General features: G+C 72.0%; 43 protein-coding genes and 1 other RNA gene (2 of these 44 running past the window's edge). 30 read left to right on the top strand and 14 right to left on the bottom strand.

The annotated features are described in order from the left end of the window. Nucleotides 1-655: the 3' portion of a response regulator gene (locus IE311_RS02975; RefSeq protein WP_189829890.1), read on the top strand. 98 nt of this gene lie to the left of the window's left edge; the window shows 655 of its 753 coding nt (coding positions 99-753); its start codon lies beyond the left edge, outside the window; its stop codon occupies nucleotides 653-655. Nucleotides 656-706: 51 nt separating this feature from the next. Here IE311_RS02975 and IE311_RS02970 read toward each other — a convergent pair whose 3' ends face one another. Then, complete coding sequence (locus IE311_RS02970) at nucleotides 707-1,876, bottom strand: winged helix-turn-helix domain-containing protein (protein WP_189829889.1); 1,170 nt, start codon at nucleotides 1,874-1,876, stop codon at nucleotides 707-709. 213 nt (nucleotides 1,877-2,089) lie between these two features. Then, nucleotides 2,090-2,677: a GNAT family N-acetyltransferase gene (locus tag IE311_RS02965; protein WP_189829888.1), complete on the bottom strand. Its 588-nt coding sequence runs from the start codon at nucleotides 2,675-2,677 to the stop codon at nucleotides 2,090-2,092. Nucleotides 2,678-2,916: 239 nt separating this feature from the next. On the opposite strand from IE311_RS02965, the gene secA reads away from it, so the two are divergent. Beyond that, nucleotides 2,917-5,724, top strand: coding sequence for a preprotein translocase subunit SecA (gene secA, locus IE311_RS02960; RefSeq protein WP_189829887.1), 2,808 nt, complete (start codon nucleotides 2,917-2,919; stop codon nucleotides 5,722-5,724). Between the two features lie 83 nt (nucleotides 5,725-5,807). Here secA and IE311_RS36535 read toward each other — a convergent pair whose 3' ends face one another. Then, complete coding sequence (locus tag IE311_RS36535; RefSeq protein WP_229901672.1) at nucleotides 5,808-6,323, bottom strand: Rv3235 family protein; 516 nt, start codon at nucleotides 6,321-6,323, stop codon at nucleotides 5,808-5,810. Nucleotides 6,324-6,599: 276 nt separating this feature from the next. On the opposite strand from IE311_RS36535, the gene IE311_RS02950 reads away from it, so the two are divergent. After that, a complete protein-coding gene (locus IE311_RS02950; protein ID WP_189829886.1) occupies nucleotides 6,600-7,106 on the top strand; it encodes a DUF6912 family protein in 507 nt (168 codons plus the stop codon). 159 nt (nucleotides 7,107-7,265) lie between these two features. Beyond that, nucleotides 7,266-7,937: an HAD family hydrolase gene (locus IE311_RS02945; RefSeq protein WP_189829885.1), complete on the top strand. Its 672-nt coding sequence runs from the start codon at nucleotides 7,266-7,268 to the stop codon at nucleotides 7,935-7,937. 87 nt (nucleotides 7,938-8,024) lie between these two features. On the opposite strand, the gene IE311_RS02940 is transcribed toward IE311_RS02945, so the two are convergent. Further along, entirely contained in the window at nucleotides 8,025-8,579 is a 555-nt protein-coding gene (locus IE311_RS02940; protein WP_189829884.1) for a DJ-1/PfpI family protein, read from the bottom strand. 431 nt (nucleotides 8,580-9,010) lie between these two features. Here IE311_RS02940 and IE311_RS02935 point away from each other — a divergent pair, with 431 nt between their 5' ends. Continuing rightward, the gene (locus IE311_RS02935; RefSeq protein WP_189829883.1) at nucleotides 9,011-13,981 is read left to right on the top strand and encodes an NAD-glutamate dehydrogenase; all 4,971 of its coding nucleotides are present in this window, start codon (nucleotides 9,011-9,013) and stop codon (nucleotides 13,979-13,981) included. Between the two features lie 98 nt (nucleotides 13,982-14,079). Here the strand turns inward: IE311_RS02935 and IE311_RS02930 are convergent, their stop codons facing one another. From IE311_RS02930 to IE311_RS02920, 3 genes are read right to left on the bottom strand one after another with little or no spacing between them, the layout of a single operon-like run. Then, a complete protein-coding gene (locus tag IE311_RS02930) occupies nucleotides 14,080-15,384 on the bottom strand; it encodes a glycosyltransferase 87 family protein (RefSeq protein ID WP_189829882.1) in 1,305 nt (434 codons plus the stop codon). A gap of 26 nt (nucleotides 15,385-15,410) precedes the next feature. Beyond that, a complete protein-coding gene (locus IE311_RS02925; protein ID WP_189829881.1) occupies nucleotides 15,411-16,220 on the bottom strand; it encodes an ABC transporter ATP-binding protein in 810 nt (269 codons plus the stop codon). Then, a complete protein-coding gene (locus IE311_RS02920) occupies nucleotides 16,213-17,073 on the bottom strand; it encodes an ABC transporter permease (protein ID WP_189829944.1) in 861 nt (286 codons plus the stop codon). The genes IE311_RS02925 and IE311_RS02920 overlap by 8 nt, the downstream gene beginning before the upstream one ends. A 282-nt stretch (nucleotides 17,074-17,355) precedes the next feature. Between IE311_RS02920 and IE311_RS02915 the strand changes: the two genes are divergently transcribed. Continuing rightward, a complete protein-coding gene (locus IE311_RS02915) occupies nucleotides 17,356-17,955 on the top strand; it encodes a TetR/AcrR family transcriptional regulator (RefSeq protein WP_189829880.1) in 600 nt (199 codons plus the stop codon). Between the two features lie 100 nt (nucleotides 17,956-18,055). Here IE311_RS02915 and IE311_RS02910 read toward each other — a convergent pair whose 3' ends face one another. The 4 genes from IE311_RS02910 to IE311_RS02895 all read right to left on the bottom strand — a co-directional run bounded on the left by IE311_RS02910 (nucleotide 18,056) and on the right by IE311_RS02895 (nucleotide 25,716). Next, complete coding sequence (locus IE311_RS02910) at nucleotides 18,056-18,976, bottom strand: carbohydrate ABC transporter permease (RefSeq protein WP_189829879.1); 921 nt, start codon at nucleotides 18,974-18,976, stop codon at nucleotides 18,056-18,058. Further along, a complete protein-coding gene (locus IE311_RS02905) occupies nucleotides 18,973-20,418 on the bottom strand; it encodes a carbohydrate ABC transporter permease (protein WP_189829878.1) in 1,446 nt (481 codons plus the stop codon). Before IE311_RS02905 ends, IE311_RS02910 begins: the two co-directional genes overlap by 4 nt. 9 nt (nucleotides 20,419-20,427) lie before the next feature. Further along, complete coding sequence (locus IE311_RS02900) at nucleotides 20,428-21,792, bottom strand: ABC transporter substrate-binding protein (RefSeq protein ID WP_189829877.1); 1,365 nt, start codon at nucleotides 21,790-21,792, stop codon at nucleotides 20,428-20,430. A gap of 123 nt (nucleotides 21,793-21,915) precedes the next feature. After that, nucleotides 21,916-25,716, bottom strand: a complete 3,801-nt coding sequence (locus IE311_RS02895) for an FtsK/SpoIIIE domain-containing protein (protein ID WP_189829876.1) — start codon at nucleotides 25,714-25,716, stop codon at nucleotides 21,916-21,918. A gap of 534 nt (nucleotides 25,717-26,250) precedes the next feature. On the opposite strand from IE311_RS02895, the gene IE311_RS02890 reads away from it, so the two are divergent. The 4 genes from IE311_RS02890 (at nucleotide 26,251) to IE311_RS02875 (ending at nucleotide 31,563) form a co-directional block, all read left to right on the top strand. Beyond that, nucleotides 26,251-27,987 carry a serine/threonine-protein kinase gene (locus tag IE311_RS02890; protein ID WP_189829875.1) on the top strand — a complete coding sequence of 579 codons (1,737 nt, stop codon included), beginning with the start codon at nucleotides 26,251-26,253 and terminating at the stop codon, nucleotides 27,985-27,987. A 108-nt stretch (nucleotides 27,988-28,095) separates the two neighbouring features. Continuing rightward, nucleotides 28,096-29,334 carry a serine/threonine-protein kinase gene (locus IE311_RS02885; RefSeq protein ID WP_189829874.1) on the top strand — a complete coding sequence of 413 codons (1,239 nt, stop codon included), beginning with the start codon at nucleotides 28,096-28,098 and terminating at the stop codon, nucleotides 29,332-29,334. A 69-nt stretch (nucleotides 29,335-29,403) separates the two neighbouring features. Further along, nucleotides 29,404-30,507 carry a peptide chain release factor 2 gene (gene prfB, locus IE311_RS02880; RefSeq protein ID WP_189829873.1) on the top strand — a complete coding sequence of 368 codons (1,104 nt, stop codon included), beginning with the start codon at nucleotides 29,404-29,406 and terminating at the stop codon, nucleotides 30,505-30,507. 390 nt (nucleotides 30,508-30,897) lie between these two features. Further along, nucleotides 30,898-31,563: an LPXTG cell wall anchor domain-containing protein gene (locus tag IE311_RS02875; protein WP_189829872.1), complete on the top strand. Its 666-nt coding sequence runs from the start codon at nucleotides 30,898-30,900 to the stop codon at nucleotides 31,561-31,563. 168 nt (nucleotides 31,564-31,731) lie between these two features. On the opposite strand, the gene IE311_RS02870 is transcribed toward IE311_RS02875, so the two are convergent. Continuing rightward, a complete protein-coding gene (locus tag IE311_RS02870; RefSeq protein WP_189829871.1) occupies nucleotides 31,732-31,914 on the bottom strand; it encodes a hypothetical protein in 183 nt (60 codons plus the stop codon). Nucleotides 31,915-32,148: 234 nt separating this feature from the next. Between IE311_RS02870 and ftsE the strand changes: the two genes are divergently transcribed. The 5 genes from ftsE (at nucleotide 32,149) to ssrA (ending at nucleotide 36,100) form a co-directional block, all read left to right on the top strand. Continuing rightward, nucleotides 32,149-32,838 carry a cell division ATP-binding protein FtsE gene (ftsE, locus tag IE311_RS02865; RefSeq protein WP_030223113.1) on the top strand — a complete coding sequence of 230 codons (690 nt, stop codon included), beginning with the start codon at nucleotides 32,149-32,151 and terminating at the stop codon, nucleotides 32,836-32,838. Nucleotides 32,839-32,861: 23 nt separating this feature from the next. Beyond that, nucleotides 32,862-33,779: a permease-like cell division protein FtsX gene (ftsX, locus tag IE311_RS02860; protein WP_189829870.1), complete on the top strand. Its 918-nt coding sequence runs from the start codon at nucleotides 32,862-32,864 to the stop codon at nucleotides 33,777-33,779. Nucleotides 33,780-33,857: 78 nt separating this feature from the next. Beyond that, nucleotides 33,858-35,051, top strand: a complete 1,194-nt coding sequence (locus IE311_RS02855) for a S41 family peptidase (RefSeq protein WP_189829869.1) — start codon at nucleotides 33,858-33,860, stop codon at nucleotides 35,049-35,051. 18 nt (nucleotides 35,052-35,069) lie between these two features. After that, a complete protein-coding gene (gene smpB, locus IE311_RS02850) occupies nucleotides 35,070-35,609 on the top strand; it encodes an SsrA-binding protein SmpB (protein WP_229901671.1) in 540 nt (179 codons plus the stop codon). Nucleotides 35,610-35,707: 98 nt separating this feature from the next. Beyond that, nucleotides 35,708-36,100: a transfer-messenger RNA gene (gene ssrA, locus IE311_RS02845) on the top strand. An 83-nt stretch (nucleotides 36,101-36,183) separates the two neighbouring features. Here ssrA and IE311_RS02840 read toward each other — a convergent pair. After that, entirely contained in the window at nucleotides 36,184-37,455 is a 1,272-nt protein-coding gene (locus tag IE311_RS02840; RefSeq protein WP_229901670.1) for an MFS transporter, read from the bottom strand. A 47-nt stretch (nucleotides 37,456-37,502) separates the two neighbouring features. Here IE311_RS02840 and IE311_RS02835 point away from each other — a divergent pair, with 47 nt between their 5' ends. From IE311_RS02835 to IE311_RS02810, 6 genes are all read left to right on the top strand, one after another. Next, a complete protein-coding gene (locus tag IE311_RS02835) occupies nucleotides 37,503-38,576 on the top strand; it encodes a LysR family transcriptional regulator (protein WP_373313731.1) in 1,074 nt (357 codons plus the stop codon). A 377-nt stretch (nucleotides 38,577-38,953) separates the two neighbouring features. Next, nucleotides 38,954-40,312 (top strand): nitrate/nitrite transporter, encoded by a 1,359-nt coding sequence (locus IE311_RS02830; protein ID WP_189829868.1) that lies wholly within the window; start codon nucleotides 38,954-38,956, stop codon nucleotides 40,310-40,312. Between the two features lie 84 nt (nucleotides 40,313-40,396). Further along, nucleotides 40,397-41,533, top strand: a complete 1,137-nt coding sequence (locus IE311_RS02825) for a uroporphyrinogen-III synthase (protein ID WP_189829867.1) — start codon at nucleotides 40,397-40,399, stop codon at nucleotides 41,531-41,533. Between the two features lie 851 nt (nucleotides 41,534-42,384). Further along, nucleotides 42,385-44,733, top strand: a complete 2,349-nt coding sequence (locus tag IE311_RS02820) for a HelD family protein (RefSeq protein ID WP_189829866.1) — start codon at nucleotides 42,385-42,387, stop codon at nucleotides 44,731-44,733. 398 nt (nucleotides 44,734-45,131) lie between these two features. Beyond that, nucleotides 45,132-46,562, top strand: a complete 1,431-nt coding sequence (locus tag IE311_RS02815) for an NAD-dependent malic enzyme (RefSeq protein WP_189829865.1) — start codon at nucleotides 45,132-45,134, stop codon at nucleotides 46,560-46,562. A 312-nt stretch (nucleotides 46,563-46,874) separates the two neighbouring features. Continuing rightward, nucleotides 46,875-47,156, top strand: coding sequence for an HU family DNA-binding protein (locus tag IE311_RS02810; RefSeq protein WP_017237029.1), 282 nt, complete (start codon nucleotides 46,875-46,877; stop codon nucleotides 47,154-47,156). Nucleotides 47,157-47,383: 227 nt separating this feature from the next. Here the strand turns inward: IE311_RS02810 and murA are convergent, their stop codons facing one another. Then, on the bottom strand, nucleotides 47,384-48,724 hold the full coding sequence (gene murA / locus IE311_RS02805) for a UDP-N-acetylglucosamine 1-carboxyvinyltransferase (RefSeq protein ID WP_189829864.1): 1,341 nt from the start codon (nucleotides 48,722-48,724) through the stop codon (nucleotides 47,384-47,386). A 300-nt stretch (nucleotides 48,725-49,024) separates the two neighbouring features. Between murA and IE311_RS02800 the strand changes: the two genes are divergently transcribed. The 9 genes from IE311_RS02800 to IE311_RS02760 all read left to right on the top strand — a co-directional run. Further along, a complete protein-coding gene (locus tag IE311_RS02800) occupies nucleotides 49,025-49,585 on the top strand; it encodes a YqgE/AlgH family protein (protein ID WP_189829863.1) in 561 nt (186 codons plus the stop codon). Between the two features lie 30 nt (nucleotides 49,586-49,615). Further along, nucleotides 49,616-49,903, top strand: coding sequence for a DUF3039 domain-containing protein (locus IE311_RS02795; RefSeq protein ID WP_015033918.1), 288 nt, complete (start codon nucleotides 49,616-49,618; stop codon nucleotides 49,901-49,903). Nucleotides 49,904-50,219: 316 nt separating this feature from the next. Continuing rightward, nucleotides 50,220-51,536 (top strand): extracellular solute-binding protein, encoded by a 1,317-nt coding sequence (locus IE311_RS02790; protein ID WP_189829862.1) that lies wholly within the window; start codon nucleotides 50,220-50,222, stop codon nucleotides 51,534-51,536. Nucleotides 51,537-51,541: 5 nt separating this feature from the next. Next, nucleotides 51,542-52,498, top strand: coding sequence for a carbohydrate ABC transporter permease (locus IE311_RS02785; protein WP_189829861.1), 957 nt, complete (start codon nucleotides 51,542-51,544; stop codon nucleotides 52,496-52,498). After that, on the top strand, nucleotides 52,495-53,334 hold the full coding sequence (locus IE311_RS02780; RefSeq protein WP_189829860.1) for a carbohydrate ABC transporter permease: 840 nt from the start codon (nucleotides 52,495-52,497) through the stop codon (nucleotides 53,332-53,334). The genes IE311_RS02785 and IE311_RS02780 overlap by 4 nt, the downstream gene beginning before the upstream one ends. A gap of 4 nt (nucleotides 53,335-53,338) precedes the next feature. Further along, nucleotides 53,339-54,994: a beta-N-acetylhexosaminidase gene (locus tag IE311_RS02775; protein WP_189829859.1), complete on the top strand. Its 1,656-nt coding sequence runs from the start codon at nucleotides 53,339-53,341 to the stop codon at nucleotides 54,992-54,994. A gap of 226 nt (nucleotides 54,995-55,220) precedes the next feature. Beyond that, nucleotides 55,221-56,096: an FAD binding domain-containing protein gene (locus IE311_RS02770; protein WP_189829858.1), complete on the top strand. Its 876-nt coding sequence runs from the start codon at nucleotides 55,221-55,223 to the stop codon at nucleotides 56,094-56,096. Further along, complete coding sequence (locus tag IE311_RS02765; protein ID WP_189829857.1) at nucleotides 56,093-57,634, top strand: (2Fe-2S)-binding protein; 1,542 nt, start codon at nucleotides 56,093-56,095, stop codon at nucleotides 57,632-57,634. The genes IE311_RS02770 and IE311_RS02765 overlap by 4 nt, the downstream gene beginning before the upstream one ends. Further along, nucleotides 57,631-57,671, top strand: the 5' end (the start) of a protein-coding gene (locus IE311_RS02760; RefSeq protein ID WP_189829856.1) for a xanthine dehydrogenase family protein molybdopterin-binding subunit. The gene runs 2,290 nt beyond the window's last position; 41 of the gene's 2,331 nt are visible here — the first part of the coding sequence; its start codon is at nucleotides 57,631-57,633; the stop codon falls past the right edge of the window. Before IE311_RS02765 ends, IE311_RS02760 begins: the two co-directional genes overlap by 4 nt.

Genomic DNA, 57,671 nt, shown 5'->3' with positions numbered 1-57,671 from the left:
CATCCGGGTCCTCGTCGTGGACGACCACGCCCTCTTCCGCCGCGGACTCGAGATCGTCCTCGCGCAGGAGGAGGACATCCAGGTCGTCGGTGAGGCCGGGGACGGCGCCGAGGCCGTCGACAAGGCGGCCGATCTGCTGCCCGACATCGTCCTGATGGACGTACGGATGCCCCGGCGCGGCGGTATCGAGGCCTGCACCTCCATCAAGGAGGTGGCCCCCAGCGCGAAGATCATCATGCTGACGATCAGCGACGAGGAGGCCGACCTCTACGAAGCCATCAAGGCGGGGGCCACCGGCTACCTCCTCAAGGAGATCTCCACCGACGAGGTCGCGACGGCCATCCGCGCGGTCGCGGACGGACAGTCGCAGATCAGCCCCTCGATGGCCTCCAAGCTCCTCACCGAGTTCAAGTCGATGATCCAGCGCACCGACGAGCGCAGGCTCGTGCCCGCGCCCCGGCTGACCGACCGTGAGCTGGAGGTCCTCAAGCTCGTCGCGACCGGGATGAACAACCGGGACATCGCCAAGGAGTTGTTCATCTCGGAGAACACCGTGAAGAACCACGTCCGGAACATCCTGGAGAAGCTCCAGCTGCACTCCCGGATGGAGGCCGTGGTCTACGCGATGCGGGAGAAGATCCTCGAGATCCGGTAGCCGGCCCCCGTGGGCTCGGCCGGCCCCGCGGGCCTCCGGCCGCCCGGGCGGTCAGCCCAGGGCGCGCACCAGCTCCGGTACGAGCTCCGGGTGGTTCACCCGGTCCGGCACCACCGACACCGCCTCACAGCCGACCCATTCGGCCGCCTCGCGCAGTGCCCGCGCCACCGCCGGCACGGCCTTCGGGCCGTCGAGCGTCACCTGGCGGGCGACGAGCGTCCTGCCCTCCCGCGCCGGGTCCACCCGGCCGACCAGCCGGCCCCCGGCGAGGACCGGCATCGCGAAGTAGCCGTGCACCCGCTTCTGCTTCGGTACGTACGCCTCCAGGCGGTGCGTGAAGCCGAAGATCCGCTCCGTCCGGGCCCGCTCCCAGATCAGCGAGTCGAACGGCGAGAGCAGGGTCGTACGGTGCCGGCCGCGCGGCTCCGAGGCCAGCGCCGCCGGATCCGCCCAGGCGGGCTTCCCCCAGCCGGCGACCGTGACCGGCACCAGACCCGCCGCCTCGACCACCGCGTCGAACTGCTCGCCCTTGAGCCGGTGGTAGTCGGCGATGTCCGCGCGCGTACCCACTCCCAGCGCCTCGCCGGCCTGCCGGACGAGCCGCCGCACGCACTCCGTGTCGTCCAGCTCGTCGTGGAGCAGGTCCTGCGGGATCGCCCGCTCCGCCAGGTCGTACACCCGCTTCCAGCCGCGCCGTTCGACCACGACCACCTCGCCGTGCATCAGCGCCCGCTCGACGGCGATCTTGGAGTCGGACCAGTCCCACCACTCGCCCTTGTTCTTGGCGCCGCCCAGCTCGGTCGCCGTCCGAGGGCCTTCGGCCCGCAGCTGGTCGATCACCTTGTCGTACGCGCCCGGCGACAGCTCGTGGCCCCAGTGGGGGCGGTTGCGGTAGGCGCGGCGGCGGAAGGCGAAGTGCGGCCACTCCTCGACCGGCAGCACGCAGGCCGCGTGCGACCAGTACTCGAAGGCGTGGGACCCGGTCCAGTAGGCGTCCTCGACCGTCGTACGGCCGACGGCGCCCAGGCGCGCGTACGGAATGAGCTCGTGCGAGCGGGCGAGGACGGAGATCGTGTCGAGCTGCACCTGGCCGAGCGCGCGCAGCACCCCGCGCACCCCGGCGCGCCGGTCGGGCGCGCCCAGGAATCCCTGCGCGCGCAGCGCGATCCGGCGTGCTTCGTCGGCGGACAGTTCGGCGGCGGGGCGCGGCGCAGTCGTCATGAACGGCACCCTAGGCCCCGGCACTGACAGTCGGCCGGGCGGTGAACCGGAGCCGTGGGGGCGGGGGAGGGAGGGGGGAGGGGGACCGGTCGGGCCGGGGCGGGCGCGGCGGGCCGGGGCCGGGGGCCGGTGGCGGGCCGGGAGTCGGGACGCGAAGGCGGGGCCCGAGCGGCAGGGGAGGGCCGGGGGCGTCGCGGGCGGTGGGCCGGGGAGTCAGGGGCGGGACGGCAGATCGCGGGCCGGGAGGTAGGGAAGGGGGCCGGTGAGGCCGAAGTCGGAGGGGAGCAGCGCACCGATCCAGCAGTCCCGGAGCGTTCCCTTGTTGGTCAGGGCGGCGCGCTGGTCGCCCTCCATGACGAAGCCGACCCGCTCGGCCACCGCGCGCGAGCCGACGTTGCCGATCTCGGCGCGCCACACCAGACGCGTGCAGCCGAGCCCGGTGAAGGCCCAGTGGGCGACGGCCCGGACGGTCTCCGTCATATAGCCGCTGCCGCGGTGCTCGGCGCGCAGCCAGAAGCCGACCTCCCACACTCCCGTGTCGCGACCGGTCAGGGCGACGGCGGCGAGCAGCGGGCCGCCGGCCAGCGGTTCGACGGCGAAGGCGTACGAGCTGTCGTCGCGCCAGCCGTCGGGCACGAGCCGGTGCACGAAGAAGTCGGCGTCCTGTCGCGTGTAGGGGTCGGGGACGACGGTCCAGCGGCGGATGTCCGGGTCCTGGCAGCTGGCGTACACCGCTTCGAGGTCCTCGGGAACGAAGTTCCGCAGACGCAGTCGGTCGGTGGTGAGGGTGATCGGCTCCATGCGTGGATTGTGGTGAGACGGGGGACGGGAAGCGAACACTTTTCGGGTGGGGCGGCACCTTCCGCCCACCTCGTGCGTTCTCTTTCCGGGCGGGCGTACGGCTCCGGCACTGTGGGCCTCCCTTCGCGAGGGCGGTCTCGCTTACGATGGCCGTTGCGGTGGGGACCACCTGCCGTGCCCGCGCTCGCGTCCATGACAAGACCCAGTGCCAGGCCCGACCGGCAAGGAGACCAGCCTCAGTGTCCGTCTTCAACAAGCTCATGCGTGCAGGCGAAGGAAAGATCCTGCGCAAACTGCACCGCATCGCGGACCAGGTCAACTCCATCGAAGAGGACTTCACCAACCTCTCCGACGCCGAGTTGCGGGCGCTCACCGATGAGTACAAGCAGCGGTACGCCGACGGCGAGAGCCTCGACGACCTGATGCCCGAGGCCTTCGCGACGGTGCGCGAGGCCGCCAAGCGTGTTCTCGGTCAGCGCCACTACGACGTCCAGCTGATGGGTGGCGCAGCCCTCCACCTCGGCTATGTCGCCGAGATGAAGACCGGTGAGGGCAAGACCCTCGTCGGTACCCTCCCGGCGTACCTCAACGCGCTCTCCGGCAAGGGCGTGCACCTGATCACGGTCAACGACTACCTGGCCGAGCGCGACTCCGAGCTCATGGGCCGGGTGCACCGCTTCCTCGGTCTGACCATCGGCTGCATCCTCGCCAACATGACTCCGGCGCAGCGCCGTGAGCAGTACAGCTGCGACATCACCTACGGCACGAACAACGAGTTCGGCTTCGACTACCTGCGCGACAACATGGCGTGGTCCAAGGACGAGCTCGTCCAGCGCGGCCACAACTTCGCCTGTGTCGACGAGGTCGACTCCATCCTCGTCGACGAGGCCCGTACGCCGCTGATCATCTCCGGCCCGGCCGACCAGGCGACCAAGTGGTACGGCGACTTCGCGAAGCTCGTCACCCGTCTCTCCAAGGGCGAGCCCGGAAACCAGCTCAAGGGCATCGAGGAGACCGGCGACTACGAGGTCGACGAGAAGAAGCGCACCGTCGCCATCCACGAGGCCGGTGTCGCCAAGGTCGAGGACTGGCTCGGCATCGACAACCTCTACGAGTCGGTGAACACCCCGCTCGTGGGCTACTTGAACAACGCCATCAAGGCGAAGGAACTGTTCAAGAAGGACAAGGACTACGTCGTCATGGACGGCGAAGTCATGATCGTCGACGAGCACACCGGCCGTATCCTCGCCGGTCGCCGCTACAACGAGGGCATGCACCAGGCGATCGAGGCGAAGGAAGGGGTGGCGATCAAGGACGAGAACCAGACCCTCGCCACGATCACCCTGCAGAACTTCTTCCTCCTGTACTCGAAGCTCTCCGGCATGACCGGTACGGCCATGACCGAGGCCGCCGAGTTCCACCAGATCTACAAGCTGGGCGTCGTCCCGATCCCCACGAACAGGCCGATGATCCGCAAGGACCAGTCCGACCTGATCTACCGGACCGAGGTCGCCAAGTTCGCCGCCGTCGTCGACGACATCGCGGAGAAGCACGAGAAGGGTCAGCCGATCCTCGTCGGCACGACCTCCGTCGAGAAGTCCGAGTACCTCTCGCAGCAGCTCTCCAAGCGCGGTGTGCAGCACGAGGTCCTCAACGCCAAGCACCACGACCGCGAGGCCAGCATCGTCGCGCAGGCCGGCCGCCGCGGCGCCGTCACCGTCGCCACGAACATGGCCGGTCGCGGTACGGACATCAAGCTCGGCGGCAACCCGGACGACCTCGCCGAGGCCGAGCTGCGCCAGGCCGGTCTGGACCCGGTCGACCACGTCGAGGAGTGGGCCGCGGCCCTCCCCGCCGCCCTGGAGCGCGCCGCGAAGGCCGTCAAGGCGGAGTTCGAGGAGGTCAAGGACCTCGGCGGGCTGTACGTGCTGGGCACCGAGCGCCACGAGTCCCGTCGTATCGACAACCAGCTGCGCGGTCGTTCCGGCCGTCAGGGCGACCCGGGCGAGTCCCGCTTCTACCTCTCGCTCGGCGACGACCTGATGCGTCTGTTCAAGGCGCAGATGGTCGAGCGCGTGATGGCCATGGCCAACGTGCCGGACGACGTGCCGATCGAGAACAAGATGGTCACCCGGGCGATCGCCTCCGCGCAGTCGCAGGTCGAGACCCAGAACTTCGAGACCCGCAAGAACGTCCTGAAGTACGACGACGTCCTCAACCGGCAGCGCCAGGTCATCTACGGCGAGCGCCGTCGCGTCCTGGAGGGCGAGGACCTGCACGAGCAGATCCAGCACTTCATGGACGACACGATCGACGACTACATCCGCCAGGAGACCGCCGAGGGCTTCGCGGAGGAGTGGGACCTCGACCGGCTGTGGAACGCCTTCAAGCAGCTCTACCCGGTGAAGGTCACCGTGGAGGAGCTGGAGGACGAGGCCGGGGACCGCGCGGGCATCACCGCCGAGTTCATCGCCGCGTCCATCAAGGGCGACATCCACGAGCAGTACGAGTCGCGGGAGAAGCAGCTCGGCTCGGACATCATGCGTGAGCTGGAGCGGCGCGTGGTCCTGTCGGTCCTCGACCGCAAGTGGCGCGAGCACCTCTACGAGATGGACTATCTCCAGGAGGGCATCGGCCTGCGCGCGATGGCGCAGAAGGACCCGCTGGTCGAGTACCAGCGCGAGGGCTTCGACATGTTCACCGCCATGATGGAGGGCATCAAGGAGGAGTCCGTCGGCTACCTGTTCAACCTGGAGGTCCAGGTCGAACAGCAGGTCGAGGAGGTCCCGGTGCAGGCGAGCGCTCCCTCGCTGGACAAGCAGGACGCGGTGCCGGCCGGGCGTCCGGAGATCCGCGCCAAGGGGCTCGACGCCCCGCAGCGGCCGGACCGGCTGCACTTCTCGGCGCCGACCGTGGACGGCGACGGCGGTGTCGTCGAGGGCGACTTCGCCTCCGACGACGTGGACGCCGGCGACGGGATGACCCGCGCGGAGCGTCGCAAGGCGCAGAAGAACGCGGGCGGCGGCGGGCGTCGTCGCAAGAAGTGACACACGTCGTCTGAAGGAGTGCCGCCGAGGCGGTGAGTTCTTCGCGTAGGGGTCGGTCGCCCGGTGGGCGGCCGGCCCCTTCGTCATGTCCGGCGAGCCGTCGCACCGAGGCCGTCGAGCTCCACGGCGGCGCAGCGCCAGCGGTGGTCGGCGCCGCGCTCGAGCCGGAAGGCCATCGCCCGGACGCGGGGGCCCGTGGCGATCGTCGCGAAGGCCTCCACGACCGTCCGCCCCTCGTGCACCTGGACCGAGCAGCGGCGCAGGACCGGGCGGGGCCCGAGGGACCGCAGGGGCGTCTCCGGGGCGATCCGTACGAGCTGCTCGTACGCCTCGCCGACCGTGTGGCCCAGCATCCAGTGGACCGGGCGCTCCCCGCTGAACACGGCGAGGAGGCGTTCGGCGAAGACGGTGTGCGGGGGGAGGGCGCGGGGCGGGGCGGTCGTGCGGGGGTGGGTGCCGGCGGGGCCGCGGGGGCGGGTGCCGGCGGGGCCTCCGGGGGCGGTGCGCGGGCGGGGGGTGCGGGGCCGGGTGGTCGCCGTGGCCGGGTGCGGCGGGGTGGCGGTGGGCGTGGGCGTCGTCGTGGCGAGCGTGGTGGTCATGGCGGGCCCCTGTCGTTGCGTAACCGAGTGATACCAGTCGGTAACTTTCCGTTGGGGATCTTGTACGGGTGGGCCCGGAGGGGCCGCAAGGACTCCGTATCCGCGGGGCGCGTCGAAAATGGAATCACCTATCCGGGTGACACCGGGGAAAATCGGCTCCCGGGGGTACCGGTGAGGGCTTCCGGGAGTGGACGTACGACGACTCCGGGCGGCAAGCCCGAAGGGGGACTCCCCACGTATCCTGAGGGCCTCTCCGTCTACGAAAGCGGCCAGCCGATGCGCGTGTACGTCCCCCTGACCCTTCCCGGTCTCGCACAGGCGCACAAGGCGGGCGAGCTGGGATCCGGCCCGCTGACCGCCTACGCCGTCACCCCCGCCCTGCGGGAGTGGTACGTCTCCGACGACATCGAGGAGCTGGAGTACGCGGCGCTCAACCGTGCCGCGGCCGCCTCCCTGCGCCTCCTGGCCGGCGACCCCGAGGCGCCCCGGCGCCGGATCGTCGTGGCCGTCGACGTCGCGGACAAGGACGCGGTCGCGGACCCCGACGGGGGGCTCACCGTCGCCTCCATCGGCGAGGTGCGGATCACCGGACCCGTCGTGCTCGCCAAGGCGGCGGCCGTGCACGCCGACGCGTGCGACGCGGTGGCGGACGTGACGGCGGCGGCGGACGCGCTGGGCGCGGCGGACAAGGGCGACGACGACGCGCAGTTCGTCGTCGACGGAGCCGAGGACCACGAGCTGCTGTGGTTCGGGGTGCAGGAGATTCCGGCGCTGCTGGGCTGAGCGGCACGGTCCCCGCGGCCTCTCCGGCCTCTCCCGGCCTCTCCGGCATCCTGGCCCGTCGGCGCCTTCGGCTCGCGCGGCCGTTCGACTCGACCGGCCGGCTTTCGCCGATTCCGTGCCCGAATCTTGAGTGTCCGAGTGGCCGGGTACCGTCTTTCCATGGGGAAGCGCGACGGCTTGCGGGGCAAGCACCTGGTCTGGGACTGGAACGGCACACTGCTCGACGACATCGGCGCGGTCATCGGGGCGACCAATGCCGCCTTCGCCGAGCTCGGGCTCGCATCGATCACTCTGGAGCGGTACCGCGACCTGTACACGGTGCCGGTGCCCAAGTTCTACGAGCGGCTCATGGGGCGGCTGCCCACCGACGCCGAGTGGGCCGTCATGGACGGCGCCTTCCACCGGCACTACTGGGAGCGGGCCGAGGCCTGCGGACTCACCTCCGGTGCCGCGGAGCTGCTCGCGACGCGGCAGGAGTCGGGCTTCACGCAGTCATTGCTGTCCCTGGCGCCCCACGCGGAGTTGATCCCGCTGGTGCGACGGCACGGGATCGCCGAGCGGTTCGTGCGGATGGACGGGCGGGTCGACACGTCCACGGACGGGAAGTCCGGGCACATGGTGCGGCACCTGGCCGCGCTCGGCGGGGTTCCGGCGGAGCGGGTCGTCGTCATCGGTGACGCCGCGGACGACGCTCTGGCGGCGCAGCACGTCGGGGCCAAGGCGGTGCTCTTCACCGGCGGATCGCACAGTCGGGCTTCCCTGGAGCGGGTGGGTGTGCCCGTAGTGGATTCGCTGGCCGAGGCCGTGGCCGTCGCGGAGGAGCTGGTCTGACGGGCTCGGCCCGCCGGTGCCGACGGCCTGGCCGGCGATGAACGGGATCGCGGGCGGTGGGATGCCGCCCGCGACCGCTCTGCCGTGTCAGCCCTTCGCGCGGAGGACCTTCAGGAACTCGCGCATCCAGGTGGGGTGGTCCGGCCAGGCCCGGGAGGAGACCAGGAGGCCGTCGACCACCGCAGCGCTGTCCTGGAACGTCGCCCCGGCCGCCTGCATGTCGAGCTCCAGGGCCGGGTAGGCCGTGACCCTGCGGCCCTCCAGCCCGCCGATCGCCGCCGTCAGGAGCGGGCCGTGACAGATCTGGGCCACCGGCTTGTCGGCGTCGAAGAAGGACTTGAGGATCTTGCGGAGCTCGGGGTCGTTGCGCAGGTACTCCGGCGCCCGGCCGCCCGGGATGACCACCGCCACGTACGCGCCCGGGTCCACCTCGGAGAAGGCCAGATCGGCGGGCCAGGTGTAGCCGGGCTTCTCCGTGTACGTGTCGAAGCCGGGCTCGAAATCGTGGACGACGAAGCGGAGCTGTTTGCGGGCGGGGGCCGCGATGTCGACCTCGTAGCCCTCCTCGAGCAGCCGCTGGTAGGGGTACATCACCTCCAGCGACTCCGCCGCGTCCCCGGTCACGATCAGGATCTTCGCCATGGCTCTCCCAGATCACAGATGGTCGGTCTGCCGTGCAGTGCCCATGCTCGCGTACACGCTGCCCGCGGCGGGGCGCTTTGCCAAGAGGACATGTGTCGCTGTCCATAACGTCAAACTTCCACCCCCTCTTTTGTACACATACGGCTCATGACGGTTCGGGGGTCGGGGGCGATAGGCTTTTGCCGTGATCAGCGCGATACGCCGAGGGGGCAGTGAAGCCCCCGGCTGCCGCCCGACCCGCGACAGCGGCCGGGCCGACCGTGCGTTCGCCGATCCCTTCCGTCCGGGCACGCCGCGTTCTGTGGCTGATAACGACCTGGGCATCTCTCATCCGGGCATAACGTCGACTTCGACCGGAATCACCGCGTCGAGGCGTTGTGTCCTTTCTTCCACCGACGTCACGCAACGGCGCGCGACAGGAGTCAGAGGACATGCAGACCAAGCTGGACGAAGCCAAGGCCGAGCTGCTCGAAAGGGCCGCTCGGGTAGCTGAGCACAGCCCGGTCGGGGGGCGACTTCCGACGGGCCCGGAGGGTGCCGGGAAGCGCCCCGACCGGGACACCGTGCTCGAGTACCTCCAGCGCTACTACCTGCACACCGCGCCGGAGGACCTCGGCGACCGGGACCCGGTCGACGTGTTCGGTGCCGCGCTCTCGCACTTCCGCCTGGCGGAGAACCGCCCGCAGGGCACCGCGAACGTGCGTGTCCACACTCCGACGGTCGAGGAGAACGGCTGGACAAGCAGCCACTCCGTCGTCGAGGTCGTCACCGACGACATGCCCTTCCTCGTCGACTCGGTCACCAACGAGCTCTCGCGCCAGGGCCGCGGCATCCATGTCGTGATCCACCCGCAGGTCCTCGTCCGCCGCGACCTCACGGGCAAGCTCATCGAGGTCCTGTCGGCACAGATCCAGGGCGAGCTGCCGCACGACGCGCTCACCGAGTCCTGGATCCACGTCGAGATCGACCGGGAGACCGACCGCGCCGACCTCAAGCAGATCACCGCCGATCTGCTGCGTGTCCTGTCCGACGTCCGCGAGACGGTCGAGGACTGGGACAAGATGCGCGACGCCGCGCTGCGGATCGCCGAGGGCCTCCCGGCCGAGCCCACCGCCTCCGACCTGCGTCCCACCGAGGTGGAGGAGGCCCGCGAGCTGCTGCGCTGGCTCGCCGACGACCACTTCACCTTCCTCGGCTACCGCGAGTACCAGCTGGTCAACGGGGACGCCCTGGCCGCCGTGCCCGGCACCGGTCTCGGCATCCTGCGCTCCGACCCGCAGCACACGGGCGACGACCAGGGCCACCACGCCCACCCCGTCTCGCCCTCCTTCAGCCGACTGCCCGAGGACGTCCGCGCCAAGGCGCGCGAGCACAAGCTGCTGATCCTGACCAAGGCCAACAGCCGATCGACCGTGCACCGCCCCTCGTACCTCGACTACGTCGGTGTGAAGAAGTTCGACGCCGACGGCAACGTCATCGGCGAGCGCCGTTTCCTCGGCCTGTTCTCCTCGGCCGCGTACACCGAGTCCGTCCGCCGGGTGCCGGTCGTCAAGCGCAAGGTCCAGGAGGTCCTGGCGGGCGCGGGCTTCTCGCCCAACAGCCACGACGGCCGCGACCTGCTCCAGATCCTGGAGACGTACCCGCGCGACGAGCTGTTCCAGACCCCGGCCGACCAGCTCCAGTCCATCGTCACCAGCGTCCTGTACCTCCAGGAGCGGCGCAGGCTGCGGCTCTACCTGCGCCAGGACGAGTACGGCCGCTACTACTCGGCCCTCGTCTACCTGCCGCGCGACCGCTACACGACCCGCGTCCGGCTGCGGATCATCGAGATCCTGAAGGAGGAGCTCGACGGCACCAGCGTCGACTTCACCGCCTGGAACACCGAGTCGATCCTGTCCCGGCTGCACTTCGTCGTCCGCGTCCAGCCCGGCACCGAGCTGGCGAAGCTCACCGACGCCGACGTCGACCGCATCGAGACCCGGCTCGTCGAGGCCGCCCGCTCCTGGTCCGACGGCTTCGGCGAGGCGCTCAACGCCGAGCTGGGCGAGGAGCGTGCCGCCGAGCTGCTGCGCCGCTACGGCAACGCCTTCCCCGAGGGCTACAAGGCCGACCACTCGCCGCGCGCGGCCGTCGCCGACCTGGTCCACCTGGAGGCCCTCGCCCGTACCAGCGGCAAGGACTTCGCGCTCTCCCTGTACGAGCCGGTCGTCGCGGGCCCCGGCGAGCGCCGTTTCAAGATCTACAAGACGGGTGATCCGATCTCCCTCTCCGCCGTGCTCCCGGTGCTCAACCGGCTCGGCGTCGAGGTGACCGACGAACGCCCCTACGAGCTGCGCTGCGCCGACCGCACGCACGCGTGGATCTACGACTTCGGTCTGCGGATGCCCGTCTCGACCGGCAACGGCGGCGACTACCTCGGCGACGACGCGCGCGAGCGCTTCCAGGAGGCCTTCTCCGCCACCTGGACCGGCGAGGCGGAGAACGACAACTTCAACTCGCTCGTCCTCTCCGCCGGGCTCACCTGGCGCGAGGCGATGGTGCTGCGCGCCTACGCGAAGTACCTGCGCCAGGCCGGTGCGACGTTCAGCCAGGACTACATGGAGGACACCCTCCGCAACAACGTCCACACCACCCGGCTGCTGGTCAACCTCTTCGAGGCCCGGATGGCGCCGGAGCGCCAGCGCGCCGGCACCGAGCTGATCGACGCCCTCCTCGAGGAGCTGGACGCCGCCCTCGACCAGGTCGCGAGCCTGGACGAGGACCGCATCCTGCGCTCCTTCCTCACCGTCATCAAGGCCACCCTGCGGACCAACTTCTTCCAGAAGACGGCCGACGGCACCCCGCACTCCTACGTGTCGATGAAGTTCGACCCGCAGGCCATCCCGGACCTCCCCGCGCCCCGCCCGGCGTTCGAGATCTGGGTGTACTCCCCGCGCGTCGAGGGCGTCCACCTGCGCTTCGGCAAGGTCGCCCGAGGCGGTCTGCGCTGGTCCGACCGCCGTGAGGACTTCCGTACGGAGATCCTCGGCCTGGTCAAGGCGCAGATGGTGAAGAACACCGTCATCGTGCCCGTCGGCGCCAAGGGCGGCTTCGTTGCCAAGCAGCTCCCGGACCCGTCCGTGGACCGTGACGCCTGGCTGGCCGAGGGCGTCGCCTCGTACAAGACCTTCATCTCGGCGCTGCTCGACATCACCGACAACCTGGTCGCGGGCGAGGTCGTGCCGCCGGTCGACGTGGTCCGCCACGACGAGGACGACACCTACCTGGTGGTCGCCGCGGACAAGGGCACCGCGACCTTCTCCGACATCGCCAACGGGGTCGCCGAGTCGTACGGCTTCTGGCTCGGTGACGCCTTCGCCTCCGGCGGTTCCGCCGGTTACGACCACAAGGGCATGGGCATCACCGCCCGGGGCGCCTGGGAGTCCGTCAAGCGCCACTTCCGCGAGCTGGGCCACGACACCCAGACCGAGGACTTCACGGTCGTCGGCGTCGGTGACATGTCCGGCGACGTCTTCGGCAACGGCATGCTGCTCTCCGAGCACATCCGTCTGGTCGCGGCCTTCGACCACCGCCACATCTTCATCGACCCGAACCCGGACGCGGCCGTCTCGTACGCCGAGCGCCGCCGGCTCTTCGACCTGCCCCGCTCGTCCTGGGCCGACTACGACCCGTCGCTGCTCTCCGCGGGCGGTGGCATCCACCCCCGTACCGCCAAGTCGATCCCGGTGAACGCGCAGGTCAGGGCCGCACTCGGCATCGAGGACGGCATCACCAAGATGACCCCGGCCGAGCTGATGAAGGCCGTGCTCCACGCGCCCGTCGACCTGCTGTGGAACGGCGGCATCGGTACGTACGTCAAGTCCTCGGCCGAGGCCAACACCGACGTCGGCGACAAGGCCAACGACGCCATCCGGGTCGACGGCCAGGACGTGCGCGCCAAGGTCGTCGGCGAGGGCGGAAACCTCGGCGCGACCCAGCTGGGCCGCATCGAGTTCGCCCGCACCGGCGGTCCCGAGGGCCAGGGCGGCAAGATCAACACCGACGCCATCGACAACAGCGCCGGCGTCGACACCTCCGACCACGAGGTCAACATCAAGATCCTGCTCAACGGGCTCGTCGCGGAGGGCGACATGACCGTCAAGCAGCGCAACAAGATCCTCGCGGAGATGACCGACGAGGTCGGCAGGCTCGTGCTGCGCAACAACTACGCGCAGAACACGGCCCTCGCCAACGCCGTCGCCCAGTCGCCGTCCCTCCTCCACGCCCACCAGCGGTTCATGCGCCGCCTGGGCCGAGACGGAGCCCTCGACCGCTCCCTGGAGTTCCTGCCCAACGACCGGCAGATCCGCGAGCTGCTCAACAACGGCCGCGGTCTGAGCCAGCCGGAGCTCGCCGTCCTCCTCGCGTACACCAAGATCACGGTGGCCGACGAGCTCATCGGCACGGAGCTGCCGGACGACCCGTACCTGCGCGGGCTGCTCCACGCGTACTTCCCGACGCTGCTGCGCGAGCAGTTCACCGAGGCCGTCGACAACCACGCGCTGCGCCGCGAGATCATCACCACCGTTCTGGTCAACGACACCGTCAACGCCGGTGGCTCGACCTTCCTGCACCGCCTCCGCGAGGAGACGGGCGCGTCGATCGAGGAGATCGTCCGCGCGCAGACCGCGGCCCGGTTCGTCTTCCGCCTGGGCCAGGTCTGGGACGCCGTCGAGGCCCTCGACAACCAGGTGCCGGCCGATGTCCAGACCCGGATGCGGCTGCACTCCCGCCGGCTCGTCGAGCGCGGCACGCGCTGGCTGCTCAACAACCGGCCGCAGCCGCTCCAGCTCACCGAGACCATCGAGTTCTTCGCCGAGCGCGTCGAGCAGGTCTGGGCGCAGCTGCCGAACCTGCTGCGCGGCGCGGACCTGGAGTGGTACCAGTCGATCGTGGAGGAGCTGACCGAGGTCGGCGTGCCGGAGGAGCTCGCGCTGCGGGTGGCCGGCTTCTCCTCCGCCTTCCCGATCCTCGACATCGTGGGGATCGCGGACCGGACGGAGAAGGACCCGCTGGCCGTGGCCGAGGTCTACTACGACCTGGCCGACCGGCTGCGGATCACCGACCTGATGGACCGGATCATCGAGCTGCCGCGCGACGACCGGTGGCAGTCGATGGCCCGTGCGTCGATCCGCGAGGACCTGTTCGCGGCGCACGCGGCACTGACCGCGGACGTGCTGGCGGCCGGGGACGGCGCTTCGAGCCCCGAGCAGCGGTTCAAGGACTGGGAGGAGAAGAACGCGGCGATCCTGGGCCGTGCGAAGTCCACCCTGGAGGAGATCCAGGGCTCGGACACCTTCGACCTGGCGAACCTGTCGGTGGCGATGCGGACGATGCGCACGCTGCTCCGTACGCACAGCTAGGGGAGTGAGAGGGAAGGGCCCCGCCGGTTCTCCGGCGGGGCCCTTCCCTTTCGCGCGCCCGTGTCCGGGCAAGGCCCTTCCCCCGGGCGCCCGGTCCGCTAGGCGGTCTCCTCCGGGGGGCCCGTCACCGTCGACGTCCACAGGCGGCGGGCGGCGAGCAGGGTCGCGGCGAGCAGCAGACCGTTGCGGAGGACCATGACGGTCAGTCCCTGGGGTGTGCCGGCGACGACCTGGTCGTACAGGACGGGGTACGCGAGTGAGCTCAGCGCGGCGGCCGGGAGCAGCAGGAGCGCCACCGGGCGCATCACCGTCGTGCGGGAGGTCAGGCAGACGGCGGCCAGGCCGAGCAGCCAGATCATGTACTGGGGGCTGATCACCCTGCTGGTGGTGGTGAACAGCAGGACGGCGGTGAGGGCCGCGTCGAACGGGGTGGCGGCGGTCCAGCGGTGGGCCCTGACGCGCCACAGGAGCAGCCAGCCGAGGGCGACGACGGTGAGCAGCAGGGCGAGGTGGCCGAGGGTGGAGACGTACGGGCCGACGTACTCGAAGGCCCCGTAGCGGAAATCGACCTTGCCCGGCCAGACGCCGGTGGCGTGCGCGAGTCCGAGGGCCGTACCGCCGAGGGACTCGATCTGGATGCCTCGGCTGCCCTGTTGCCGGAGGAAGCCGAGGGGCTCGGAGAAGAAGAGCGCGAGCGTGGCGAGGAGGGCGAGCGCGGCGACGGCCGCGGCGGTCCAGGCGTCGCGGCTGGTTCGGCCGCGGGGGGTGCCGATCAGGGCGAGCACCGGCCAGACCTTGACCATCGCGCCGATGCCCGCGAGCGCCCCGCCGAGCCGGTGGGAGGCGGTGGAGCGGGCGTTGAGGGCGAGCAGGGCGAGGACGGCGAGGGCCGTGGTCTGGACGTCGTAGCGGGCGAGCGGCAGGTGCAGCAGGAGCGGCAGGCCGCAGACCCAGACCCAGGCGCCGTGGGTGAGGCGGGCGCTGTCGGCGCGGGCGAGGGCGGCGGTGACGGCCGCGTCGGCGAGGAGGGTGAGGACGACGAACGCCTGGAAGTACGTCAGCCAGGGGAGGAGGCCCGGCGACATGATCACGAGCCCGGCGCCGGGCGGGTACTGCCAGGTGGCGTCGCCGGGCGGGAAGGTGCCCTGCGCGAACTGGGAGTACCAGTACCGGTAGAGGTCCACCTCGCGGCCCACCCCGCCGATGCCGAGGTTGTCGCGGAGGAGCAGCAGGACCATGCCGACCCGGGTGAGGAGCCAGACGGAGGCGAGGGCGAGGTAGGGGCCGCGGCCGACGGTGACGAAGGTGGCGGAGGTGAAGGTGTCCGAGTCGAAGGGGGACCCGGTGAGGGAGGGGGGCTCGGTCCCGGTCCGGTGCGGCTGCTGCGGGTGATCGTTCGTCATCCTTCCGCACTGTAGCCCGCAATGCGTTATTTGCCCGGTTTCCCGGGCCCTGTTCCGGTGCCTGTCGCGGTGAACTCCTCGTACGCCGCCACCACCTCCTTCGCCGGGCCGTCCATCCGCAGCGTGCCCGCCTCCAGCCACAGCGCCCGTTCGCAGGTCTCCGTGATGGTGGGGTTCGAGTGGCTGACCAGGAAGACCGTGCCCGCCTCCGCCCGCAGCTCGTCGATCCGCCGTTGGCTGCGGCGGCGGAAGCGCGCGTCGCCGGTGGACAGGGCCTCGTCGATGAGCAGCACGTCGTGGCTCTTCGCCGCGGCGATGGAGAAGCGCAGCCGCGCGCCCATCCCGGAGGAGTACGTCCGCATCGGGCGGGAGATGGCGTCGTCCTTCTCGTTGATGCCGGAGAAGTCCACGATCTCGGCGTACCGCTCCCGGACCTCCGCGCGGCTCATGCCCATGGCGAGGCCGCCCAGGACGACGTTCCGCTCGCCGGTGAGATCGTTCATCAGGGCCGCGTTGACGCCGAGGAGCGAGGGCTGCCCATGGGTGTAGACCTGGCCCCGTTCGACGGGCTGGAGGCCCGCGATGGCCTTCAGGAGGGTGGATTTCCCAGATCCGTTCGAACCGATCAGGCCAATTGCCTCGCCTCTCCGTGCGACGAAGCTGACCCCCTTCACGGCATGGACCCGGCGGGCGGCGGGCGCGGACCCGCCGCGCCGGAGCATCCGGCTCAGCGCGGCCGTCGCGGCGCCCCGGCCGCCGGAACGGCCGCCGTGGACGGTGTAGGTGATGTGGACGCCGTCGACCACCACGGTGGGGGTGCTCTCCGCCTCAGCCACGTCCGTACGCCTCCTCCGCCTTCCAGAACCAGATGAAACCGCCCCCGAAGGCCAGCAGGGCCCAGCCGGCGGCGAGCGCCCAGACGTGTGGCGGCAGCTGGGTGGAGGTGTGGCTCTCGATCAGCGCGAAGCGCATGAGGTCGATGTAGACCGCCGCCGGGTTGCACTGGAGGGCCAGCACGACGCCGTCGGGGAAGCGCCCGCCGCTCGCCAGGTTCTGGATCGACCACATCGCGCCCGAGGCGTACATCCAGGTGCGGAGCACGAACGGCATCAGCTGCGAGATGTCGGGAGTGCGGGCCGCGAGCCGGGCCAGGACGAGCGCCACGCCCGTGTTGAACAGTGCCTGGCAGAGGAGCGCGGGGACGGCGAGCAGCCAGCTCCAGGTGGGGAACTCGCCGAAGCAGAACAGGATCACGACGAGCGCGGTCAGCGAGAGCAGCAGCTGCTGGAGCTGCTGGAGCGCCAGTGAGATCGGCAGGCTCGCACGGGGGAAGTGCAGGGCGCGGACCAGACCCAGATTGCCGCTGATCGCCCGGGTGCCGGCCATGACCGTGTCCGAGGTGAACGTCCACACGAAGACGCCGGTGATGAGGAAGGGCACGTAGTCGGGGACACCCTGCTTGGCGTCCATGAGGACGCCGAAGATCGCGTAGTAGACGGCCGCGTTGAGCAGCGGGGTCATCACCTGCCAGACCTGGCCGAGCCGCGCCTGGCTGTACTGGGCGGTCAGGCGGGCCGTCGCGAAGGCGGTGATGAAGTCCCGGCGGGACCAGAGCTGTCGGACGTAGGCGGGGAGCGAGGGGCGGGCGCCGCTGACGGTGAGGCCGTGGCGCAGGGCGAGGGCGCGCAGGTCCTCCGCGGGGGCGTGCGGGTCCTCCGTGAGGGTGCGCGAGGTGGGGGTCTGCCGCGCCCGGTGCGTGGGTGCCTGGTGTGCGGGCGCCTGCTGTGCGGGCGGAGCCAGGATCTTGGTCACGGGCGGGCGCTTTCGACGAGGGGATGTGCGGCACGTACGTCGTCTGCGACGGAACGGGTCCGTATCGTCGCTACGGGGACAGTAGGACGCTTCCACGTCGGAACGCAACCGTATCGTCGTGACGGTTCCGGGGTGTCGCCGTTGGTTAGGATGCCGTTCATGACCGAACCGACCCCCCGCCGCGCCCCCGCCGGAGCCGCCGTACTCCGCGAGGACGTGACCGAGGCCATCCGGGCCGCCGTCTTCGAGGAACTCGCGGCCGTCGGCTTCGCCCGGATGTCCATCGAGGGCATCGCGCGCCGCGCGGGAGTCGGCAAGACCGCCGTCTACCGGCGCTGGAAGTCCAAGCTCTCGCTCGTCCTCGACCTCGTCGGCGCCTTCGCCGCGCAGGGCCTGCCGGCGCCTGCCACCGGCTCCCTGTACGGGGACGTCCGCGCGCTCCTCGAGGTCGCCTCGCACGCCCTGCGCCACCCGGTCGCCTCACAGGTCATCCCCGACCTGCTCGTCGAGGCGGCACGGAACCCCGAGATCGCCGAGGCCGTCACCGCCGCGCTCCTCGACGGTCAGCAGGGAGTCGTGACACAGATCGTCCGCGAGGCCGCCGAGCGCGGTGAACTCCCGGAGGACACCGACCCGGGCCGCGCCCTCGACCTGGTCGTCGGGCCGCTCTACTGGCGCCTCGTCGTCGTCCGTACGCCACTGCCCCCGGGGTACGTGGACGACCTGGCGCGGTCGGCGGTGGCGGCGCTCAAGGCCTGAGCGCGAGCGCGATCACCGTGCCGCCCGCCGCCGTGCGCGCGGCTGCTGCACGTCACCGCCCGCCACTGCTTCACCGCGCCGCCCGCCGTCGTGCGCCCGGCTACTTCACCGCGCCCGCCATCACCCCGGACGTGAACTGCCGCTGGAACGCGAAGAACACCACCAGTGGCACCACCATCGACACGAACGCCCCCGGCGCCAGCACGTCGACGTTGTTGCCGAACTGCCGTACCTGCTGCTGGAGCGCCACCGTGATCGGCGGCGACTGCGAGTCCGCGAAGATCAGCGCGATCAGCATGTCGTTCCAGACCCAGAGGAACTGGAAGATCCCCAGCGAGGCGATCGCCGGACCGCCGAGCGGCAGCACCACCCGGGTGAAGAGCCGTAGCTCGCTCGCCCCGTCGAGCCGCGCCGCCTCCAGGAGCTCGCGCGGGATCTCCGCGAAGAAGTTCCGCAGCAGGAAGATCGCGAAGGGCAGCCCGAAGGCCGTGTGGAAGAGGACCACCCCGAGGGTCGTCTCGAAGAGCCCCACCGCCCCGAAGAGCTTCGACACCGGGACCAGGGCGACCTGCACGGGGACCACGAGCAGGGCCACCACGCCCAGGAACCACCAGTCCCGGCCAGGGAACTCCAGCCACGCGAACGCGTACCCGGCGAACGAGCCGATGACGAGGACGAGCAGGGTGGCCGGGACGGTGATCATGACCGTGGAGAGCAGGGAGCCGGTGATCGTCTCGTTCGCGAGGAGATGGGTGTAGTTCTCGGTGGTCAGCCGGGCCGGGGCCGTGAACACCTGCCACCAGCCGCTCGCCGCGATGTCGGAGGGCGAGCGGAGCGAGGAGAGCAGCAGTCCGACCGTCGGCAGCAGCCAGAACAGACCCGCCAGGACGAGGAAGACCCGGACCGCGCCCCCGGCGGCCCGGGCGGCGGCCCGCGCCGCGAACGTCCGGGTGGCCGGGGAGCCCGCGGGCGGGGTGGTGACGTCGGTCCGCGCGCGCGTGCGGGTGGCGGAGGAACTCATCGGCGGGCCTCCCGGCGCAGGCGGCGGATGTTGAGGACCATCACCGGGACCACCAGGAGCAGCAGCAGGACGGCGATGGCCGAGCCGACCCCGAGATCGGCGTCCGTACCGAAGGACGAGCGGTACAGCTGGAGCGCGAGCACGTTCGCGTCGTCCTGGGCGGAGCCCGGCGCGATGACGAAGACCAGGTCGAAGATCTTGAGCACATTGATCATCAGGGTGACGAGGACGACCGCGAGGACCGGCGCCAGGAGCGGCACCGTGATCCGGCGGAACACCTGCCACTCGTTCGCCCCGTCCACCCGTGCCGCTTCGAGGAGTTCACGCGGTACCGCGGCCAGCCCGGCGCCGATCAGCACCATCGCGAACCCGGCCCACATCCACACGTAGGCACCGATCACGGCCGGGGTGACGAGCGTGGGGCCCAGCCACTCCACACCGTTGTACTGCTCCCGGAAGTTGCTCGCCGGGAGCCGGAGCACGGCTCCGTCCGCCCGGTCGGCGGGCAGTGTGAAGGTGCCGTCGGCGGCGGCCGTGGTCTCGGCGACGACTCTTCCGTCCTTGACGGCTTCGATCCGCAGCCCCGCGAGGCCGAGTTCCGCCGGGTCGACCGTGTTCGGCCGTCCGCCGCCGCCCCGGGTGAAGTCCAGCCAGGCCGTGCCGGTGATCGTGTCCGGCGTCTCCGGTGCCGCGTCCGGGGCCCGCGCCGGGCGGGCCTCCTTCGGCATGTTCCCCGGCGCCACCCCGATCAGGGGCAGCGGTACGGGTTCCCCGGCGCGGACCGGTTCCTCGGTGACGAACGCGCCGCCGTCGGCCGCCTTCAGCGGGTGGACGGGCAGCGGCCGGGCCCGGGGGAACCCGGAGGACTCGGCGAAGGTGTCGTGGACGCCGACCCAGACGGCGTTGGCGACCCCGCGGTCCGGGTCCTGCTCGTAGACCAGCCGGAAGATGATCCCGGAGGCCAGCATCGAGATCGCCATCGGCATGAAGACGACCAGCTTGAACGCCGTGCCCCAGCGCACGCGTTCGGTGAGCACGGCGAAGACCAGGCCGAGGGCGGTCGCCACCGCCGGGGCGAGGACCAGCCAGATCACGTTGTTGCGGACGGCGGTGCGGAGGGAGTCGTCGGTGACGAGCGCGAGGTAGTTGTCCAGGCCGACGAAGGAGGAGCCGGAGCGGTCGAAGAACGAGCGCTGGACGGAGTACCCGATCGGGTAGACGACGAGCGCGCCGAGCAGGAGCAGGGCGGGGAGCAGGAACCCCGCCGCCAGCGTCCTGCTCCGGTGGCCGCTGCGGAGGAACGCGGCCTTCTTGCCGGTGACGGTGACGGTGGCGGTGCGGGTGCCGGTGCCGGCACCCGCACCCGCACCGGAGTCCGTGCTGTCGCTGTCGCTGCCGTCGGCGCCTTCGCCGGTGGGGCGGATGCGGTCGGTCCTCGGCATGCCGGGGCCTCAGCCCTTCGCCGCGGCCCGGTACGCCTTCTCCGCGTCCGCCTCCAGACGTGCCTGGGCTCCCGCGATGTCCTTCGGGTTCTTCAGGAAGTCCTGGAGCGCCTTCCACTCGCCCTTGCCCGGCGTGCCGCCGAAGGACTGCGGCATCTGGTCCGACATGTCGAAGCGGAAGTCGTCACCGGCGCCGATGAGCGCCTTGGCGATCTCGCGCTGGACGTCGTTCGGGTACGCCGACGGGTCCAGGTTCTTGTTGGGGGAGAGGAACCCGCCCTCGGCCGCCCAGATCTTCGCCGCGTCCGGGGAGGCCAGGAAGGCGAGCAGTGCCTGTGCGCCCTTGGTGTCCTTGAGGGCCACGGCCGCGTCGCCGGCCGTCACCACGGGGGTGGTGCCGGTGCCGACGGCGGGGAACGGGAAGACCTTGGCGTCCGTGCCGATCTTCGCCTCGGTCTGGGCGATGTTGACGGCGGCGAAGTCGCCCTCGAAGACCATCGCCCCCTTCGGCCGGTCTCCACCCGTGAAGGTCTGGGTGACCGAGGCCGGGTACTCCGTCTGCAGTGCGCCGCTCGTACCGCCCGCGAGCAGGGCCGGTTTGCCGAACAGCTCGGCGAGCGTGGTCAGGGCCGCGGTGACCGAGGGATCGGTCCACTTGATCGTGTGCTTGGCCAGCTGGTCGTACTTGGCCGGCCCCGCCTGGGACAGGTAGACGTTCTCGAACCAGTCGGTGAGGGTCCAGCCGTCCGCGCCGCCCACCGACACGGGGGTGACGCCGGAGGCCGAGATCGTCTCGGCGGTGGTGAGGAACTCCTTCCAGGTCTTCGGCTCGGCGGCGCCCGCGTTCTCGAAGACGGCGGTGTTGTACCAGACCAGGGACTTGTTGGCGGCCTTGAAATAGACCCCGTACTGGGTGCCGTCGACCGCGCCGAGCTCCTGCCAGCCGCGCGAGTAGTTGGCGGTCAGTTGGGCCTTCGCCTCCGGGCCGACCGGCTTGAGCCACTTCTGCGCGGCGGCCTGCTGGATCGCGCCGACCTGCGGGAGCATCGCGACGTCGGGCGGCGAACCGCCCGCGATCTTCGTACCGAGGAAGTTCACGATCGGGTCCTGGGCGGGCACGAAGGTGACGGTGGCGCCGGTGCGCTTCTCGAACTCCTTCAGGACCTTGGTGAAGTTCTCCTGCTCGGGGCCCGTCCAGACGGCCGCGACCTCGATCTTCTCGCCCTTGAGGGGGAGGGCGCCGCCGCTGGGCCCGGATTCCCCCGGGTCCTTCCCGGACCCGCCGTCACCGCAGGCCGCGAGGGCGAGTGCGGTGAGTGCCGTGAACGCCGTGATGGTCACCGCGGCCCTGCGTGGACGAAGAGTTGTACGCATCGCTGCCCCGTCTCTCCCGTGCGCTTCGCTGTCCCGTGCCGACAGGTCTACGCCGGGTGGCGGGGCCCCGCAATACCGCCTTCCGTGTCAAGTGGGCGATCGTGACGCCCTCGTGACGTCGGGTCAGCTGTGGGCCGCGGGGGTCAGCGGGGCCACGGGAGTCGCCTCGACCGAGCGCGCGGCGCGGTCGAGCGCGCTCGCGAGGAGCGCCAGGTCCGTCGGTCCGTTGCCCAGCTCGCGGACCGGGCGGCGGGTGGGCGGATCGCCCATCCGCTCCCACTCCAGGGGGACGACCGTGGGGCGGAGCGTCGCCGTCCGGGGGATCCGTCCGGTGACCCGGCCCGCCTGGAAGGGGGTCACCCGGCCGTCCGGATGCCCGAGGCGTCCGCGTCCGGCCGCCGGCACGTCCGGCCCCGTGGTCACCGGGGGCGCGTCGAGCACGATCCGCAGCCGGGCACCGTGGGCCAGCTCCGTGTCGGCGGTCCGGTCCGGGCGCGAGGAGGTCGCGACGAGGTGCACCCCGAGCCGCTCGCCGTGCCGCGCGACGGCCTCCAGCGCGCGCACCACGGACCCGGCGGCGGGCCGCCCGGAGGCGCCGAGCGCCGGAGCGACGAGGGCGTCGAAGTCGTCGACGAGGACGACCAGCCGGGGGAGATGGGCGGGGCCGGCGGCTCGCGCGGGGGAGTGCTCGCCGGTGGCGGGCCGGGGGATCCGGCCGCTCGCCTCGTCACCCGCGGGCCGGGCGACGCGGTCGCCGTCCGCGGTGCGGAGGGTGCGGCCGCTCGGGCGGTCGTCCAGGGGGGCGCCGTCCCGTCGCGGCAGCCGCCCGCTGGGCGTGTCCGCCAGGAAGGCGTCGCCGCCGGGCCGGGTCCGGGTACTGGGCCGCTCGTCGAGCGAGCCGTCCCCGGTGCGGGACGCGCGTCCGCCGGGGGACCCGCCGAGGCCGTCCGTGCCCGTGCGGGGCGTGCGTCCGCTCGCGTACCCGGTCAGGTCCTCCGCGCCGGTGCGCGCCGTACGGCCGCTCGGGTGGTCCGTGCCGAGGCCGTCGTCGCCCGTGCGCAGCGTGCGGCTGCTGGGGCGTGAGCCGAGGTCCTCCGACCCGGAGTACGTGATCCTCCCGCTCGGACGGCCCCCGAGGTCCTCGCCACCGGGGTACGGGGTGCGCCCGCTCGCCCTGCTGTCGAGGTCGCCGGAGTACGTGATCCGGCCGCTGGGGCGTCCGCCGAGGTCGTCGCCGCCGGGGTACGGGCCGCCCGTGCGTCCGCTCCTCGTGCTCGGGAGGGCGCCGATCGTGCCGTCGCCCGTGCGGAGCGTGCGTCCGATCGGTCGCTCCGCGAGGTCGCCGGTGTCCTGGAGGCGGACGGTCGCCCGGGCGCCCTGGGGCACCGACTCCGCCGCGCTCGGGGAACGCTGGCCGATCAGCCGGTCGCCGGCGGACGTCGCACGCGCGCCCCGGCGGTCGGCGAAGTGGCCGTCGCCCAGGATCTCCGCCCGGCGCTTCAGCTCCGCGCCGAGCGCCTGCGCGAACTCCCGCATCCGTACCGGATCCGAGGCGACCAGGTGCTCGGTGACGTGCGGCAGCTCCGTACAGGCCGCGAGACCTTCGCCGCGCTCTCCGCCCGCCCCGTCCACCAGGAGCAGGCCGAGCCGGTCGGGGCGGCCGCCGGCCGCGAGCGAGGCGGCGATCGAACGGAGCAGCTCCGTCCGCCCGCTCCCCGCGGGGCCCTCGATCAGCAGGTGCGGGCCCTCCTTGGTGAGGTCCACGGCCAGCGGCCCGCGCGGCCCCGCGCCCAGGACGGCCGTGCCGTCCCCGGCGGAGGCCCAGCGGGCCATCAGTGAGGCGGGGGTGGCCCGGGCGAGCCCGAGCTCGTCGAGCAGGCGTGCCGACGGGGGCAGCGCGGCGGCGCGGGCGCCCGGCGCGGCCGCGGCGTCCGTGCGCAGCGGGGCCAGCGCGCGGCCGAACCGCTCGGCCCAGGCGACGGAGACCGCGTCGACCACGCCGACGGTGCCGTGGCCCGCGACGCGCCCGCCGGAGGTTCTGAGCAGCCGCAGCGCCGTCGCCACATCGCCGCTGAGGAGCACGGCGGCCCCGCACTCGCGGAAGGCCAGGGAGGCGGCGCAGGCCGTCTCGTAGGTGGCGGCCACCGGGGAGACCGGGGAGGCCGAGGGCGCCTCCGCGAGGCACACGAGATGGATGCCGGCCGCCGCTCCGGCGCCGGCCAGCCGTGCCACCGTCTCGCGCAGAGCCGCCGAACCGGGGTCGCCGTCCACGACCACCACCGTCGTCGGCCCCTCGTGGCGGGCGGCGGCCTCGGCGACGGAGGCGCGGTCGGCGCTGGGCCAGCCGGGTCCGAGGGGGCCGTCGTCGAGCCGTCGGGTCAGCTCCGCCGTACGGGCCTGGGCCTGCTCGCGGTCGTACGCCAGGAGCAGCCGGCAGTCCTGGCCGTGGGCCGGGCGGACGTGCGGGAGCCAGCCGAGCCAGCCCCAGGCCCGGCGCCGCTCGTCGAGCGAGCGGTTCCGGTCGGCGCTGATGAGCACGATCTCCAGGTCGGAGGGGGAGTGCAGGGCGGCGAGCTGGGCGACCACGGAGCGGGCGAGCCCGGCGAGCCGGTCGGCGGGGCCGGCGAGGCCGAGGGACCCGGCCTCGCGCAGGCCCACGGTGACCGGTACGCCGGAGAGCTCGGCGCGGTCCGTCGTGCCCAGCCGGACCGCGAGGGACTCGGGGTGGTGCGGTCCGCGCTCCCAGAGCCGGGGGCCGGGGCCGAGGGCGGTGAGCAGGACGGTGGCCGGGTCGGGCCAGGTGTCGGCCACCGGCAGGGGGGTGGCGGCGCCGCCCGGCGCGCCGGTGCCGGGCCGGGTGCCGACGTGGGTGTCCGGTGCGGTGCGGGGATCGGAGGGGGCGGCCGGAAGTTCCTCCCGGCCGCCGGCCAGCCGCCGGGCCCACGCGCCGAGTCCGCGCTTGCCGCCCGGGCGGGTCGAGCCGGTCGGCGCCGTGTCGCCGCCCGCCGGGCGGGTCCTGCCGTGGGCCTCGCCGCCGCCGGGCCCGCCGACCGCGTCCTGGTGCTCCTCGGCACGGGTGTGGCCGGGGGCGTCGGCGCCGTACCGCTCGTCGTACCGCTCCGCGTACGGATCCTCGGGCGCGGCGTCGAACAGGACTCCGCGCGCCCCGCCGTGGGTGGTGTCGTCGGACGGTCCGCCGGGAGCCGTGCGGGGCCCGCCCGCCGGTCCGGGCCGGTCGGTACGGTCCGCCGGGTCCTGCCCGTCGCCCGCGCGGGCGACCCGCAGATGACCCTCGCCGTCCGGGGCCGTCGCCCTCGTCCCCGTACCGCCGAGGTCGTCGTCGGGGCCGGCCAGTCGGAGGGCGGACTCGCCGAGGCGGAGCACCGCGCCGGGGACGAAGCGGACCGGGCGGTCGCCGACCGGTGCGCCGTCGAGGGTCGTGCCATTGGTCGAGCCCCGGTCGGCGACGGTGATCCGACCGTCCTCGCCGACGGTCACCGTGCAGTGCGCGCGGGAGACGTCCGGGTCGTCGAGCGGCACGTCGGCGTCCACGGAACGGCCGATTCTGATCGGTCCCCCGTGCAGCAGGTGCACCCCGCCCGCGTCCGGTCCCGCGACCACGTGGAGCCGGGCGGTGGCCGTCTCGTCGGCGCGCTCGTCGGGGCCGGGGACCTGGAGGGAGAGGACCGCGCCGTCGACCAGCGGGGGCTCGCCGAGCACGCAGCGGCGGCCGTCGAGGCGCTCCGCGCCCGCGTAGAGCACGGTGGTGCCCGAGGCGGAGGTGTCGGGGCCGGTGACGGCGGCGGCGAGATTCGAGGCCACGGCGGCGAGAGCCGTCCCGGCGGGGGCCGTGACGAGCACGTCGCACGCACGTCCGGCGCCGTGGCCGGCGTACGGCGCGAGGACGGTCAGCCGGATCTGCATCGCCGTCAGCGGTCCCTTCTGCGCGACATGCCCGGCAGGGGAACCGCCCTGTGACTCCCCCCACCCGGCACGGACGCGTCGCCCGGTACAGGTCGGCACGCCGCGGGGCTCCCGACCCCTCGACACGACGTGCTGTAGGCATCCTCGCACCTGCCACCGACAACCCGCCCCCGGGTCGGCCGGAAGTGATCTTGAATGGTCGGCTGTGGACGCAAAAGTGCCTGGTTGAGCATGCCTTCGGAACATGCCCGGCAACCGTCGGACGCCCACGAGCGTCTTCATCCGGACAGAAGCCGCGTCCGGCACCGGACGCCCCCGGTCCGTGGCGGACCCCGGCCCGCCCCGTACCGGATGGCGGACGGAACCCCACCGGTCCCGTCCGCCGGCATCGGAATCGGCCTGTGGACGACCGACCTCTACCTCGTTCGGCGGCACTAAAGTGGGTCGGACACCCGGACGGGTCACAAACAGAGGACAGGGCCCGGGAACATCACCGGAAGACCCCAGGACCACGATCAGCAGGGAGCGCGTGACGTGCGGCCTATCGGCAGCAAGTACCTGCTCGAGGAGCCGCTCGGCCGCGGCGCCACGGGCACCGTCTGGCGAGCCCGCCAGCGGGAGACGGCCGGCGCCGAGGCGGCCGTGCCCGGCCAGCCCGGCGAGACCGTGGCGATCAAGGTCCTCAAGGAGGAGCTGGCCAACGACGCGGACATCGTGATGCGCTTCCTGCGCGAGCGGTCCGTGCTGCTCCGGCTCACCCACCCGAACATCGTGCGCACCCGCGACCTGGTGGTCGAGGGGGATGTCCTCGCCCTCGTCATGGACCTCGTCGAGGGCCCCGACCTGCACCGGTACATCCGGGACAGCGGCCCGCTCACCCCGGTAGCCGCCTCCCTCCTGACCGCCCAGATCGCCGACGCGCTCGCCGCCAGCCACGCGGACGGCGTCGTCCACCGCGACCTGAAGCCGGCCAACGTGCTGCTCGCCGAGCAGGGCGGCCAGATGCACCCGATGCTCACCGACTTCGGCATCGCTCGCCTCGCCGACTCCCCGGGCCTGACGCGCACCCACGAGTTCGTGGGCACACCCGCGTACGTGGCCCCGGAGTCCGCCGAGGGCCGCCCGCAGACCTCCGCCGTCGACATCTACGGCGCGGGCATCCTGCTCTACGAGCTGGTCACCGGCCGGCCCCCGTTCGCCGGCGGCACCGCCCTCGAGGTCCTCCACCGACACCTCAGCGAGGAGCCGCGCCGTCCCTCGACCGTGCCCGGGCCGCTGTGGACGGTGATAGAGCGCTGCCTCAGCAAGGACCCGGACCGGCGGCCGAGCGCGGTGAACCTCGCGCGCGGTCTGCGCGCGGTCGCCGCCGGTATCGGCGTGCACTCCACGCCCGCCCAGATCGAGGCCGCGGACGGCGTCGGGGCGCTCCTGGCCCCGGACCCGGCGCCCGCGCCCGTCCCGGGGACCCCGGAGGGACAGAACCCGGGAGCCGCCGACCCCACGCAGGTGCTGCCCAGCGGCGCCGGGCGTCCGCAGTACGACCCCGCCGGCGCGACCAGCGTCATGCCGACCTCCGGCCAGGCGGGTGCCGCCGATCCGACGGCCGTCATGCCCCCCGTGCCGCCGGGGCCGCCGCAGGGCGCGCAGTCCGAGGAGCCGCACCCCTGGCAGAACCAGCTGCGCGCCGCCCGCGACCGCAACGAGCAGACGCAGGTGCAGTACCTGGACCCGAGCCAGGACCCGCTGCGCCGCCGCCCGCAGCGGCAGCAGCCGCAGCAGCACCAGCAGCCGCCGCAGCAGCACCAGCAGCAGCCGGGCCAGTACGGGCAGCAGTCGCCGCAGCAGTACCAGCAGCAGCGTCCCGCCCCGCAGCGGCCGCCCCAGCCGTACCCGCAGCAGCAGCACCAGCCGCAGCAGTACGCGCCGCCGCCGCCCCCGCAGCAGTACGCGCCGCCCCAGCAGCAGTACACCCCGCCGCAGCCGCCGCCCCAGGCCCCGGCGCCGCGCGAGCCGCGTCCGCCGCGTCAGCGCAGCGCCAACCCGGTGCGGATCCCCGGCCTCGGCTGCCTCAAGGGCTGCCTGGTCATGATCGTGCTGTTCGTGGTCGCGGGCTGGCTGGTCTGGGAGCTGACCCCGCTCCAGGACTGGATCGCCGAGGGCAAGAGCTACTGGCAGGCCATCGGCGACGGCATCTCGTCGGTGACCGACTGGATCTCCTCGATCGGCGAGAGCACCGGCTCCGGGGGTGCTACCGGCGGTACGGGACAGTAATACTGCCGATTTATCGACTTCCGAGGGGTGATTTCCCCTCGGAAGTGACGTCCGGCGGCCGTGGACGCGTAACTTTGCACGCGAACCGCAGCCGCTGAGGGAGCAGTCTTGGCACGGAACATCGGCAGCCGCTACACCACCCACCAGATCCTCGGGCGGGGCAGTGCCGGAACGGTGTGGCTCGGCGAGGGGCCCGAGGGCCCCGTCGCCGTCAAACTGCTGCGCGAGGACCTGGCCTCCGACCAGGAGCTCGTCGGCCGCTTCGTCCAGGAGCGGACCGCCCTGCTCGGCCTCGACCACCCCCGGGTGGTCAAGGTCCGCGACCTCGTCGTCGACGGCAACGACCTGGCCCTCGTCATGGACCTCGTCCGCGGCACCGACCTGCGCACCCGCCTCGACCGGGAACGCCGCCTCGCCCCCGAGGCCGCCGTCGCGATCATCGCCGACGTCGCCGACGCCCTCGCCGCCGCGCACGCGGCCGGGGTCGTCCACCGGGACGTCAAGCCCGAGAACATCCTGCTCGACATGGAGGGACCGCTCGGGCCCGGCGGCGCCCACCCCGCCCTCCTCACCGACTTCGGCGTCGCCAAGCTGATCGACACCCCCGGCCGCACCAAGGCCACCCGGATCATCGGCACCCCCGACTACCTCGCCCCCGAGATCGTCGAGGGCCTCCCGCCGCGCGCCGCCGTCGACATCTACGCCCTCGCGACCGTCCTGTACGAGCTGCTGGCCGGCTTCACCCCCTTCGGCGGCGGCCACCCCGGCGCGGTCCTGCGCCGCCATGTCACCGAGACCGTCGTCCCGCTCCCCGGCATCCCCGAGGAGCTGTGGCAGCTGATCGTGCAATGCCTGGCGAAGGCCCCGGCCTCCCGGCTGCGCGCCTCCGAGCTCGCCGCCCGCCTCAAGGACGTCCTGCCCCTGCTCAAGGGCATCCCGCCGCTCGACGTGGACGAGCCGGACGCGGAGCCGGCCCCGGAGCCGTACGAGGAGGACACGTACCCGACCGGTACGGGCGCGGGTGAGCCCGGCCCGCGCCGGGCCGCCGTCCCGCTCGTCCCCGGCGCCTCGGCCGACTCCAACCGCGACACCCACACCTCCATGCGGGTCCCGGCGCCCGACGAGCTCTCGGGCGGCCCCCTGGGCACCGCCCGCGCTCCGCGCCCGGCGGGCGCCCGCAGACCCGGCTCGGCCCGACACAAGGCCGAGGCGGTCCGCAAGCGCCGGATCACCCTCACGGTCGCGGCGGTCGTCGTCGCGGGGGCGCTCGGTGCCGGCGGCTACCTCGCGGCCTCCGGGGACGGGGACGCCCCGCCGCAGGACTCGAAGCAGTCCTCGCAGCCGTAGGACCGCCCTCCCCGCGGGCGCCGGCGGCCAAAGGTTCGGCTCCTCGCCCGGAGCCGTTACGCTGGACGCGTGGCAGTCGTCGATGTATCCGAAGAGCTGAAGTCCCTCTCCTCGACCATGGGGTCGATCGAGGCCGTCCTGGACCTCGAGAAGCTGAGGGCCGACATCGCCGTGCTCGAAGAGCAGGCCGCGGCCCCGTCCCTGTGGGACGACCCGGAGGCGGCGCAGAAGATCACGAGCAAGCTTTCGCACCTCCAGGCCGAGGTCCGCAAGGCCGAGACCCTGCGTGGCCGCATCGACGACCTCGCGGTGCTCTTCGAGCTCGCCGAGGAGATGGACGACCCGGACACCCTCGCCGAGGCCGAGACGGAGCTCGTCTCCGTCCGCAAGGCCCTCGACGAGATGGAGGTCCGTACCCTCCTCTCCGGCGAGTACGACGAGCGCGAGGCGCTGGTCAACATCCGCGCCGAGGCCGGTGGCGTCGACGCCTCCGACTTCGCCGAGCGGCTCCAGCGCATGTACCTGCGCTGGGCGGAGCGCCACGGCTACTCCACCGAGATCTACGAGACCTCGTACGCGGAAGAGGCCGGCATCAAGTCGACCACCTTCGTGGTGAAGGCGCCGTACGCCTACGGCACGCTCTCCGTCGAGCAGGGCACCCACCGGCTGGTCCGCATCTCGCCCTTCGACAACCAGGGCCGTCGTCAGACCTCCTTCGCCGGTGTCGAGATCCTGCCGGTCGTCGAGTCCTCCGACCACGTCGAGATCGACGAGTCCGAGCTGCGCATCGACGTCTACCGCGCCTCGGGCCCGGGTGGTCAGGGTGTCAACACGACCGACTCGGCCGTGCGCATCACGCACCTCCCGACCGGCATCGTCGTCTCCTGCCAGAACGAGCGCTCGCAGATCCAGAACAAGGCGAGCGCCATGAACGTCCTCCAGGCCAAGCTGCTGGAGCGTCAGCGCCAGGAGGAGCGGGCCAAGATGGACGCCCTCAAGGACAGCGGCAGCTCCTGGGGCAACCAGATGCGCTCGTACGTCCTGCACCCGTACCAGATGGTCAAGGACCTCCGTACGGAGTTCGAGGTCGGCAACCCGCAGTCCGTCCTGGACGGCGAGATCGACGGCTTCCTGGAGGCGGGCATCCGCTGGCGCAAGCAGCAGGAGAAGTAGCCCCACGGCAGCATGTGTTCGGGCCCCGCACCTCTCGGTGCGGGGCCCTTCGCCGTCCCGTCCCGCCGCGTCCGTCCGGTCCGCGGATTCGCTGGCGCAAGCGGAATGAGGGCCGCTGGGACGCTTTGTCGACAAGGGAACTGGAGCCGCAGAGCCCGGAGTTCTGGGTTTACGTCACAGTTGCATCGTTGTATGTGGGACAGCTCGTGATCTTTCGGGCATTGCGCGCGCAACGACCTTGACGCTTCATCGGAAAATCGGAAGGGTGGCGAACTGGCATGCGCATTTCTGGGGCGCGTGCGACGGGGGCCGGCCCAGTAGTGAGCCGCTCCTGTCGCGGCCCCCGAGCGCTGCCCCATGACGAGATGAGCTACTGGGGGTAGCAGCCAGATGACCAAGCAGATGCGAGTCCGTATCGCGCGCATCGCCGCCGGTGCGGTGATCGCCGCCGGCGCGTCGCTCACCGCGGCGGGTGCGGCGCAGGCCGTGGGTGCCTTCAGCGAAGAGGGCCCGACCCCGAGCCCGACGACGACGTGCCTTCCCGGGGACGTCGGTTGCGAGGAGCCCACGGACCCGCCCACCACCGCGCCTCCGACCACGGAGCCGCCCACCACCGCGCCTCCCACGACGGAGCCGCCCACCACCGCGCCTCCGACCACGGAGCCGCCCACCACCAACCCGCCCACCACCGACCCGGGCACCACCGAGCCGCCGGTCACCACGCCGCCGACCACCGCCCCCGAGCCGGGCGACACGGACGCCCCCGGTGGGACCGACGCGCCGACCACCCCGGGTGACGACAACGGGTCGAGCGACCCCGGCACCTGCACCGTCGACCTCGACGGCGCCGAGTGCGTCGACACCGGCAACAACAACACCGACACCAACAACGCCGGCTCGCAGCCCGTGCAGCAGGGTCAGGCGAAGGAGGAGCTCGCCGAGACCGGTGCGGCCGAGACCTCGTTCCTGATCATCGGCGCCGCGACGATGATCGCCGGTGGCATCGGCTTCCGTATGCTGCCGCGCCTCGTCACCGGTGGCCGTGCCGCCGTCTGATCGATTCGATCGATCCGCGTACCCGCTCGCGGGACGCGCGGTGCCGGACCCGCGGCGCACGCCGTATGACGTGTGCTGCACCAGGTACAGCGCATGACGAAGGGCCGGGGAGCTTCTCCCCGGCCCTTTCTCGTGCTCTCCGGCCCGTGTGGGCGTCGCGCGGTCCGGCTAGACCGTCCGGACCGCCGCGAGCAGGGCGATCGCGGCCAGCAGGGCGATCGCCAGCGTCAGCAGCATCGCGGGCGAGAGACCCGGCGGGGTCAGTCGCTCCCGGTTCGCGCGGCAGACGGGGCAGCGGCCCTCGGCGACCGGGGCCGCGCAGTTGGCGCACACCAGTCGGTCGTAGGTCATGCGCTCTCCTCCTCCCGCACTGGGTACACACCAGGACAACGTCCGGTGGGGTCCGGACGTTCCCGCTACCACTGTGCCAGCTCGGCGGCGTTTCGGCGCGCCCCACCGGATTGCCCGGGTTCCGCCCCGAGGGGCGAAAAGGATAAACGGTGCAAGCCAGGACCGCGACTGCGCGGGCCTTCCCCGTTCGCGTAAGGTCACGCACACCTACTCCCGGCCGACCGTGGTGCATCCGTGATCCGATTCGACAACGTCTCCAAGTCCTATCCGAAGCAGAACCGCCCCGCGCTCCGGGATGTCTCCCTGGAGATCGAGAAGGGGGAGTTCGTCTTCCTCGTCGGTTCGTCCGGCTCCGGAAAGTCGACTTTCCTGCGGCTGCTCCTGCGTGAGGAGCGCGCCAGTCAGGGCCAGGTGCACGTCCTGGGCAAGGACCTGGCCCGACTGTCCAACTGGAAGGTGCCGCACATGCGGCGTCAGCTCGGCACCGTCTTCCAGGACTTCCGCCTCCTTCCCAACAAGACCGTGGCCGAGAACGTGGCCTTCGCCCAGGAGGTCATCGGCAAGCCGCGCGGCGAGATCCGCAAGGCCGTTCCGCAGGTGCTCGACCTGGTCGGGCTCGGCGGCAAGGAGGACCGGATGCCGGGCGAGCTCTCCGGTGGTGAGCAGCAGCGCGTCGCCATCGCCCGGGCCTTCGTCAACCGCCCGATGCTGCTGATCGCCGACGAGCCGACCGGCAACCTCGACCCGCAGACCTCGGTCGGCATCATGAAGCTGCTCGACCGCATCAACAGGACAGGGACCACCGTCGTCATGGCGACCCACGACCAGAACATCGTCGACCAGATGCGCAAGCGCGTCATCGAGCTGGAGAAGGGCCGTCTCGTCCGCGACCAGGCCCGCGGCGTCTACGGTTACCAGCACTGAGCAGCTAGGGGACAGAACACACCATGCGCGCTCAGTTCGTGCTCTCCGAGATCGTCGTCGGTCTCCGGCGCAATCTCACGATGACCTTCGCCGTCATCGTCTCCGTGGCCCTCTCGCTCGCCCTGTTCGGCGGCGCGCTGCTCATGCGCGAGCAGGTCAGCACGATGAAGGACTACTGGTACGACAAGGTCAACGTCTCCATCTTCCTCTGCAACAAGGCCGACGCGGCCACGGCGGCCAAGTGCGCCAAGGGCGCGGTCACCGCGCAGCAGAAGGAGCAGATCGAGTCCGACCTGCGGAAGATGGACATCGTCGAGACCGTCCAGCACGAGTCGGCCGACCAGGCGTTCAAGCACTACAAGGAGCAGTACGGCGACACCGCCATCGCCTCCGTGGTGACGCCCGACCAGATGCAGGAGTCGTTCCGGGTCAAGCTCAAGGACCCGGAGAAGTACAAGGTGGTGGCCACGGCCTTCGCCGGCCGTGACGGGGTCGAATCGGTCCAGGACCAGCGGAACATCCTGCAGAACCTCTTCGACCTGATGAACGGCATGAACATCGCCGCTCTCGGCGTCATGGGTCTGATGCTGGTCATCGCGCTGATGCTGATCGTCAACACCGTCCGTGTCTCGGCCTTCAGCCGGCGCCGCGAGACCGGGATCATGCGGCTCGTCGGCGCGTCCAGCTTCTACATCCAGATGCCGTTCATCATGGAGGCCGCCTTCGCCGGACTCCTGGGCGGCGCGGTCGCCTGTGTGCTGCTGCTCGTCGGCCGGTACTTCCTGATCGACCACGGCATCGCCCTCGCGGAGAAGATGCAGCTCGTCAACTTCATCGGCTGGGACGCCGTCCTCGCCAAGCTGCCGCTCGTGATCGCCATCGGGCTGCTGATGCCCGCCGTGGCCGCTTTCATCGCGCTGCGCAAGTACCTGAAGGTGTGACAAGACACCCCTGCCGGCACATGGCGTCGTATGGGCAAAGCCCGTGCGGCGCCATCGCCTTGTCCTAGAGTGGGCGCCATGCCGGCCGGCACCCGACACTTCTGTATCCGGCCCCGCGGAGTACTCCGTGGGGCCGTTCTGACGTTGGTCTTCACCGGGGTCCTCGCCACCGCCGCCGCCACCGGCTCCCTGCCCCGACAAGATTCCGCGGGTCCCGCGGGGGCGTCCACGCGTGCGGGGGAGCGGCCCTCCGGCGGCGCGGGCCGTGACACCGTCGACAGCGCCGCGCTGCGCCGGGCCGCCGCCGCGGCCATGGCCGACGGGAAGTCGGGCAAGCAGGCAGCCGAGGAGTTCGTCAGCCGCAGCGGGGACCGCTGGGGCGCGGTGTACGACAAGAGGGAGTACGCCGAGTTCGAGCAGTCCCTCGACGGCGCCTACACCGGTGTGGGGCTCTCCGCCGGACGGGCCGCCGAAGGCCGTGTCCGGGTCACCCGGGTACAGGCCGGCGGCCCCGCCGAGAAGGCCGGACTCCGCTCCGGCGACCGGCTCGTCTCCGTCGACGGACGCCCGGTCGACGGGCTCTCGGTCTCCGAGGTCGTCGCCCTCCTGCGCGGCGACGGGATCCCCGGCACCGCCGTCGCCCTCCGGGTCGAGCGCGGCCGCGCCGCCTGGACGCAGACCCTGCGGCGGGCCCGGCTCGCCACGGACCCGGTCACCGTCCGCCGCCTCGACGACGGGACCCTGATGATCCGGGTCGCCGCCTTCACCAAGGGCGCGGGCACCCGGGTCAGGGACGCGGTACGGGCCGCTCCGGCGGGTGCCGGTGTCCTCCTGGACCTGCGGGGCAACGCGGGCGGCCTGGTCGCGGAGGCCGCCGTGGCCGCCTCCGCCTTCCTGGACGGCGGCCTCGTCGCCACGTACGACGTGGAGGGCGAGCAGCGGGCCGTGTACGCCGAGGGCGGCGGCGACACCGTCCGGCCCCTGGTGGCACTGATCGACGGGGGCACCATGAGCGCGGCCGAGCTGCTCACCGGCGCCCTCCAGGACCGGGGCCGGGCGGTCACGGTCGGTTCGCGCACCTTCGGCAAGGGCTCGGTCCAGATGCCGAGCGCCCTGCCGGACGGCTCCGTCGCCGAGCTGACCGTCGGCCACTACCGCACACCGGCCGGTCACGCCGTGGACGGACGCGGTATCACCCCGGACCTGTCGGCCGGGGAACGGGCGGAGGAACGGGCGAGGACAGTATTGAGTGGCCTCGGAGGGGGCTCGTAGTGCGAAAATGACCGCACTATGGCAAAGGGACTCGTGAACGTGCAGGGCAAGCCTGCGAAGAAGAACCAGGACAAGGCGCCCGAGCGCAAGATCATCGCGCAGAACAAGAAGGCGCGCCACGACTATCACATCGTCGACACCTACGAGTGCGGCGTCGTCCTCATGGGCACCGAGGTGAAGTCGCTGCGGATGGGCCGCGCCTCGCTGGTCGACGGCTTCGTGCAGATCGACAACCACGAGGCGTGGCTGCACAACATCCATGTGCCCGAGTACATGCAGGGCAGCTGGACCAACCACTCGGCGAAGCGGAAGCGCAAGCTGCTGCTGCACCGCGAGGAGATCGACAAGCTGGAGTCGAAGTCGCAGGAGACGGGTCACACGATCGTGCCCCTCGCGCTGTACTTCCTCAACGGCCGGGTCAAGGTCGAGATCGCGCTCGCCAAGGGCAAGAAGGAGTTCGACAAGCGGCAGACCCTGCGTGAGAAGCAGGACACCCGCGAGACCAACCGGGCCATCGCGGCGGCCAAGCGCAAGCAGCGGGCGGCCCAGGCCGGCTAGCGGCGCGGCCGCGGGTAATACGCTGGCGACAGCGCCCGTCGGTCACGTACGATGGGTCACGCACCTCACAGCGGGTGCGACCTTTGAAAAAACAACATGGGGATGATCGGTTTCGACAGCGGATACCGATGCAGGGGAAGCGTGTCGAGGAAGCGGCAATGATCTCGTTAACCATATGTCGCAACCAATAATCGCCAACTCCAAGAGCGATAACTCCCGCTTCGCCCTCGCTGCCTAATTTTAGGTAACGACAAGAAGCCTCTGTGAGGAGCGTCAGCCCGGGGGTGGTCCCGACCCGGATCCTGGCGTCATTTAGGGATCTAAACCTCTAGCCCCGGTCACGGGGGTTGGAGGGAAATCAAACAGTGACTGAGCCCGTCGGAGACTTGTCCGTGTGATCTCCGGGGCTGAGAAACTCGTAGCGGACTGCGCACGGAGAAGCCCTGTTTCCGTACCGTTGGACGCGGGTTCGATTCCCGCCATCTCCACCGAGCGTCCGAGGGGGCATGCCCCCTCAGGACATCTCATCCCATGTGGGCGGAGGCCCGGCAGTCGTCAGACTGCCGGGCCTTCGTCATGCCCGGACCTGATGCCCGGGCGCGCGGCCGACTCCGGTCGCCGCGCAGAGGGCGAACGCCAGGGCCGCCGCGCCTGCCGGTATCAGGAAGCCGAAGGCGGCGAAGGGCGCGTGGTCGGCGGCCCAGCCGCCGGTGGCGGAGCCGGCCGCGATGCCGCCGAGGAGCGCGGTCACGGCCAGTGTCATGCCCTCGTTGAGCTGGGACGGCGGCGTCAGGCGCTGGACCAGCCCCATCCCCGTCACCAGCGTCGGTGCCGTCGCCATGCCCGCCGTCAGGAGTCCGGCGGCGAGCGCCGGGAGCGAGCCGGTCGAGGCGGCGAGCAGCGGCATCGTCATCAGGAGCGCCATCGCGGCCAGGCAGGTGCGCAGCGACGCGGTGCGGTGGGCGCGGCCGTAGAGGAGGCCCGCCGCGCAGGAGCCGGCGGCCTGCAGGGCGAGGACCGGGCCGGCGACCGGGCCGTCCACGTACGCCAGGGTCACCACCTCCATCGAGCCGAAGACCGACCCGGTGGCGAGGAAGACCGCCAGGAGCGGGGCCATGCCGGGGAGCCGCAGCGGGGAGCCCGCGGCGGTGCGGGGTGCGACCGGCGGTTCGGTGGAGCGCTGGGCGGCGAAGATCAGCACCCCGACGAGGAAGAGGGTGGCGCCGGCGAGGGTGCCCGCCTCGGGGAAGACGGTCGAGCAGAGCACCGCGGCGACGATCGGGCCGAGCATGAAGCAGAGTTCGTCGGTGGCCTGCTCGAAGGCGTTGGCGGTGTGCAGGGCGTCGGGCCGGCCGCGCAGCAGATGGGCCCAGCGGGCCCGGGACATGCCGCCGGTGTTGGGGGCGGTGGCGGTGAGCGCGGTGGTGGCGAACAGGGCCCAGACGGGCGCCCGGCCGTGGACGCACAGCACCAGGACGAGATGGCCGAGGACCGCGTAGGCGGTGGCGGGGACCGCGATCCGCGCCTGGCCGTACCGGTCGACGAGCCGGGCGATCCAGGGGGCGGTGAGGGCGCCGGCGGCCATGCCGGTGGCGGTGACGCCGCCCGCGAGCGCGTACGAGTCGTACGCCCCCGCGATCATGATCACGGCGCTGACGCCGAACATGCCCATGGGCAGCCGGGCGATCAGATTGCCGGCCGTGAAGGCGCGGGTGCCCGGGACGGTGAAGAGGCGGAGATAGGGATTGCGGGGGTGGGGGCTGATGCGGTCGGCGGTCGGTCGTTCGCGGTAGCGAGGGGCGAGGGCCGGGCCCGCCGGGGTGAGGGTGAGGTCCGGTTGCGGCATGGATCAAGGTTCGGGGGAGCGGGCCCGGCGGGTCCAACACCTGTTCAGTGGCCATTCACGCACCCGTGTTGTTAAATGCGGCGGTGGTCTCCGCCGACTCCTCCCCCGGTCCTTCCCCATCCCCCTCGCCTTCCCCTTCCCCTTCGCCTCCTTCTTCGTCCGTCGCGCACGACGTCGACCCCCGGCTGCTGCGGGCCTTCACCTCCGTCGCCGAGGAACTGCACTTCACCCGTGCCGCCGCCCGCCTCTACATCGCCCAGCAGGCCCTCAGCCGGGACATCCGGCGTCTGGAGCGGGAGTTGGGGGCCGAGCTGTTCGTGCGGACCACCCGGCAGGTCGCCCTCACTCCCGACGGCGAGCGACTTCTCCCGTACGCGCGAAGGGTGTTGGCCGCCCACGACGAGCTGACCGAGGCCTTCCGTGCCGCGCCCCGCCCCCTCCTCGTCGACCTCAACAGCCCCGGCCTCGCCCCCGAGGCGGTCCTGCGCCGGGCCCGCGAACTCGCCCCCGACCAGGAGCTGATGGCCCGCTACGAGAGCGGACTCACCGGAGCCGTGCGGGAGATCCTCGCCGGGCGGATCGACACCTCCTTCGGCCGGTACGGAGGGCTCGACGCGGCGCTGCGGGCACGGCTCGACGCCCAGTTCGTGCGGTACGAGCGGATGGCCGTGATCCTGCCCGAGGACCACCCGCTCGCCGGCCTGACCGAGGTGCCGCTCGCCACGCTCGCCGGGGAACGGATCTACGCGGGCGCGGGGAACGACCGCACACCCGAGTGGACCGACCTCGCCGCCCGGCTCTTCGCCGGACGCGGCATCGACGTCGCCCCGCCCGCGCCGCTCGCCGTCGGCAAGGAGGAGTTCCGCCGCATCATGGCCAAGCACCGCACCCCGGTGCTCGCCGTCGTCGACTTCCCGCCCATGCCGGACTGTGTGCTGAGGCCGCTCGTCGACCCCGTACCCCTGTCACCGGTGAGCCTGGTGTGGCGCAAGGGGCTGCGCCATCCCGGTCTGGACGCCCTGCGGGCCGCCGCCGCCGAGATCGGCGCGCGGGAGGGCTGGCACACCCGCCCGGCCGGTTCCTGGCTGCCGGAGGGCGAGCCGGGGCTGCCCGGGGGCTGAGCGAGGGCCGAGCGGGCCCGGAGAGGGCCTCGGGCGGGACGAGGGGCCCTCGGGGGCTGAGCGGGCCAGGAGAAGGCCCGGGCGGGGGCAGAGGGCCCCCGGGGGGCGGCGAGGGGGGCCGGGGGGCCGGAGAGGGGCCGGCGCCGGGCCCGAGCGGGTTCCGGGGCGTGGCGCCACCGCTTCGGGGCGGCACCCGGCGGCTCCCGGCGGGCCCGGGGCGAGCGGGGGCGCTCACACGACCTCCGCGCTCCGGGTGAGAGCAAGGTTCCGTTCCCGTCACCTCGCGGCACCGGGCTGAAACGCGGCCTCCCTAGCGTCAGGGGCAGGTGGACCGGGGCTGTGGACGCCCCAGGACCCGACACCCGCGGAGGTACGACATGGGCGGCGGCCGGTGGATCGAACAGTGGGAGCCGGAGGACGAGACCTTCTGGCGCGAGACGGGGGAGAAGATCGCACGGCGGAACCTGCTCTTCTCCGTGATCTCCGAGCACATCGGCTTCTCCATCTGGAGCCTGTGGTCGGTCATGGTCCTCTTCATGGGGCCGCAGTACGGCATCGACCCCGCCGGCAAGTTCTTCCTGATCGGAACCGCGACCTTCGTCGGCGCGCTGATCCGGATCCCGTACACCTTCGCCGTCGCCCGCTTCGGCGGCCGTAACTGGACCGTCTTCAGCGCCCTGCTGCTCCTGCTGCCCACCGGCTTCGCCTTCACGGTGATGGAGCCCGGCACCTCGTACACCACCTTCGTCCTGGTGGCCGCGCTCACCGGCGTCGGCGGCGGCAACTTCGCCTCCTCCATGACCAACATCAACGCCTTCTTCCCGCTGCGGAAGAAGGGCTGGGCACTCGGCCTCAACGCGGGCGGCGGCAACATCGGCGTCCCCGTCGTCCAGCTCGTCGGCCTCCTCGTCATCGGCACCGCAGGCGCAATGCACCCCAGGATCGTGCTCGGCGTCTACCTCCCCCTGATCGTGATCGCCGCCGTGTGCGCCGCGCTCTTCATGGACAACCTCGCCCCCGTCAAGAACGACACCGGGGCCGCGAAGGAGGCCGTGCGGGCCCGCCACACCTGGATCATGGCCTTCCTCTACATCGGCACCTTCGGCTCCTTCATCGGCTACAGCTTCGCCTTCGGACTCGTCCTCCAGACCCAGTTCGGACGCACCCCGCTCCAGGCCGCCTCGCTCACCTTCATCGGCCCGCTGCTCGGCTCGCTCATCCGGCCCGTCGGCGGCTCCCTCGCCGACCGGCACGGCGGCGCCCGCATCACCCTGGGGACCTTCGCCGCGATGGCCGCCGCGACCGGTGTGGTGATCTACGCCTCCGTGATCGAGTCCCTCACCGTCTTCCTCGTCGGCTTCATCGGGCTCTTCGTCCTCAGCGGCCTCGGCAACGGCTCCACCTTCAAGATGATCCCGGCGATCTTCCTCGCCCAGGGGCACCGCAAGGGCCTCGCCGGCGAGGCCGCCGAAGCCTACGGACGACGGCTCTCCGGTGCCGCCATGGGCCTCATCGGAGCGGTCGGAGCGGTCGGCGGCCTCGGCATCAACCTCGCCTTCCGCCAGTCCTTCCAGACCTCGGGCACCGGCACCGCCGCCTTCGTGGCCTTCCTGGCCTTCTACGCGGCCTGCATGGTCGTCACCTGGGCGGTATACCTTCGGCGCCCCACCGCGGTCCCCGAGAACGCCGAGGCCGTCACCGGGTCGGCGCCCCGGCCCGGCTACGCGAAGGTGTGATCCCCGGTGCCCGGCGCGGACCGTAACGATCAGGAAATACGGGCGAACCGAGACTGTCACGCGTCCCCGTCAGGCTCGGGCACCATGGACGAGCAAGAACACGGCCCCCTCGCCGGCTTCACCGTCGGCGTCACCGCGGCGCGGCGCGCGGACGAACTCATCGCGCTGCTGCGCCGACGCGGCTCGGCCGTCGTCCACGGCCCCGCACTGCGGATCGTGCCCCTCGCGGACGACACCGAACTCCTCGCCGCCACCAAGGAACTCATCGGCCACGCCCCGGACGTCGTCATCGCCACCACGGCGATCGGCTTCCGGGGCTGGGTCGAGGCCGCCGACGGCTGGGGATACGGCGAGGAACTCCTCGGCGTCCTCCGGGGAGTCGAACTCCTCGCCCGGGGACCCAAGGTCAAGGGAGCCGTCCGGGCCGCCGGACTCACCGAGTCCTGGTCGCCCAGCTCGGAATCCATGGCCGAGGTCCTCGACAGGCTCCTCGCCGAAGGAGTGGCCGGCCGGCGGATCGCCCTCCAGCTGCACGGGGAGCCGCTGCCCGGTTTCGTCGAGGCACTCACCGCCGGCGGCGCCGAGGTCGTCGGCGTCCCCGTCTACCGCTGGATGCCCCCGGAGGACATCGGCCCGCTCGACCGGCTCCTCGACGCGGTCCTCTCCGGCGGCCTGGACGCCATCACCTTCACCAGCGCCCCCGCCGCGGCCTCGCTGTTCTCCCGGGCCGAGGCCAAGGGCGTACGGGACCAACTCGTCGCCGCGCTGCGCCACGACGTCCTCGCGGTGTGCGTGGGCCCCGTGACGGCGCTCCCGCTCCAGGCCGAGGGCATCGACACGTACCAGCCGGAGCGCTTCCGGCTCGGGCCGCTCGTCCAACTGCTCTGCAGGGAATTGCCCGCCCGCGCCCGGGTCCTGCCCGTGGCGGGACACCGGGTGGAGGTCCGCGGCCACGCCGTCCTCGTCGACGAGGTCCTGCGGCCCGTCCCGCCCGCCGGAATGGCCCTCCTGGGGCTCCTCGCCCGCCGCCCCGGCTGGGTGGTCTCCCGGGCCGACCTGCTGAAGGCACTGCCCGGCGCGGGGCGGGACGAACACGCGGTGGAGACGGCGATGGCCCGCCTCAGGGCCGCGCTCGGCACGCCCAAGCTGATCCAGACGGTGGTGAAGCGGGGGTACCGGCTGGCACTGGACCCGGCGGCGGACGCGAAGTACGACGGCTAGGCCGACTCTTCCGGATCCTGCCCGGCCGGCGCCGGTCGGCACCGCACCTCGCCGCGCTGTCGGGACACCCGAGGTGCCCGGGCGCCCCTCCGCCTTGCGGTGCGTCCCCTCGGCCCTGGCGGGCCTGGGGAGACCCCAGGCACCGGACGGCGCGGGCCTGACCGGCAGGATCCGGAAGAGAGCGGCGCGCTCTCGCGGGACGGCGCCCTCTCGCGACGTCCGCCTCCGCGCGCGACCGCCGCGCGGGCACACGGGCTGCGCCCTCTCGCGGGACGTCCGTCCGTGCGTGCGCCCCACCCCACCGCCGCGTGGGCGCACGGGACGGCACGCTCTCGCGGCGCGCCTGCCCTGAGTGCGACCGACGGCCCCCCCCCCCGCACGCCGTGTGGGCAATCGTCCCGCTGGGGCGGGACGGGTGGGCACACGGGACGGCGCCCTTTGGCGGCGCGTCCGCCCCCTGCGCCTGGACCTGCACCAACAGTGCGGCGCCCTTGGGTGGCGCGTCCGCCCACTGGGCCTGGACCCGCACCCATGGTTCGGCGCGCAAGGGGTGCGGGTCCAGGCGCGGAAGCCTGACCGCCCGGCAAGGGCGACGTCCGTTGTGCCCACCCGTTCCGCCCCAGCGGAACGAATGCCCACAACGGGGGGCGGAGGCCGTCACGCCCCACCCGTTCCGCCCTGGAGGTCCCCTCGGACGGAGTCCGGGGGAGGAACGGACGCTCATGGCGATGACCGGTTGTTCGGTGGGCGTTCCGGCTGCCGAACCCCCGTACGGTGATCTCGCCTGACACGGCGCCTTCCGGTGGCGTACGCTCGACGGCTGCCCAGTGCACGTCAGAAGGGGGCCTTAGGTGGCCGCGCAGGAAGCCGTGGACACGGTCAGAGACCGTGAGATCGGTGTCGAGCAGGAACATCTGGATCACGTCTACCGCCGACTGGAGGAGAAGATCCACGAGGCGGAGTTCCTGATGAACGACGCCGCCCAGCGGGGGCAGGTCGGCACGCCCGGCGCCCTCGCCGAGCGCGACGCCCAGGTCTTCCGGGCCGGCATCCACCTCAACAGGCTCAACAACGAGTTCGAGGACTTCCTCTTCGGCCGGATCGACCTCCTTCAAGGGAAGGACGGGAAGAAGGGGCCGGACGGGGCCTACACCTCGATCGAGCCCGCCGAGGACGCCGTACGTCCCGACAACACGGCCGAGATCGGCGAGACCCTCCACATCGGCCGGATCGGCGTCCTCGACTCCGACTACGCGCCGCTGGTGATCGACTGGCGCGCGCCCGCCGCCGCGCCCTTCTACCGGTCGACGCCGGTCGACCCGGGCCGGGTCGTGCGCCGGCGCGTCATCCGCTCCAAGGGCCGCCAGGTCCTCGGCGTCGAGGACGACCTGATGCGCCCCGAGCTGCGGGCCACCCTCGACGGGCGCGAACTGCCCGTCATCGGCGACGGCGCGCTGATGGCCGCCCTCGGCCAGGCCCGCAGCCACACCATGCGGGACATCGTCTCCTCCATCCAGGCGGAGCAGGACCTCGTCATCCGCGCTCCCGCCGCCTCCGTCACCTATGTGGAGGGCGGTCCCGGCACCGGCAAGACCGCCGTGGCCCTGCACCGGGCCGCGTACCTGCTCTACCAGGACCGGCGGCGGTACGCGGGCGGCATCCTGATCGTCTCCCCGACCCCGCTCCTCGTCTCGTACACCGAGGGCGTCCTGCCCTCCCTCGGCGAGGAGGGGCAGGTCGCGATCCGCGCGGTCGGTTCGCTGGTCGACGGCGCCGAGGCCACCGCGTACGACGACCCGGCCGTCGCCCGGATCAAGGGCTCCTCCCGCATGCTCCACGTGCTCCGCAAGGCGGCCCGCGGCGCTCTGGAGACCCCTCCGCCCAGGGCCCAGGCCCAGCTCGCCCTCGGCGAGGAGGACGAGGCCCCGGCGCCCACCGGCACCCCCACCCGGCTGCGGGTGGTCGCCTTCGGCCGCAGGCTCGAGCTGGAGGCCGACGACCTGCGGCGCATCCGGCACAACGTCCTCGGCGGCACGGCCCCCGTCAACCTGCTCCGCCCGCGCGCCCGCCGGCTGCTCCTGGACGCGCTGTACTCCAGGTCGGGCGCGTCCGGACGGCACAGCGACCCCGAGCTCGCGGCCGAACTGCGCTCCTCCTTCGACGAGGACGTCTCCACCGAGGACTCCTTCCTCACCTTCCTCGACGCCTGGTGGCCCGAGCTCACCCCGCGCGGGGTCCTCGACGCGATGGCCGACGAGCGGCGGCTCGGCCGCTGGGCCCGCCGCATCCTCAACCCGGGCGAGGTGCGGCGGCTCGCCCGCTCGCTGCGCCGCAAGGAGCTCTCCGTCCACGACGTGGCGCTCCTGGACGAGCTGCAGACGCTGCTCGGCGCCCCGGCGCGGCCGAGGAAGCGCCGGGAGTACGACCCGCTCGACCAGCTCACGGGCCTGGAGGAGCTCATGCCCGTACGCGAGGAGACGCAGCGCGAGCGGGCCGAGCGGCTCGCCGCCGAGCGCACCGAGTACGCGCACGTGATCGTCGACGAGGCGCAGGACCTCACGCCCATGCAGTGGCGGATGGTCGGGCGGCGGGGCCGGCACGCCACCTGGACGATCGTCGGCGACCCGGCGCAGTCCTCCTGGTCGGACCCGGACGAGGCCGCGGCGGCCCGTGACGAGGCCCTCGGCTCCCGGCCGCGGCGCCGCTTCGAACTGACCGTGAACTACCGGAACCCGGCCGAGATCGCCGAGCTCGCCGCCAAGGTGCTGGCCCTCGCCATGCCGGGCAAGGAGTCGCCGCGCGCCGTCCGGTCGACGGGCGTCGAGCCCCGTTTCGTACCGGTGGGGGAGACGGCCGGGAAGCCCGACCTGGCCGAAACCGTACGGTCCGAGGCGCGATTGCTTCTGCAGCGGGTCGAGGGCACGGTCGGTGTCGTCGTCGCCATGAACCGGCGTGCCGAGGCGGCCCGCTGGCTCGCCGAGCTGGGCGACCGGGTGGTGGCGCTGGGCTCCCTGGAGGCGAAGGGCCTGGAGTACGACGCCACGGTGGTCGTCTCGCCCGCGGAGATCGCGGACGAGTCCCCGGCCGGTCTGCGGGTGCTGTACGTGGCCCTGACCCGGGCGACGCAGCAGCTCACGGTGGTCGCGGCGGCGGCGGACATGCCGGACGAGGCAGGGGTCCCCGACCTGCTGAGGGACTGATCAGGGGGCCGCGGGAGGGGCCGAGGGGGTGATTTCACGCCAACCTGTGGCGCTGGAATCGCCACGCGGGGTCGTTTGTTAGCCTTGTCGTGGCACCGGCTCGATCCAAGCCCCCGGGCCCAACCTTCGTCCCTTTGAGGGACCACTTGCCGCGAGGCGAGCATGGCGGGTCGGTGCCACCTAGTGCATAGCTACGAAGTTGAGGTCCCTGTCACCCCTGGTGACAGGGACCTCTTCTGTTTCTCCGGCACTTCTCGTATGGTGGAAACTACTTTCCGAAAACAAAATGACCGCATTACCTGCTACCGGCAGGTAGGTGCGACCATCGGAGGGCGCCGCCAGGCAACCAGCCGGGGCGGCGTAGCAACGAAGCTCAGGGAAAGCAGAGGAACTCGGCCATGGCAACGGCGCCCAGCGTCTCGTATTCGATGACGGTCCGGCTGGAGGTTCCCGCGAGCGGAACCGCGGTCTCCCAGCTCACCACGGCGGTGGAGTCCCACGGCGGATCCGTCACCGGCCTCGACGTGACCGCCTCCGGCCACGAGAAGCTCCGAATCGACGTCACCATCGCCGCGACCTCCACCGCGCACGCCGACGAGATCGTCGAGCAGCTGCGCACCATCGAGGGTGTCGTCCTCGGCAAGGTCTCGGACCGTACGTTCCTGATGCACCTCGGCGGCAAGATCGAGATGGCGTCCAAGCACCCCATCCGCAACCGTGACGACCTCTCCATGATCTACACCCCGGGCGTCGCCCGGGTGTGCATGGCGATCGCCGAGAACCCCGAGGACGCCCGCCGCCTCACCATCAAGCGCAACTCCGTCGCGGTCGTCACCGACGGCTCCGCCGTCCTCGGCCTCGGCAACATCGGCCCGATGGCCTCCCTGCCCGTCATGGAGGGCAAGGCGGCCCTCTTCAAGCGCTTCGCCGGCATCGACGCCTGGCCGATCTGCCTCGACACGCAGGACACCGACGAGATCGTCGCGATCGTCAAGGCCATCGCCCCCGGCTTCGCGGGCATCAACCTGGAGGACATCTCGGCGCCCCGCTGCTTCGAGATCGAGGCCCGGCTGCGCGAGGCCCTCGACATCCCCGTCTTCCACGACGACCAGCACGGCACCGCCATCGTCGTCCTCGCCGCCCTCACCAACGCCCTGCGCGTGGTCAACAAGGGCGTCGGCGACGTACGGGTCGTCATGTCCGGTGCCGGCGCGGCCGGTACGGCCATCCTGAAGCTGCTGCTCGCGGCGGGTGTGAAGCACGCCGTCGTCGCCGACATCCACGGTGTCGTGCACGCGGGCCGCGAGGACCTCGTGGAGGCCCCGGCGGACTCGCCGCTGCGCTGGATCGCCGACAACACCAACCCCGAGGGCGTCACCGGCACCCTCAAGCAGGCCGTCGTCGGCGCGGACGTCTTCATCGGCGTCTCCGCCCCGAACCTGCTCGGCGCGGAGGACGTCGCCGCCATGGCGGAGGGGGCGATCGTGTTCGCGCTCGCGAACCCCGACCCGGAGGTCGACCCGGCCGCCGCCCGTCAGACGGCCGCCGTCGTCGCCACCGGCCGCTCCGACTTCCCGAACCAGATCAACAACGTGCTGGTCTTCCCGGGTGTCTTCCGCGGTCTCCTCGACGCCCAGTCCCGTACGGTCAACACGGAGATGATGCTGGCGGCCGCCTCGGCCCTCGCCGACGTCGTCTCCGAGGACGAGCTGAACCCGAACTACATCATCCCGTCGGTCTTCAACGACAAGGTCGCGGGTGCGGTCGCCGGAGCCGTGCGCAACGCGGCGAAGGCGGCGGGCGGCGGCTCGGCGGCGTCCGGGCGCTGACGGCGCGTCGCGATTCGCGGAGCCGTAAACCCGCCTTTAGGGTGGCTTTTCGGCTCCGCATGGTTTTCGCGGAGTCGACAGAACGTCACCACCACGGGGCTCTGGCGCTTTTCGTGTGACCCCAGGGGGTGCCGGATTGGCGTTCCCGCCGCTGGTGGGGGCAGGATGCGTGTTTGGGCGCGAGGGTCTGTCATTAGACCCGGGTCCGGGGACTGTCCGAAGGCCCTGGCAGCATCGGCTTCGCTGTACCCAATCACGCGGCTTCCGCCGCGTGGCACGCCTCACAGGCAAGAAGAACACGGGAGTAACAACATGAACCGCAGTGAGCTGGTGGCCGCCCTGGCCGACCGCGCCGAGGTGACCCGCAAGGACGCCGACGCCGTGCTGGCCGCTCTCGCCGAGACCGTCGGTGAGGTCGTCGCCAAGGGCGACGAGAAGGTCACCATCCCCGGCTTCCTGACCTTCGAGCGCACCCACCGTGCCGCTCGCACCGCTCGTAACCCGCAGACCGGCGACCCGATCAACATCCCGGCCGGCTACAGCGTGAAGGTCTCCGCGGGCTCGAAGCTCAAGGAAGCCGCCAAGGGCAAGTAAGGCCACCAAGGCCGCGTAAGGCAGCCTGGAGGCGCAGAAAGGGCGGCCACCCTGTCAGGGGGTGGCCGCCCTTTCGTATGCCCGTCAGAGGCCGGTCAGAGCCTGTCAGGGCCCGTAGGAGCCCTTCGGGGACCGGCAGAGGCCTCGCGGTGCCGCCGTCGGGGGCGTCACGTGTGCGGAGAGGGGTACGCGCGCGTGGAGCGGCTCCACGCGCGCGTACGGCCCGCTCAGACCAGCGCGCTGCCCGGGAGCTCGACCTTGGCGCCGAGCTCGACGAGCTTCTCCATGAAGTTCTCGTAGCCGCGGTTGATCAGCTCGATGCCGTGCACCCGCGAGGTGCCCTGGGCGGCGAGCGCCGCGATCAGGTACGAGAAGCCGCCGCGCAGGTCGGGGATGACCAGATCGGCGCCCTGGAGCTTCGTCGGTCCGGAGACGACCGCCGAGTGCAGGAAGTTGCGCTGGCCGAAGCGGCAGTCGGAGCCGCCGAGGCACTCGCGGTACAGCTGGATGTGCGCGCCCATCTGGTTGAGCGCGGAGGTGAAGCCGAGCCGCGACTCGTACACCGTCTCGTGGACGATGGAGAGCCCGGAGGCCTGCGTCAGGGCCACGACCAGCGGCTGCTGCCAGTCCGTCTGGAAGCCGGGGTGCACGTCCGTCTCCAGGTGGATCGCGTTGAGCGAGCCGCCCGGGTGCCAGAAGCGGATGCCCTCGTCGTCGATCTCGAAGGCGCCGCCGACCTTCCGGTACGTGTTGAGGAAGGTCATCATCGAGCGCTGCTGGGCGCCGCGCACGTAGATGTTGCCCTCGGTGGCGAGCGCCGCGGACGCCCAGGAGGCCGCCTCCAGGCGGTCCGGGAGGGCGCGGTGGGTGTAGCCGTCGAGGCGGTCGACACCGGTGATCCGGATGGTCCGGTCGGTGTCCATGGAGATGATCGCGCCCATTTTCTGCAGGACGCAGATCAGGTCCTCGATCTCCGGCTCCACCGCGGCGTTCGACAGCTCGGTGACGCCCTCGGCGAGCACCGCCGTGAGCAGCACCTGCTCGGTCGAGCCGACGGAGGGGTACGGCAGCCGGATCTTGCAGCCGCGAAGGCGCTGCGGGGCCTCCAGGTACTGCCCGCCCTCGCGCTTCTCGATGGTCGCACCGAACTGGCGCAGCACGTCGAAGTGGAAGTCGATGGGCCGGCCGCCGATGTCGCAGCCGCCCAGGCCCGGGATGAAGGCGTGGCCGAGGCGGTGCAGCAGCGGGCCGCAGAAGAGGATCGGGATACGGGACGAACCGGCGTGGGCATCGATGTCGGCAACGTTCGCCGACTCGACGTGCGTCGGGTCGAGGACGAGCTCGCCGGGCTCCTCGCCCGGGCGGACCGTCACTCCGTGCAGCTGGAGCAGTCCGCGGACCACGCGGACGTCACGGATGTCGGGCACATTGCGCAGGCGGCTCGGGCCGCTGCCGAGCAGGGCGGCGACCATCGCCTTGGGCACGAGGTTCTTCGCGCCGCGGACGCGGATCTCGCCCTCCAGCGGGGTTCCGCCGTGGACAAGCAGGACATCGTCTGTGCCGGTCATGAATCTCGCGTTCCGGAGTGGGGTCGGTCGGGTGGCCAGTGAAAAGGGTAAGGGGCCATGAGACCTCTCTTGGGTGCCTCGTGGGGCCTGTCAGATGTAATGAATTCGGCACAACACCCTCTGTTCCCGAGATCTTGCGGAGCGTCACCGTCCGCTTCCCCCGCCGGGACGGCCCTTGGCCCCCTCCTCGCCACCGCGGTCACCGATCTGATCTGCGATGGTCGGCGACTTCCCGCCATCGAACCCGCCCGTCCCCCCGACGACCCCCGCGAACGCCGAAGATGCGGGATCATGTGTCGCATGACCGAGGTGTCCTCGCTCACAGGACGGCTGCTCGTCGCCACCCCCGCGCTGGCGGACCCGAATTTCGACCGCGCGGTGGTGCTGCTGCTCGACCACGACGACGAGGGCTCCCTCGGCGTGGTCCTCAACCGGCCGACCCCCGTGACCGTCGGCGACATCCTCGCCCCCTGGGCCGGCCTCGCCGGCGAACCCGGCGTCGTCTTCCAGGGCGGACCCGTCTCGCTCGACGCGGCCCTCGGCGTCGCCGTGATCCCCGGCGACGAGGGTCCCCTCGGCTGGCGGCGGGTGTACGGGGCGATCGGCCTCGTCGACCTGGAGACCCCGCCCGAGCTGCTCGGACCGGCCCTCGGTTCGCTGCGGATCTTCGCCGGATACGCGGGCTGGGGCCCCGGCCAGTTGGAGGCCGAGCTCGGCGACGGGGCCTGGTACGTGGTCGAGTCGGAGCCCGGTGACGTCTCCTCGCCGCAGCCCGAGACGCTCTGGCGGCAGGTGCTCCGGCGACAGCGCGGCGACCTCGCGATGATCGCCACCTACCCCGACGACCCGTCCCTCAACTGAGGGCCCCGGCTTTCAGTACCCTTGGCGGTTATGAGCACTCTCGAGCCCGAGCGCGGGGCAGGTACGGGAACCCTCGTCGAGCCGACGCCGCAGGTGTCCCACGGTGACGGCGACCACGAGCGCTACGCCCATTACGTCCAGAAGGACAAGATCATGGCGAGCGCTCTCGACGGCACGCCCGTCGTGGCGCTCTGCGGAAAGGTCTGGGTACCGGGGCGCGACCCCAAGAAGTACCCGGTCTGTCCGATGTGCAAGGAGATCTACGACTCCATGGGCGCCGGCGGTGGCGACAAGGACAAGGGCGGCAAGGACAAGTAGGGGCGGGCGTCCTGACGCCGGGGACCGTCCCGGCCCAGGGGGAATGACGGCGACGGCCCCCGTCGCGCGTGCTTCGGCATGTGCGGCGGGGGCCGTTTCGCGTGCCCGGGGTCTCTCGGCCGTCCCTTCCGGGTCCTGCCCGGCCCGCGAGGGACGGCCTCGGCGTTGCGCAGGGTGCTTTCGCCGGTCACGGAGTGGTTGAGGTGGTCGAGACCTCTTGTCGGGTCGCCGGGAGCGCGCCTAACCTCACGCGTGTTGTGCAGAACGAAACGCTCATTGCACATGGTGCAACGCATGCACCTGGAGGGGATCCGTCATGAAGCTTCCTGCCCGCGTCACGGCCCGCGTCACCGCCCCGGCCGCCGCCCTACTGCTGGCCGGCCTGACCGCCACCGCCTGCGCGCCCCAGACCTCCGACGGCAAGGCCACGACGGACGAGAAGACCGGCACCCTGCGCGTCTGGCTCTTCCAGGAGGTGAGCAACAAGCCCAAGGAGCAGGTCGTCGAGCAGGCCGTCGCCGCCTTCGAGAAGAAGCACCAGGGCGCGAAGGTCGAGATCGAGTACATCCCCGTCGAGACCCGCGCCCAGCGCGTCAAGGCCGCCTTCAACGACCCCAAGTCGGCGCCCGACCTCATCGAATACGGCAACACCGACACCGCCGGATACGTGAAGGACGGCGGACTCGCCGACATCAGCGCCGAGTTCGGGGCCTGGGACGAGGCCAAGGACACCGACCCCACCGCGAAGCAGTCCGTCACCGTCGGCGGCAAGATCTACGGCGCCCCGCTCTTCGTCGGCCTCCGCGCCCTCTACTACCGCACCGACGTGTTCGAGGAACTCGGCCTCACCGCCCCCAAGAGCCAGGCCGAACTCGTCTCCACCGCGAAGAAGATCCGCAAGGCCAAGCCCGAGCTCTACGGCCTCGCCGTCGGCGGCGCCTACACCTACGGCGCCATGCCCTTCGTATGGGCGGCGGGCGGCGAACTCGCCACCGCGAACGGCGACTCGTACACGTCGGCCATCAACAGCGAGGCCGCCCTCAAGGGCATCAGCACCTACACCTCCCTCTTCGGCGACGACAACTGCCCCGCCGCCAAGTGCGCCCAGATGGGCGGCAACGCGACCGTCACCGCCTTCGCCTCCGGAAAGGCCGGCATGGCCATCGGCGGCGACTTCAGCCACGCCGCCGTCGAGGCCGGCACCGTGAAGGGCAAGTACGCCGTCGTCCCGCTGCCCGGCATCACCCCCGGCTCCATCGCCCCCGCCTTCGCCGGCGGCAACAACATCGGCGTCCTCAAGAGCACCTCGCACCGCACCCTCGCCGTCGACCTCCTCAAGTCCCTGACCGGCAAGGAGACCCAGGGCCGGCTCTTCGACGCGCTGGGCTTCCTGCCCACGTACACCGACGTCCGGGCCGCGGCGGCGCAGCGGCAGCCCTTCGTGAAGCCCTTCATCGACACCCTCGGCGCGGGCACCAAGTTCGTCCCGGCGTCCCCCGGCTGGGGCCAGATCGACGCCTCCCTCGTCCTGCCCACGATGTTCCAGGAGGTCGTCAGCGGCCGTAAGGACGTCAAGGCGGCGGCCGACGACGCCGCGAAGAAGATGGACGCGGCCTTCGCGCCGGCGGGCTGAGACGCATGACGACCCAGCTCATCGAGAAGCGGCCGGACGCGACCGCGCCCCCGGCTCCCCGGCCGCCGCGCCGCGGCGGCCCCAGGGGCCACCGCCCCTGGACCCCCTGGCTCTACCTCCTGCCCGCCCTCGTCGTCCTCGGCGGACTCCTCGTCTACCCCGTCTACCAGCTGGGCCTGATCTCCTTCCTGGAGTACACCCAGGCCCAGGTCAGCGGCGGTGAACCGACCTCCTTCAAGGGCTTCGGCAACTACACGACCCTCTTCGCCGACCCCCAGTTCTGGCAGGTCCTCCTCGCCACCGTCCTCTTCGCCGCCGCCTGCGTCGTCACCACGCTCGCCGTCGGCTGCGCCCTCGCCGTGCTCCTCACCCGGGTCCGGGCACTGCCCCGGTTCGCCCTGATGGTGGCCGCGCTCGGCGCCTGGGCCACCCCCGCGATCACCGGCTCCACGGTCTGGGTCTTCCTCTTCGACGCCGACTTCGGCCCCGTCAACAAGCTGCTCGGACTCGGCGACTTCTCCTGGACGTACGGCAAGTACAGCGCCTTCGCCCTGGTCCTCTTCGAAGTCGTCTGGTGCTCCTTCCCGTTCGTGATGGTCACCGTCTACGCCGGCATCAAGGCCATCCCGTCCGAGGTCCTGGAGGCCGCCGCCCTCGACGGCGCCTCGCAGTGGCGGATCTGGCGCTCGGTCATGGCGCCGATGCTCCGGCCGATCCTGGTCGTCGTCACCATCCAGTCGATCATCTGGGACTTCAAGCTCTTCACCCAGATCTACGTGATGACGAACGGCGGCGGCATCGCCGGCCAGAACCTCGTCCTCAACGTGTACGCCTACCAGAAGGCCTTCGCCTCGTCCCAGTACAGCCTGGGCTCGGCGATCGGCGTCGTCATGCTGCTGATCCTGCTGGCCGTGACGCTGATCTACCTGCGCCTGCTGCGACGCCAGGGAGAAGAACTGTGACCCCACTCCGGATACGCCGGCCCGGGCGGCTCGCCGCCGAGGCCGTCACCCTGCTCGTCGCGGCGGCCGTCGCCTTCCCGCTGTACTGGATGGTCCTCTCCGCCTTCAAGCCGGCGGGCGAGATCCAGTCCACCGACCCCCGGCCGTGGACCCTCTCCCCGTCCCTCGACTCCTTCCGGCGCGTCTTCGAGCAGCAGGAGTTCGGCCGCTACTTCCTCAACTCGCTGATCGTGGCGGGCACGGTCGTCCTCGCCTCCGCGCTCATCGCCTTCCTGGCGGCGACGGCCGTCACCCGGTTCCGCTTCAAGTTCCGGACGACGCTCCTCATCATGTTCCTGGTCGCCCAGATGGTGCCGGTGGAGGCCCTGACCATCCCGCTGTTCTTCCTCATGAGGGACGCCGGACAGCTCAACACCCTCGGCTCGCTGATCCTGCCGCACATCGCCTTCTCGCTGCCCTTCGCGATCTGGATGCTGCGCGGCTTCGTCAAGGCGGTCCCCGAGGCCCTGGAGGAACAGGCCCAGGTCGACGGGGCGAGCCGCACGCGCTTCCTGTGGCAGATCCTCTTCCCGCTGGTCTTCCCCGGCCTCGTCGCCACCAGCGTCTTCTCGTTCATCTCCACCTGGAACGACTTCCTCTTCGCGAAGTCGTTCATCATCAGCGACACCTCGCAGTCCACCCTCCCCATGGCACTGCTCGTCTTCTTCAAGCCCGACGAGAACGACTGGGGCGGCATCATGGCCGGCTCCACGGTGATGACCGTCCCGGTGCTCGTCTTCTTCGTACTCGTACAGCGCCGCCTGGTCTCGGGACTGGGCGGGGCGGTGAAGGACTGACGCGATGACCCCCGACCCTTATCCCGACACGGCCCTGATCCCGGCCCCCGCGCGCGTGGAGGGGCCGTACCGCTGCGGCTTCGTCCTGGACGGGCGGACCACCCTCGGCGCCGCCACCGGCACCGAGACCACCGCGCGCTGGCTGCGGGACACGCTCGGCGCGGCCTTCGGACTGCCCCTGCGCGAGACGGCCGACGAGAACGCCACCCACACGATCAGGCTGCGCCTCGACGACAGCCTCGCCCCCGAGGCGTACCGGCTCCACGTCCTGATCAACGACGTCGTCGAGATCATCGGCGGCGGACCGGCCGGCGTCTTCTGGGGAGCACAGACCCTCCGCCAGCTCCTCGGCCCGGAGGCCTTCCGCGCGGCGCCCGTCGGCACGAGGGCGGTCGCGGCACTGGCGGCGCAGACGATCGAGGACGCCCCCCGCTTCGGCTGGCGCGGCCTCATGCTCGACGTCTCCCGGCACTTCATGCCCAAGGACGACGTCCTGCGGTACCTCGACCTCCTCGCCGCCCACAAGCTCAACGTCTTCCACTTCCACCTCACCGACGACCAGGGCTGGCGCATCGAGATCAAGCGCCACCCCCGGCTCACCGAGGTCGGCTCCTGGCGGGCCCGCAGCAAGTGGGGCCACCGCGCCTCGCCCCTCTGGGACGAGACCCCGCACGGCGGGTTCTACACCCAGGACGACATCCGCGAGATCGTCGCCTACGCCGCCGACCGGCACATCACCGTCGTCCCCGAGATCGACCTCCCCGGCCACTCGCAGGCCGCCATCGCCGCGTACCCCGAACTCGGCAACACCGACGTCGTCGACACCGCCGCCCTCACCGTCTGGGACAGCTGGGGCGTCAACCCGAACGTCCTCGCCCCCACCGAAGCGGTCCTTCGCTTCTACGAGGGGGTCTTCGAGGAGGTCCTCGACCTCTTCCCGGCGGCCACGTCACCCTTCGTCCACGTTGGCGGCGACGAGTGCCCCAAGGACCAGTGGAAGGCCTCCCCGGCCGCCCAGGCCCGTATCGCGGAACTCGGACTCGCCGACGAGGACGAGCTCCAGTCCTGGTTCATCCGCCACTTCGACCGCTGGCTCGCCGCCCGCGGACGGCGGCTCATCGGCTGGGACGAGATCCTGGAGGGCGGCCTCGCCGACGGCGCGGCCGTGTCGTCCTGGCGGGGGTACGGGGGCGGGATCGCGGCCGCCGAGGCCGGCCACGACGTCGTCATGTGCCCCGAGCAACAGGTGTACCTGGACCACCGTCAGGCGCCCGGCGAGGACGAACCGATGCCCATCGGATACGTCCGCACCCTGGAGGACGTCTACCGCTTCGAGCCCGTCCCGCCGGGCCTCTCGCCCGAGGCCGCCGCCCACATCCTGGGAACCCAGGCCAACGTCTGGACCGAGGTCATGCAGAACCGGTCCCGCGTCGACTACCAGGTCTTCCCGCGCCTCGCCGCCTTCGCCGAGGTGGCCTGGTCCGCGCTGCCCGCGCCCGAGGCGCGCGACTACCCGGCCTTCGAGCGCCGGATGGACACCCACTACCGCCGCCTCGACGCCCTCGGCGTCGACTACCGGCCGCCCGCCGGACCCCACCCCCGGCAGCAGCGCCCCGGGGTCCTCGGGCGCCCCCTGGAGGGCAGGCCCCCGATCGTGTGAGGGACCCGACGTCCCCCCTTCACCCAAGAGCGGCGAAACGGAAGTTACCGTCGCTCCATGGGGCGTCCCGGACGGAACAGTCCTTCGCGGACCCTCGCGCCGGACCGCTCGGAAGATGTGCCAGAGTTGCCACGTCCGGCCTGTGAGCACGTACGGTACGCCCACACGCAGGCGCGACCGCCGGGCACAGTCGGGGACCACCGGGACACCGGGAAGGGGCAGCGGGTTGACCACGCACGCACCACAGACGGCGCAGTCCGTGACGCTGCCCGCCTCGCTCGACGAGGCCGTGGCGGCGCTCACGGCCATGCCGGCCGCCGTGCCCGTCGCCGGCGGCACGGACCTGATGGCCGCCGTCAACAAAGGTCAGCTCCGACCCGCCGGACTCGTCGGCCTGAGCCGCATCAACGAGATCCGCGGCTGGCAGTACCAGGACGGACACGCCCTCCTCGGCGCGGGCCTCACCCACGCCCGGATGGGCCGCCCCGACTTCGCCGCCCTCATCCCGGCCCTCGCCGCCGCCTCCCGCGCCGCGGGACCGCCCCAGATCCGCAACGCGGGCACCCTCGGCGGCAACGTCGTCACCGCCGCGCCCACCGGCGACTCGCTGCCCGTCCTCGCCGCCCTGGAGGCCGACCTGGTCGTCCTCGGGCCGCTCGGCAGCCGCGAGATCCCCGTCTCCCACCTGCTGGCAGGACGCGACCTGCTGGCCCCCGGCGAGCTCGTCGCCTTCGTCCGCGTCCCGCTGCTCCACGCCCCCCAGGTCTTCCTCAAGGCGACCGGCCGCACCGGCCCGGCCCGTGCCACCGCCTCCGTCGCCGTCGTCCTCGACCCGGCCCGGCGCGGGGTCCGCTGCGCGGTCGGCGCCGTCGCCCCGATGCCGCTGCGCCCGCTGGAGGCGGAGCGCTGGATCGCCTCGCTGGTGGACTGGGACAACGACCGCGGGCTCGCCCCGGAGGCGCTCACGGCGTTCGGCGAGTACGTCGCCGCCGCCTGCATCCCGGACCCGCCGGGCGACGGAGTATTGCCCCCGGCCGTACAGCACCTGCGGCGCACGGTCGCCGCACTCGCCCGACGGGCACTGGGGAGGGCACTGTCGTGAGCAGCAACGAACAGCACGGGAACCAGGGCGTGAGCCCCGGCGGCTGGGAGCCGATCCCGCAGAGCGAGGGCTACGACGGGGACGCGACCGCGTTCGTCCAGCTGCCGCCCGACTTCATGCTGGACGGAGTGCCCCTGGAGGCGCCCGGCCACGGCTACGTACCGCCGATGATCACGCCGCTCCAGCCGCTCACGCCGACGGCGGCGACCGACCCGGCGGCGACGGGTGCGTGGAACGTCCACCTGCCGACGCAGGCGGAGCACACGCAGTACTTCGACGGCACGGAGTACGCGGAGCAGGGCGGGCGGCCCGGGCAGGGCGAGTACGTCGACCAGCCCGGCTACTACGGGCACATCGGGCACGCCGATCACGCCGAACAGCTCGGGCACGCCGAACACCCGGGCCACCCCGAAGAGCTCGGGCACGCCGAGCACTTCGACCAGGACCCGCACGCGACGGCCGAGTGGCGCTTCACCGAGGCGCCGCCGGCCGCCGCCGACCCCGGCACCACGGGCCAGTGGACGATTCCGGCCGTACCGGACATGGCCGAGCACGTCGAAGCGGGGGAGGAGCCGGGCGGGTTCGCCGCACCGGACCCCAGGCCGTACGCCGAGGCCCCGGCGACCCTGCCGGGCGGCGCCCCGGCGCCATGGGCGCTCCCGGAGGAGCCGGCCGCGGAGGCCGCCGCGTTCTCCGGCGAGCCGGACGAAGAGCAGGGCGTGAACCCGGAGGCCGAGCCGGTGACCGCCCCGGTGGGCGAGCCCGTGGACTCCGCGGACGCCGCCGTCGTGGCAGCCGCTCCGGACGCCGACGCGACCGCCGGGGAGGTGTCCGACGAGCCGGGCGCGTCCGACCCGGCGGGCGAGCCCGACCCGGCGGGCGAGCCCGACCCGGCCACCGGACCCGACCTCGGCCCCGACGCCGGTTCCGACCCCGTGCCCGGCGCGAGCCTCTACGCCTCCACCGACAGCGACGAGCACCCCCACACCTCGTACACCCTCCGCGTCAACGGCGCCGACCGGCCCGTCACCGGCTCCTGGATCGGTGAATCGCTGCTCTACGTCCTGCGCGAGCGCCTCGGCCTCGCCGGGGCCAAGGACGGCTGCTCGCAGGGCGAGTGCGGCGCGTGCAACGTGCAGGTCGACGGCCGGCTCGTCGCCTCCTGCCTGGTCCCCGCGGCCACCGCCGCCGGGAGCGAGGTGCGGACGGTCGAGGGCCTCGCGGTCGACGGGGAGCCCTCCGACGTGCAGCGGGCCATGGCCAAGTGCGGCACCGTCCAGTGCGGCTTCTGCATCCCCGGCATGTGTATGACCGTGCACGACCTCCTGGAGGGCAACCACGCCCCCACCGAGCTGGAGGCCCGCCAGGCGCTCGCAGGCAACCTGTGCCGCTGCTCCGGCTACCGCGGTGTGCTCGAAGCCGTACAGGACGTCGTCGCCGAGCGCGAGGCGAGCGCCGCGGCCGCCGCGGCCGACACCGCCGACGAGCCCCGTGTCCCGCACCAGATTCCCCACCCGCACGACGGAGGCATGGCGTGAGCAGCGACGCGACCACCGCCGTTCCCACGGCCCCGGT

The sequence above is a fragment of the Streptomyces zaomyceticus genome (assembly GCF_014656215.1).
Lineage (GTDB): Bacteria > Actinomycetota > Actinomycetes > Streptomycetales > Streptomycetaceae > Streptomyces > Streptomyces zaomyceticus.
Note: the sequence above shows the minus strand (reverse complement) of the source record. Positions and strands in the feature narration are given on the sequence as shown.

Bases quoted from the DNA above. Each gene is read 5' to 3' on its own strand.
- IE311_RS02940 (WP_189829884.1), bottom strand. From the start codon at position 8,579: ATGGCGAAGATCCTGATCGTGACCGGGGACGCGGCGGAGTCGCTGGAG.
- IE311_RS02910 (WP_189829879.1), bottom strand. From the start codon at position 18,976: ATGAGTTCCTCCGCCACCCGCACGCGCGCGCGGACCGACGTCACCACC.
- IE311_RS02840 (WP_229901670.1), bottom strand. From the start codon at position 37,455: ATGCCGCAACCGGACCTCACCCTCACCCCGGCGGGCCCGGCCCTCGCC.
- IE311_RS02935 (WP_189829883.1), top strand. From the start codon at position 9,011: ATGCAGACCAAGCTGGACGAAGCCAAGGCCGAGCTGCTCGAAAGGGCC.
- ftsX (WP_189829870.1), top strand. From the start codon at position 32,862: ATGCGCGCTCAGTTCGTGCTCTCCGAGATCGTCGTCGGTCTCCGGCGC.
- IE311_RS02775 (WP_189829859.1), top strand. From the start codon at position 53,339: ATGACCCCCGACCCTTATCCCGACACGGCCCTGATCCCGGCCCCCGCG.
- IE311_RS02970 (WP_189829889.1), bottom strand. From the start codon at position 1,876: ATGACGACTGCGCCGCGCCCCGCCGCCGAACTGTCCGCCGACGAAGCA.
- IE311_RS02790 (WP_189829862.1), top strand. From the start codon at position 50,220: ATGAAGCTTCCTGCCCGCGTCACGGCCCGCGTCACCGCCCCGGCCGCC.
- IE311_RS02810 (WP_017237029.1), top strand. From the start codon at position 46,875: ATGAACCGCAGTGAGCTGGTGGCCGCCCTGGCCGACCGCGCCGAGGTG.
- IE311_RS02785 (WP_189829861.1), top strand. From the start codon at position 51,542: ATGACGACCCAGCTCATCGAGAAGCGGCCGGACGCGACCGCGCCCCCG.
- IE311_RS02965 (WP_189829888.1), bottom strand. From the start codon at position 2,677: ATGGAGCCGATCACCCTCACCACCGACCGACTGCGTCTGCGGAACTTC.
- IE311_RS02800 (WP_189829863.1), top strand. From the start codon at position 49,025: ATGACCGAGGTGTCCTCGCTCACAGGACGGCTGCTCGTCGCCACCCCC.
- smpB (WP_229901671.1), top strand. From the start codon at position 35,070: ATGGCAAAGGGACTCGTGAACGTGCAGGGCAAGCCTGCGAAGAAGAAC.
- IE311_RS02895 (WP_189829876.1), bottom strand. From the start codon at position 25,716: ATGCAGATCCGGCTGACCGTCCTCGCGCCGTACGCCGGCCACGGCGCC.
- IE311_RS02830 (WP_189829868.1), top strand. From the start codon at position 38,954: ATGGGCGGCGGCCGGTGGATCGAACAGTGGGAGCCGGAGGACGAGACC.
- IE311_RS02795 (WP_015033918.1), top strand. From the start codon at position 49,616: ATGAGCACTCTCGAGCCCGAGCGCGGGGCAGGTACGGGAACCCTCGTC.
- IE311_RS02825 (WP_189829867.1), top strand. From the start codon at position 40,397: ATGGACGAGCAAGAACACGGCCCCCTCGCCGGCTTCACCGTCGGCGTC.
- IE311_RS02855 (WP_189829869.1), top strand. From the start codon at position 33,858: ATGCCGGCCGGCACCCGACACTTCTGTATCCGGCCCCGCGGAGTACTC.
- IE311_RS02815 (WP_189829865.1), top strand. From the start codon at position 45,132: ATGGCAACGGCGCCCAGCGTCTCGTATTCGATGACGGTCCGGCTGGAG.
- IE311_RS36535 (WP_229901672.1), bottom strand. From the start codon at position 6,323: ATGACCACCACGCTCGCCACGACGACGCCCACGCCCACCGCCACCCCG.
- IE311_RS02900 (WP_189829877.1), bottom strand. From the start codon at position 21,792: ATGCGTACAACTCTTCGTCCACGCAGGGCCGCGGTGACCATCACGGCG.
- murA (WP_189829864.1), bottom strand. From the start codon at position 48,724: ATGACCGGCACAGACGATGTCCTGCTTGTCCACGGCGGAACCCCGCTG.
- IE311_RS02930 (WP_189829882.1), bottom strand. From the start codon at position 15,384: ATGACGAACGATCACCCGCAGCAGCCGCACCGGACCGGGACCGAGCCC.
- IE311_RS02905 (WP_189829878.1), bottom strand. From the start codon at position 20,418: ATGCCGAGGACCGACCGCATCCGCCCCACCGGCGAAGGCGCCGACGGC.
- IE311_RS02875 (WP_189829872.1), top strand. From the start codon at position 30,898: ATGACCAAGCAGATGCGAGTCCGTATCGCGCGCATCGCCGCCGGTGCG.
- IE311_RS02950 (WP_189829886.1), top strand. From the start codon at position 6,600: ATGCGCGTGTACGTCCCCCTGACCCTTCCCGGTCTCGCACAGGCGCAC.
- IE311_RS02870 (WP_189829871.1), bottom strand. From the start codon at position 31,914: ATGACCTACGACCGACTGGTGTGCGCCAACTGCGCGGCCCCGGTCGCC.
- IE311_RS02945 (WP_189829885.1), top strand. From the start codon at position 7,266: ATGGGGAAGCGCGACGGCTTGCGGGGCAAGCACCTGGTCTGGGACTGG.
- IE311_RS02915 (WP_189829880.1), top strand. From the start codon at position 17,356: ATGACCGAACCGACCCCCCGCCGCGCCCCCGCCGGAGCCGCCGTACTC.